The sequence below is a fragment of the Frankia sp. RB5 genome (assembly GCF_059816245.1).
Window position 1 is genome coordinate 1 of the sequence record NZ_JCBATA010000072.1, and the last position, 41,490, is coordinate 41,490.

General features: G+C 71.2%; 39 protein-coding genes and 3 pseudogenes. 16 read left to right on the plus strand and 26 right to left on the minus strand.

Features of this window, described 5'->3' with window-relative positions; genetic code table 11:
• Positions 1-817: 817 nt before the first annotated feature.
• Together AC6EXY_RS27820 and AC6EXY_RS27825 are read right to left on the minus strand one after the other, a co-directional pair.
• Complete coding sequence (locus tag AC6EXY_RS27820) at positions 818-1,369, minus strand: nSTAND1 domain-containing NTPase (RefSeq protein ID WP_499842433.1); 552 nt, start codon at positions 1,367-1,369, stop codon at positions 818-820.
• Positions 1,317-2,222: an alpha/beta fold hydrolase gene (locus AC6EXY_RS27825; protein ID WP_499818690.1), complete on the minus strand. Its 906-nt coding sequence runs from the start codon at positions 2,220-2,222 to the stop codon at positions 1,317-1,319. The genes AC6EXY_RS27820 and AC6EXY_RS27825 overlap by 53 nt, the downstream gene beginning before the upstream one ends.
• Before the next feature lie 27 nt (positions 2,223-2,249).
• Between AC6EXY_RS27825 and AC6EXY_RS27830 the strand changes: the two genes are divergently transcribed.
• Entirely contained in the window at positions 2,250-2,858 is a 609-nt protein-coding gene (locus tag AC6EXY_RS27830) for a TetR/AcrR family transcriptional regulator (RefSeq protein WP_499818689.1), read from the plus strand.
• 86 nt (positions 2,859-2,944) lie between these two features.
• Here AC6EXY_RS27830 and AC6EXY_RS27835 read toward each other — a convergent pair whose 3' ends face one another.
• The 3 genes from AC6EXY_RS27835 to AC6EXY_RS27845 form a co-directional block, all read right to left on the minus strand.
• Positions 2,945-3,337 carry a C40 family peptidase gene (locus AC6EXY_RS27835; protein WP_341477226.1) on the minus strand — a complete coding sequence of 131 codons (393 nt, stop codon included), beginning with the start codon at positions 3,335-3,337 and terminating at the stop codon, positions 2,945-2,947.
• 128 nt (positions 3,338-3,465) lie between these two features.
• Complete coding sequence (locus AC6EXY_RS27840; RefSeq protein ID WP_499818688.1) at positions 3,466-5,484, minus strand: glycoside hydrolase family 26 protein; 2,019 nt, start codon at positions 5,482-5,484, stop codon at positions 3,466-3,468.
• 188 nt (positions 5,485-5,672) lie between these two features.
• Positions 5,673-5,822: a hypothetical protein gene (locus AC6EXY_RS27845; protein ID WP_165818380.1), complete on the minus strand. Its 150-nt coding sequence runs from the start codon at positions 5,820-5,822 to the stop codon at positions 5,673-5,675.
• Between the two features lie 212 nt (positions 5,823-6,034).
• Between AC6EXY_RS27845 and AC6EXY_RS27850 the strand changes: the two genes are divergently transcribed.
• Entirely contained in the window at positions 6,035-6,277 is a 243-nt protein-coding gene (locus AC6EXY_RS27850; protein WP_133150667.1) for a hypothetical protein, read from the plus strand.
• Positions 6,278-6,352: 75 nt separating this feature from the next.
• Here the strand turns inward: AC6EXY_RS27850 and AC6EXY_RS27855 are convergent.
• Together AC6EXY_RS27855 and AC6EXY_RS27860 are read right to left on the minus strand one after the other, a co-directional pair.
• Positions 6,353-6,595, minus strand: a pseudogene (locus AC6EXY_RS27855) (recombinase family protein); the annotation flags it as partial.
• Between the two features lie 88 nt (positions 6,596-6,683).
• A complete protein-coding gene (locus AC6EXY_RS27860; protein WP_101831966.1) occupies positions 6,684-7,262 on the minus strand; it encodes a TetR/AcrR family transcriptional regulator in 579 nt (192 codons plus the stop codon).
• 167 nt (positions 7,263-7,429) lie between these two features.
• On the opposite strand from AC6EXY_RS27860, the gene AC6EXY_RS27865 reads away from it, so the two are divergent.
• Both AC6EXY_RS27865 and AC6EXY_RS27870 read left to right on the plus strand, forming a co-directional pair.
• Positions 7,430-7,810, plus strand: coding sequence for an SDR family oxidoreductase (locus AC6EXY_RS27865; RefSeq protein ID WP_101831967.1), 381 nt, complete (start codon positions 7,430-7,432; stop codon positions 7,808-7,810).
• Between the two features lie 208 nt (positions 7,811-8,018).
• Positions 8,019-9,470: an MFS transporter gene (locus tag AC6EXY_RS27870; protein WP_499818687.1), complete on the plus strand. Its 1,452-nt coding sequence runs from the start codon at positions 8,019-8,021 to the stop codon at positions 9,468-9,470.
• A 488-nt stretch (positions 9,471-9,958) separates the two neighbouring features.
• Here AC6EXY_RS27870 and AC6EXY_RS27875 read toward each other — a convergent pair whose 3' ends face one another.
• Positions 9,959-10,297, minus strand: a complete 339-nt coding sequence (locus tag AC6EXY_RS27875) for a winged helix-turn-helix transcriptional regulator (protein WP_101832385.1) — start codon at positions 10,295-10,297, stop codon at positions 9,959-9,961.
• Positions 10,298-10,415: 118 nt separating this feature from the next.
• Between AC6EXY_RS27875 and AC6EXY_RS27880 the strand changes: the two genes are divergently transcribed.
• Positions 10,416-11,114, plus strand: coding sequence for an alpha/beta fold hydrolase (locus AC6EXY_RS27880; RefSeq protein WP_101832386.1), 699 nt, complete (start codon positions 10,416-10,418; stop codon positions 11,112-11,114).
• Positions 11,115-11,467: 353 nt separating this feature from the next.
• On the opposite strand, the gene AC6EXY_RS27885 is transcribed toward AC6EXY_RS27880, so the two are convergent.
• Together AC6EXY_RS27885 and AC6EXY_RS27890 are read right to left on the minus strand one after the other, a co-directional pair.
• Positions 11,468-12,181: a response regulator gene (locus AC6EXY_RS27885; RefSeq protein ID WP_101832387.1), complete on the minus strand. Its 714-nt coding sequence runs from the start codon at positions 12,179-12,181 to the stop codon at positions 11,468-11,470.
• A complete protein-coding gene (locus tag AC6EXY_RS27890; protein ID WP_499818686.1) occupies positions 12,178-14,409 on the minus strand; it encodes a sensor histidine kinase in 2,232 nt (743 codons plus the stop codon). Before AC6EXY_RS27890 ends, AC6EXY_RS27885 begins: the two co-directional genes overlap by 4 nt.
• Positions 14,410-14,626: 217 nt before the next feature.
• Here AC6EXY_RS27890 and AC6EXY_RS27895 point away from each other — a divergent pair, with 217 nt between their 5' ends.
• Positions 14,627-15,439 (plus strand): hypothetical protein, encoded by an 813-nt coding sequence (locus AC6EXY_RS27895; RefSeq protein WP_101832389.1) that lies wholly within the window; start codon positions 14,627-14,629, stop codon positions 15,437-15,439.
• A gap of 68 nt (positions 15,440-15,507) precedes the next feature.
• Here AC6EXY_RS27895 and AC6EXY_RS27900 read toward each other — a convergent pair whose 3' ends face one another.
• The 7 genes and pseudogenes from AC6EXY_RS27900 to hutH form a co-directional block, all read right to left on the minus strand.
• The gene (locus AC6EXY_RS27900) at positions 15,508-15,864 is read right to left on the minus strand and encodes a TetR family transcriptional regulator (RefSeq protein WP_499842434.1); all 357 of its coding nucleotides are present in this window, start codon (positions 15,862-15,864) and stop codon (positions 15,508-15,510) included.
• A gap of 435 nt (positions 15,865-16,299) precedes the next feature.
• Positions 16,300-17,376: pseudogene (locus AC6EXY_RS27905) on the minus strand (IS701 family transposase); the annotation flags it as partial.
• 58 nt (positions 17,377-17,434) lie between these two features.
• A complete protein-coding gene (gene hutI / locus AC6EXY_RS27910) occupies positions 17,435-18,637 on the minus strand; it encodes an imidazolonepropionase (protein ID WP_101829936.1) in 1,203 nt (400 codons plus the stop codon).
• The gene (locus AC6EXY_RS27915; RefSeq protein WP_499818685.1) at positions 18,634-19,953 is read right to left on the minus strand and encodes a formimidoylglutamate deiminase; all 1,320 of its coding nucleotides are present in this window, start codon (positions 19,951-19,953) and stop codon (positions 18,634-18,636) included. Before AC6EXY_RS27915 ends, hutI begins: the two co-directional genes overlap by 4 nt.
• A complete protein-coding gene (locus AC6EXY_RS27920) occupies positions 19,950-21,152 on the minus strand; it encodes an allantoate amidohydrolase (RefSeq protein WP_101829938.1) in 1,203 nt (400 codons plus the stop codon). The genes AC6EXY_RS27915 and AC6EXY_RS27920 overlap by 4 nt, the downstream gene beginning before the upstream one ends.
• A 3-nt stretch (positions 21,153-21,155) precedes the next feature.
• Entirely contained in the window at positions 21,156-22,820 is a 1,665-nt protein-coding gene (gene hutU / locus AC6EXY_RS27925; RefSeq protein WP_499818684.1) for a urocanate hydratase, read from the minus strand.
• Between the two features lie 56 nt (positions 22,821-22,876).
• Positions 22,877-24,412, minus strand: coding sequence for a histidine ammonia-lyase (gene hutH, locus AC6EXY_RS27930; RefSeq protein ID WP_499818683.1), 1,536 nt, complete (start codon positions 24,410-24,412; stop codon positions 22,877-22,879).
• Between the two features lie 310 nt (positions 24,413-24,722).
• Between hutH and AC6EXY_RS27935 the strand changes: the two genes are divergently transcribed.
• The 6 genes from AC6EXY_RS27935 (at position 24,723) to AC6EXY_RS27960 (ending at position 29,406) form a co-directional block, all read left to right on the plus strand.
• Positions 24,723-25,670 carry an ABC transporter substrate-binding protein gene (locus tag AC6EXY_RS27935; protein ID WP_499818682.1) on the plus strand — a complete coding sequence of 316 codons (948 nt, stop codon included), beginning with the start codon at positions 24,723-24,725 and terminating at the stop codon, positions 25,668-25,670.
• A 19-nt stretch (positions 25,671-25,689) separates the two neighbouring features.
• The gene (locus AC6EXY_RS27940) at positions 25,690-26,643 is read left to right on the plus strand and encodes an amino acid ABC transporter permease (protein WP_207770122.1); all 954 of its coding nucleotides are present in this window, start codon (positions 25,690-25,692) and stop codon (positions 26,641-26,643) included.
• A gap of 86 nt (positions 26,644-26,729) precedes the next feature.
• Positions 26,730-27,482, plus strand: coding sequence for an amino acid ABC transporter ATP-binding protein (locus tag AC6EXY_RS27945; protein WP_499818962.1), 753 nt, complete (start codon positions 26,730-26,732; stop codon positions 27,480-27,482).
• Positions 27,483-27,526: 44 nt separating this feature from the next.
• Positions 27,527-28,015, plus strand: a complete 489-nt coding sequence (locus tag AC6EXY_RS27950) for a cucumopine synthase-related protein (protein ID WP_207770123.1) — start codon at positions 27,527-27,529, stop codon at positions 28,013-28,015.
• 34 nt (positions 28,016-28,049) lie between these two features.
• Complete coding sequence (locus AC6EXY_RS27955) at positions 28,050-28,472, plus strand: DUF3830 family protein (protein ID WP_101829943.1); 423 nt, start codon at positions 28,050-28,052, stop codon at positions 28,470-28,472.
• Positions 28,465-29,406: a MurR/RpiR family transcriptional regulator gene (locus tag AC6EXY_RS27960; RefSeq protein WP_165818199.1), complete on the plus strand. Its 942-nt coding sequence runs from the start codon at positions 28,465-28,467 to the stop codon at positions 29,404-29,406. The genes AC6EXY_RS27955 and AC6EXY_RS27960 overlap by 8 nt, the downstream gene beginning before the upstream one ends.
• Before the next feature lie 4 nt (positions 29,407-29,410).
• Here the strand turns inward: AC6EXY_RS27960 and AC6EXY_RS27965 are convergent, their stop codons facing one another.
• The 3 genes from AC6EXY_RS27965 to AC6EXY_RS27975 form a co-directional block, all read right to left on the minus strand.
• Positions 29,411-30,169 (minus strand): IclR family transcriptional regulator, encoded by a 759-nt coding sequence (locus AC6EXY_RS27965; RefSeq protein ID WP_101829945.1) that lies wholly within the window; start codon positions 30,167-30,169, stop codon positions 29,411-29,413.
• Between the two features lie 142 nt (positions 30,170-30,311).
• Complete coding sequence (locus AC6EXY_RS27970; protein ID WP_279354582.1) at positions 30,312-30,440, minus strand: hypothetical protein; 129 nt, start codon at positions 30,438-30,440, stop codon at positions 30,312-30,314.
• Between the two features lie 513 nt (positions 30,441-30,953).
• A complete protein-coding gene (locus tag AC6EXY_RS27975; protein WP_341477173.1) occupies positions 30,954-31,181 on the minus strand; it encodes a response regulator transcription factor in 228 nt (75 codons plus the stop codon).
• A 489-nt stretch (positions 31,182-31,670) separates the two neighbouring features.
• Between AC6EXY_RS27975 and AC6EXY_RS27980 the strand changes: the two genes are divergently transcribed.
• Positions 31,671-32,369, plus strand: coding sequence for an LLM class flavin-dependent oxidoreductase (locus tag AC6EXY_RS27980; protein WP_243407100.1), 699 nt, complete (start codon positions 31,671-31,673; stop codon positions 32,367-32,369).
• A 142-nt stretch (positions 32,370-32,511) separates the two neighbouring features.
• Here the strand turns inward: AC6EXY_RS27980 and AC6EXY_RS27985 are convergent, their stop codons facing one another.
• Both AC6EXY_RS27985 and AC6EXY_RS27990 read right to left on the minus strand, forming a co-directional pair.
• Positions 32,512-33,402, minus strand: a complete 891-nt coding sequence (locus AC6EXY_RS27985) for a fumarylacetoacetate hydrolase family protein (protein WP_101829947.1) — start codon at positions 33,400-33,402, stop codon at positions 32,512-32,514.
• Entirely contained in the window at positions 33,399-35,105 is a 1,707-nt protein-coding gene (locus AC6EXY_RS27990; RefSeq protein ID WP_207770124.1) for an FAD-dependent monooxygenase, read from the minus strand. The genes AC6EXY_RS27985 and AC6EXY_RS27990 overlap by 4 nt, the downstream gene beginning before the upstream one ends.
• Before the next feature lie 95 nt (positions 35,106-35,200).
• Between AC6EXY_RS27990 and AC6EXY_RS27995 the strand changes: the two genes are divergently transcribed.
• Together AC6EXY_RS27995 and AC6EXY_RS28000 are read left to right on the plus strand one after the other, a co-directional pair.
• Entirely contained in the window at positions 35,201-36,163 is a 963-nt protein-coding gene (locus AC6EXY_RS27995; RefSeq protein WP_101829948.1) for a cupin domain-containing protein, read from the plus strand.
• A gap of 29 nt (positions 36,164-36,192) precedes the next feature.
• The gene (locus AC6EXY_RS28000; protein WP_165818200.1) at positions 36,193-36,975 is read left to right on the plus strand and encodes a FadR/GntR family transcriptional regulator; all 783 of its coding nucleotides are present in this window, start codon (positions 36,193-36,195) and stop codon (positions 36,973-36,975) included.
• On the opposite strand, the gene AC6EXY_RS28005 is transcribed toward AC6EXY_RS28000, so the two are convergent.
• The 4 genes and pseudogenes from AC6EXY_RS28005 to AC6EXY_RS28020 form a co-directional block, all read right to left on the minus strand.
• Entirely contained in the window at positions 36,930-37,694 is a 765-nt protein-coding gene (locus AC6EXY_RS28005) for a FadR/GntR family transcriptional regulator (protein WP_133150549.1), read from the minus strand. The genes AC6EXY_RS28000 and AC6EXY_RS28005 overlap by 46 nt on opposite strands.
• 34 nt (positions 37,695-37,728) lie before the next feature.
• Positions 37,729-38,718 (minus strand): PaaI family thioesterase, encoded by a 990-nt coding sequence (locus AC6EXY_RS28010; protein ID WP_115537913.1) that lies wholly within the window; start codon positions 38,716-38,718, stop codon positions 37,729-37,731.
• A pseudogene (locus AC6EXY_RS28015) lies at positions 38,715-39,991 on the minus strand (CaiB/BaiF CoA transferase family protein). Before AC6EXY_RS28015 ends, AC6EXY_RS28010 begins: the two are co-directional and overlap by 4 nt.
• Complete coding sequence (locus AC6EXY_RS28020; RefSeq protein ID WP_499818945.1) at positions 39,984-41,141, minus strand: CaiB/BaiF CoA transferase family protein; 1,158 nt, start codon at positions 41,139-41,141, stop codon at positions 39,984-39,986. Before AC6EXY_RS28020 ends, AC6EXY_RS28015 begins: the two are co-directional and overlap by 8 nt.
• Positions 41,142-41,261: 120 nt before the next feature.
• On the opposite strand from AC6EXY_RS28020, the gene tnpA reads away from it, so the two are divergent.
• The coding region (tnpA, locus tag AC6EXY_RS28025; protein ID WP_499818946.1) for an IS200/IS605 family transposase at positions 41,262-41,490 on the plus strand (229 nt) is incomplete at its 3' end.

The window sequence follows — 41,490 nt, forward strand, 5'->3', positions numbered from 1 at the left end:
TGGGGACGCCCCACTTCTTCTCCAGAACGACGTTGCGACCCTTGGGGCCGAGCGTGACCTTGACCGCATCGGCCAGCTGGTTCATGCCGCGCTCCAGGCCGCGCCGAGCCTCCTCGTCGAAGGCGATCATCTTTGGCATGGGGATAAACCCTCCTGAGGCTCATGCCTGCGGGGAGGAGTGCCGGCCGCCAGCGGGGCCAAGCAACGAAAACGATGGGCCACGTCCTGGCCCAGGCACCCGTCGCGCCAGAGGTTGGCACTCGACCTTACCGAGTGCTAATCCCTGTATAGCCCTCAGCGCCTCGGAAAGCAACGTCGTTAAGACCCGACACGGCGGCCGGTGCGATGAGGCGGCAGGTGCGACAGTGCGGCGTTGATCGCTTGTGGTTACGGTAAGGGCATGGAATCCGGTCTGGGCCATGACCATGGCGGACACCGCAACGACCACGGCTGACACCGCCACGATCACGAGCGCCGGAGTGGACACGAGCGCCGGGACGGACACGAGCACCGGGACGGACACGAGCGTGGCGCGAGCGGGCGGTGGGCACGGCTTCGCGACGGCATCTCGGACTGGTCGGTGGACACAGCCATGACAGCGCCGACCAGATCGACGATGCGCTGGAGGCGGACGCCGCCGGCCGGCGCACCCTGCTGATCAGCCTGGCTGGTCTCGGTGTGACCGCGGGCCTGCAGGCCGTGGTGGTGGCGCTGCCCGGGTCGGTCGCGCCCGGGCCGAAACCCGGACGAGCACGGCAGGAAGTCCGCCTCGAACACCGGCTCGAGAACCATCTTCACCGCCGTCTGCACGACCCGGTCACGGACTGTGGGAATCGACAACGGCCTCTGCCCGGAAGAAGACCCGGGCTTCGGGATCAACACCCGGCGCATGGGCGCCGGCCGCCACCGACCCTCCTTCAGACCACGAGGCGATGGACCCGCGAAGGAATTCGTCCGCTGACCCCCCGAGATCCGCCATCATGCCGAGGCTTTCCAGTGCTTCGTCAAGAAATTTGCCGCGATACAGCCGGGAATCGTCACGATTCGCCGCTTCCCAGGCGCCGGCGTCCGCAAGGAGCTGATCGCGCGCGCGTAGTCGAGCCTGGTTATCCGCGATCCAGGTCTGAAGCCTCGGCCACTCGCGGAGAAGCGCTTCGTGAATGATCTCAATACTGTCCTGGTCGACGCTGACCAGTCGACTCTCGACCAGCACCTGGAGGGCGATCCGGTACTCGTTTCCTTGAGGTAGATCGGCGGTGCGTAATCCGCGCCGAACGGCTTCGCCGTTTGCTCCGACCCGTACCGTGCATCCAGGCTTAGCGCTGTGGGGAGCGGTCCTGGGTGGAATCGAGGAAGGCGAGGAGTCGATTGTTGACGTCGCTGCCGTGCTCGAAGCCCGGTCCGTGGCCGACTCCGGGCAGGATCTCGGCGTGGCCGTGCGTCATGAGCGCCACGCGGGCCTGGACGCGGGCGGGGTGGAGCAGGGGGCTGCGTTGCCCGATCAAGACGAGGGCCGGGGTCTGGATGGCGCGCAGGTCCTCGTCGGACAGCGGTGCGGGCGCGGGCCGGCGGGTGCGGAAGGTCCGCGCGCCGGTCAGCAGGACCTTCCTGAGTTCCGGGACGAGCAGGACCGGGTTGTCCAGCCAGACCGCGAGCCGGCGGCGTAGCGGCGCCGGGGTGAGGCCGGCCATCCCGTTCAGGTACATCAGCCAGATGAACCGGGCGCTGACCTTCTCCAGCCCGCCTGGGTCGAGCGCGGTCACGCTCACGAGCCGATCCGGGGCGTGGCGGGCCTGGTTGAGAGCCAGCCATCCGCCGTAGGAGTGCCCGATCAGATGCGCCCGGTCGACATCGAGGCCAGCGAGGGTCTGATCGAGCCAGGCCGCGCTGTCCGGCGGGTCGTGGATGGGCCGGCGGGCGACGCTGCGGCCGGGATCACCGAGGGTGTCCAGCGCGATGATCGGGCAGCGGGCGCCGAGGGCGGCCAGGAACGGGTACCACTGGACCGCGTTGGAGTTGGCGCCGTGCAGCAGCACGACCGGCACGCCGGTGCCGGAGCCGTAACGGTGCACGTGGGTCGTCCCGAAGTCGGTCTCGACGTCGGCTTCCGTCCACGGCGTCGGCCACAGTGCGGCGAACGCCGCGTCGTAGGCGGCCAGGAACCTGGCACGCTGCTTGTCGCTGCGGAACCGGCCGACCGCCGGGTCCTCCTGAGCTGTCATGATACGGTTGTACCACGAAAGGATGCGATGCCGAAACGGGTTGACCACGAGCAGCGCCGCCGCCACATCGCCGACGCGCTGCTGCGGGTCGCGGCCACACGTGGGCTGCACACGGCCGGGTTCCGGGAGGTGGCGGCCGAGGCCGGGGTGTCGGTGCGGCTGGTCCAGTACTACTTCCAGACCAAGGAGCAGCTGCTGCTGTTCGGGCTGCGCCGGGTGGGTGAGCAGTTCGCCGAGCGGGTGCTGCCGCGCCTCGCCGCCGCCGGGCTGCCTGCCGCGGGCCGGGAGCGGATCGAGTTCGTCCTGCTCGCGACGCTGCCCCTGGACGCCGAAAGCCGGTCGCTGCACGTCCTCTACAACCAGTATTTCGCGCTCGCGCTGACCGACCCCTCGCTGGCGGCCCAGCCCTACGGCAGCGACCCCGACGCCCTTGAGGCATGGCTGATCAAGCAACTGCGCGCCTGCCAGGCCGACGGGCGCCTCCCCCCGGAACAGGACCTCGCCGACGAGGCGCTGGCCATCCTCGCCTTGGGGGTCGGGCTCGGCGACGCCATCCTCGGCGGCCGACGATCAGCAGACGACGCCCGACGCGTCCTCGCGCGCCACCTCGACCACCGACTCGGCCCACCTCGCTGAACGGCGTGCACGCAGCTCGGGCGGTGCAGGCCGGCAACCGGCGCTCCAGGCTCCCCCTCGTCCGCCGTCCGCCGTCCGCGCCCGTGTCAGCCGGCGGCCGGCGTACTCGCTCCGAGGTAGAACTCTGATCCCCATCGGGCACCCACCGTCGCGGGAAACGGTTCGACGCGGACATAAGCCCCCACGTGAGGCGCGTCCACCATCATCTCCTGGCCATTCTGGATACCAAGGAAGATGCCGACGTGGGTGACCTCGGCTGGTCCGCCACCGAAGAACACCAGGTCCCCCGGCAGCAGGGGCCAACCAGCTGAAACAAGCGGGCCGGCGATGTACTGACCCTGCGCTGTACGAGGGATCTGGACACCCGCGGCGGCATAGGCGGCAGCCGTCAGACCACTGCAGTCGAACCCGGGCTCGCCATTACCGCCCCAGACGTAGGGCTTACCGATCTGCCCGCAAGCGAACTGAACGGCAGTCAGCGCGACGCCAGAGCCTACTTGTCTACTGTAGGTGACCCCACAGGAAGGGGCAGTGCCCGGTGGATGGGCTTTCGAGAAATCCGTGGTGGACCGCTTTGGCGATCAGCCGCGGTGTACGGGGGGCCGGGTCACAGGGCGGCGGGGTTTCGCCAGAGGGTGGTGTAGCGGGCCGCGGAGTTCGGGTTGCGGTAGATGCAGCCGGTGCTGTAGGGGCGGTTGAGGTTGGAGCCGAGGTTGCCGGCGTCGCAGTTGTTGAAGTACGTCTCGTAGAGGAATCCCTGCCCGGCGCGGGCTGTCATCCAGTCGCGCATGAACTGGATGTAGTCGGCGTTGTCGCCGCCGCCGTTGTTGCCGGAGCCGGAGGCGACTCCCCATTCGCCGATGCCGAAGGTCTTGCCGTGGGCGCGGGCGAAGTTGTAGAGCCAGGTGATCCCGCCGATCGCGTTGGCCTGCGTGTTGAAGGCGCCGAGGGTCGGGGACGGCGGGTACTGGTCGTACGCGTCGATGCCGATGTTGTCGACGTAGGCGTCGCCGGGGTAGATGTCCAGCGGGTTGTGGCTCGGCGGGAGCTGGGAGTAGTGGGCGTTGATGGTCCAGTCCATGATCGGATCCGGGTTGGCGGTGGATCTGATCGCGGTCGCGATATGCCGATAGCAGTTGACGTAGTCGGTCGCGTTGATCGCGGACCATTGGAACCAGTTGCCGTTCGCCTGCCAGGCCAGCCTGATGATCGAGTTCTGGCGGCCGGTGGTGTTGAGGGTGGTGCCGAATGTCCGCCAGTAGGAGTCGTACGCCCCGGTCGCGCAGGTCGCCAGTGAGGATTCCGTGTTTTCCGGGAACGGTGGTACCGAGATGACCAGCCGGCCGGGCCAGCCGGCGAAGTTCGTTTCCGCGAAGGACGGCTGCACGATCGACGCCCAGCTGTCGCGGGCGACGTAAACGTGGGCGAGGTCGCACAGGCTTCCGCGGTAGGCGCAGAACGCGTCCACGTCGGCGGGCGTGATGCGGGGGTCTCCGTTGACGCCGGACAGCCACGGCTGGCCGGAGCGGTTGGGGCTACCGGGGGGCAGTGGGTTGACGGGCGGCGTGGTGGTGGCCACGACTGCCCGGTCGAACCCGACGGCGGTCGAGTCGGACGCGGCGTTGCGCTGCCCCAGGTTGAGAATCTGGACGATGTGTGTGCCGTGGATGAGCGCCGGCGAGACGAACAGTGGGGCGACGCTGGACGTGGCCGCATAGGTATCGACGATCGTGGCGTTACCGAAGTCGATGGAGATCGAGGCGCGACCGCCGTGCGGTTCCCTGATTCCGTAGACCGTGACCTGAGTTCCGGTGAAGCGCACCGTGGCGACAGCGCCGGCGGCCGAAGAGTAGCGGAAGCTGTTGTTCGGGGTGGGTGGTACGCATCCCCCGCACGCCAGCCAGGTACCGGTGTAGGAGACCTGGTCCACCCCGGTTCCGATCGTCGTGTCCTCGATCGTCTTCGAGAGCTGGTCGATCGGTGGGAGAGTCGTGTCGGTGAGCGCCTCGGCGCGGTCGAACGAGACGACGGTGGCGCTCGCCGGCGGGGTGTTCTGTCCAAGGTTGGTCAGTGTCGCGGTGTGGGTGCCGTTGGTGAGTACCGGCGACGTATAGATGAGCCCGGCCGCGGCCGGTAGCAGGTAGGTGTTGATCGTGATGGAGGGAGCGCCGTCGACGCTGACGGCAGCCAGACCACCGGCGGGCTCCCTGACCCCATAGATCTTCAGCTGGGTGCCGGAGAAGTGGATCGTGGCACTCGCGCCGGCGTTGGTCGAGTAGCTGAAGCTGTTGTTGGGTGTGGCCGGGCTGCACCCGCCGCACACGGTCCAGTTGCCGGCATAGCTGACCTGGTTCGGCCCGGTGCCGACGCTGGTGTCCTCGATTGTCGCGGTCACGACCGGCGCCGCGTGGGCCACGCCGGGCGCGATGACCAGCGCAGGTAGCAGGAACGTAGCCATCAGAGCGACCCGCGGGAGGACATGCCTGCGCCCGCGGGACCCCGGGCGGGCCAGCGGTGGATGGGTCCGCCGGGCGAGCGCGGCACGCAGGCGACGGCGCGCGCGATGCCAGCCGAAGCTGCCATGCGCGCTCCGTCCTGTCCCTTCCTGGTCGGCAAGCGTTCGCATCAGATGGCACTCCTGTCCGCTGCGCTCGAGCACCCGCCTGGTCGAACACCCTGGGTAACTACCGTCGGACTGTATGTGCTAGCGCTGTCAGCCCACTGGTGGCGACACCGGGCCGGAGAGTCGGACCGATTTGGACCAGAACGCCACGTCCGCGACCAACAGTCGCGCCAGCTCCAGCTGGTGGCCATCTACTGGCCAACCATCACGGTGAGAAGGGCGTCCTCGAGCTGCTCGTCGCGCGACTGCCACACGGCGCCGGCAGACCGGTCGAAGTCGCGCTCGCCGCCGGCTTCGAGGAACATCCTGGTGGCCAGGCCGCGGTGCTCGCCTCCTGCCAAGCCGCCGCCCGGATCGCGGACGTGGAACTGCGCCCTGGTCTCCGGTGGCGGGAGATGCCTACCTGGCTCGCCGGCGCCGCGGTCACCGTCGTGCCGTCGCTGCGCGAGACGTTCGGCAACGTCGCCGCCGAGTCGCTGTCCGCCGGCAGGTAGCCAAGGTGAGGTGATGGCAGTGGCCCGTTACCCCTGGAATTCTCACAGGAGGAGTTCCCATGTACGTCCGTGAATCCTTTTCCTCGTTGCGGATGAAGGTCGCCGGGTTTCGTGCGGAGCGTGCCCGGCGGCGCGAGCTCGCGGCATTGCTCGCCCCCGCCCTGTCGCCGTTCGTCCGCCAGGAGCTGTACGCGATGCTGGTGCACGCGCTGAGCACGCCGGCCGGCGTCGCCGCTCTTCCGACGCAGCGCGCCGCCTCGATGAGTGGCGGTGTCCGGACCGAGGTCACGGCCTCCCGCTGATCTCGCGCCGCCCCGGATTCCCGGTCGCGCCGGCAGCCGACGCGGCGGCGGCGAGTACGGTTCGAGCTCGCGCTGGTATTCGGCGAGCACGGAGAGCATGCCGAACATGGCGCGGCCTTCGGCGGTGGAGGTGTCGATGCCCTGTTTGACGACATGCAGCCCCACCTGGCGCTCGCGGAGTTCGGCGCCGAGGGTGACGAGGTGTAGCAGGGAGCGGCCGAGCCGGTCGAGGCGGGTGACCTTGAGGGTGTCGCCGACGCGCAGCAGCTGCATGACGAGGCCGAACTTCGGCCGGGAGGCCTTCGCCCCGCTGGCGATGTCTTGTCGACGCCCTCCGAGGGGTGCTGGGCGGCTTGCTGGCCGGGTGTCGACAGACGACCGTTTGCCGACACTTCCGGGGCCGACGTCAGTCGGTGGTGCCGTACCTGAGTCCGTCCAGGGCGAGGTCGAGGAGGCGTTCGGCCTGCTCGCGCTGTTCGGGCTTTCCTGAGGTGAGGGCGACGCCGGTGAGAGCGGCGAACAGGACGGCTGGGTTGATGTCCGAGCGGATGGTTCCGGCGGCGGTCGCGGCGTCCAGGAGCGAGGTGAGGGCGGTCATTATCAGCTCGTGGCTGTGGGTGTAAGGGTTGACGCCGGAGTCGATGACGGCGCGAAGGGCCTCGGCCATCCCCAGTTTCGCGGTGGCGTAGTCGATGAAGCGTCCCATCCAGGCGCGAAGCGCCTCGCGTGGCGGCATGGCCGCCAGGAGGTCGGGGGCGGCGTCGCACAGCCGGCTCAGTTCGTTGCGGTAGGCGGCCTCGATCAGCGCCTCCCGGGTCGGGAAGTTGCGATAGAGGGTGCCGGAGCCCACGCCTGCTTCCTTGGCGACGCGCTCGAGGTGCGCCTCCAGCCCGTCTTCGGCGAAGACGCGCACGGCCGCGGAGAGGATCTTCTCCCGATTGCGCCGCGCGTCGGCCCGTAGCGGTCGCTCGGTGTCCGTGGTCACGGGCGAGCCCCTTCCTCATCTGGATGAAGTGGAGGCGCCTCCACAGTTGCTAACTGGAGGCGTCTCCAGTTATGGTGGGGAGGAAGCGGCGGCGCCTCCACTTTCGAGTGTAGGGCACCTCCGCCATCGTCTGCATGGTGCGGGCACACCCTCCCAGAGGAGAAGCAATGAGCCTGCCACTCGAAGGCAAGGTCGCCGTGGTCACCGGCGGTGCGTCCGGTGTCGGCCTGGGGATCGCCCTGGAGCTCGTGGACCAGGGCGCCCGCGTGGTCATCAGTGCGCAGAGGCCGCTGGACGAGGCGGTCGCCGTGATCGGCCCGAACTCGTCGGGCATCGTGGCCGACGTCACCAGGCTCGCGGACGTGGAGGCGGCGTACCAGGAGGTCATCGCACGGCACGGACACCTCGACGCGGTCGTGGCCAACGCCGGCGGGCGGATCGCCGACCCACGCGAGATGGGCAAGGCCGCGGCCTTCCTGTGCAGTGACGCCTCCAGCTTTATTACCGGCATCGAGCTGTTCGCCGACGGCGGCATGGCGCAGGTCTGAGCGACCGGGCCGTGGCACGCGCGCCCGGGTCGCCGGGCGCGCGTCACCCCGCAGACATCCCTTCCCGGGCCTGGGCGTCGTCGACGCCGTCGTGCCGGCCCGCGAACGCCCGCGATCATCGCCCTTCTTTTCTCGGGCCCAGGCGCGACCGCCGCCCCGCGCCCTGCTCACACTCTGTCGGCCCCGGAAGGCCAGAACAGGACCCGCCATGTCCACAACGCAGCTCAGCTCTGCCGCCACCCCGTCGACGTCGTCCGCCCAATCGCCTGCCAGATCACAGCGCGACAGCCGTCGCGCGGCGGTCGGCATCCTGATCGTGCTGGTCGGGCAGCTGATGCTCACCCTCGACGGCACCATCGTCACCGTGGCCCTGCCCAGCATCGGCACCGGCCTCGGCCTCGGCCCGTCCGCCCTGTCCTGGATAGTCAACGCCTACACCCTCGCCTTCGGCGGCCTGATGCTGACGGGCGGCCGGCTCGGAGACACCTACGGCCGGCTACGCATCTTCCTCATCGGCCTGAGTGTCTTCACCGCGTCATCGCTGCTCGGCGGCTTCGCCCAGAGCCCCGCCCTGCTGATCGCCGCCCGCGCGGCTCAGGGCATCGGTGCAGCCCTCGCCGCACCCGGTGTGCTCGCCCTGGTCACCACCAGCGCCCGCGACGACGCGGCACGCAACCGGGTCCTGGCCCTGTTCGCCGCCGTCGGCATCGGCGGCAGCACCCTCGGTCTCCTCCTCGGCGGCGTGGTCACCGAAGTCGGATCCTGGCGCTGGACTCTGTTCATCAACGTCCCCATCGGCATCGCCGTGCTCGCCCTCGCCCCGCGGTTCGTCACCGAAACCCCGCGCAACCCGGGCCGCTTCGACCTCATCGGCGCGCTCTGCGCCACCGGCGCGGCCGTGGCCGTCGTCTGGGCACTGATCGGCGCACCCGAGCACGGCTGGGCCTCCGCGCGGACCATCGGCTCTCTCACGGCCAGCGTCGCCCTCCTGACCGCACTGACCGTCACCGAACGCCGCGTCGCCCACCCGATGCTGGTGCCCTCCATGCTGCGCGACCGACGCCGCCTCGGCGGTCTCGCCGTGACGACCCTGGTCTTCGGCTCCCAGATCGCGACGTTCTTCCTGGTCGTGCAGTACGTCCAGCGGGTGCTGCACTTCGGCCCCATCGCCGCCGGAGCCGCGTTCCTGCCGATGACCATCGGCATCTTCGCCATGGCACGCATCGCCCCCAAGCTGGTGGCCCGCTTCGGCCAGGCCCCACTGCTCATCACCGGCACCCTCGGCCTCACCGCCAGCTACGTCTGGCTCAGCAACATCGACACGACCAGCGGCTACGTCACCGCGGTCCTCGGCCCCCTGCTGATCAACGGCGTCTCGGCCGGACTGACCTTCATGCCCGCGGCCTCCCTGGTGATGGGCGGAGTCGAGCCGCGGCACGCCGGATCGGCCTCCGGCCTGCTCCAGACGGTCCAGCAACTGGGCGGCGCCATCGGACTCGCCGTCATCGTCTCCGTCTACACCGCCGGAGCTGTCCCCGGCCAGTTCGTCCCCGGCGCCCGCGCCGCGTTCCTGACCACCGCGGCATTCACCCTGGTCGCCTCCACCCTGGCAGCCCTCATCCTGCGCCCCCGCCGACGGACCCATGCCGACACCAACTGAAACACCACCGGACGAACCGGCTCCCCACCATCGTGGGAAGCCGGCTCGTCCGCCGTTCACCCACCCACGGGACGGGCGACCAGATCAGCGCATGTGACAGCCGGGAGCTCGTCAGGTCATTGAAGTCGATCCACAAATCAAACGATCCGCCGGCTGACCTTCGCCACCCGGTCATCCAGCGTCAGCGGAGCCCGGAGCCGCGAGCAGGTCATACGCTTAGGCGCCCACTGATGCGCCACCTCGAATTCGAAGAACGCACCCAGCGGATGATCCTCTTGAGGCTCGGCGTCGTGTCGCTGCGCCCGCAGCGCCGCCGCCGATCGTGAGTAGAACGTCGAGAGCTGGGCGCGGGATGAGTTGGCCTTCCTGACGGTGGGCTCATCGCCCGGCGGGTTTCAGCGTTGGCCTGCCGGGTCTCGTCTAAGGCGACCAACGCGCCGGCAACAGCGACCAGTGCGGCGGCAGCGGTCAGCAGTGAGGTGGTCCCATTAGCGGTTGCCGTACGCCGCGCGGGCAGCGTCGATGTGCGCCAGGTGCGTGATGCTCCACTCCAGCAGCGGTGCGGTGGCCTCGCGCAGGGTCCGGCCCATCGGGGTCAGTTCGTAGCTGACGTGCGGCGGCATGACGTTGTGGACCGTGCGCGTCAGGATCCCGTCGCGCTCGAGGTCGCGCAGCGTCGCTGTGAGCATGCGCTGGCTGATGCCGTCGATGGCCCGCTTGAGCTCGGTGAAGCGTCGCGGCCCGTCCTTGAGCATGCGCACGATCAGCAGCGCCCACTTGTCCCCGACGATCCCGAGGACTTCGCGGGCTTGACACGGGTCCTGCATGGTTACCTCCTGAGAACCGGGGCACCGAAAAGTGCCGTATTGCCCGGTGCGCGTCGTGTGGATCACGATGTTCTCGGTTACCAAAGGGTACCGAGGCACGAGGAGGAACCGCACGACTATGTCCACATTTCTGTTGGTACACGGCGCCTGGCACAGTGGGCGGAGCTGGGACCGGGTGATCCCGCTGCTGGAGTCGGCCGGGCACCGGGTGCTCGCGCCGTCGCTGACCGGTTATGGCGACAAGGCACACCTGCTGGGCCCCGAGGTCGGGCTCGGCACCCACGTTGGCGACGTCGCCGACCTGATCGAAGGCGAGCGTCTCGACGACGTCGTGCTCGTTGGGCACAGCTACGCCGGGATGATTATATCGGGGGTTGCCCACCGGGTCCCGGAGCGGATCGCGCATCTGGTGTTCCTCGACGCGATGGTTCCCGAAGACGGCGAAACCGCGGTCGATGTCCTTCCAGTCACCCAGCAGCTCATCGACGTCGCGGTAGACGGCTGGCGGGTTCCGCCGATGCCGGAGCAGCCGCCGCCGCTCGGCTTGTTCGGGGTCACCGATCCCGAGGACGTCGCCTGGTTGCGCTCGATGCTGTCGGACCAGCCGGTGCGGTGCCTTCAGGAGCCGGTCCGGTTGGACGACCCGGCCGCGCGCACGATCCCGCGTACGCACATCCACTGCGTCGGGGGTCGGCCGGCGGGCATCACCCGGCGTCCCGTCCCGGCAGGCGAGCGGGTGCGGGAGCTGCCGACCGGCCATGACTGCATGATCACCATGCCCGTCGAGCTCGTCGGGCTGCTGCTCGAGGCAGCCTAGCGACGGCCTGGCCGCCTGACCGTCCTCGGATCCGAGGTCCTCGGGTACTACCGTGAGTACGGGCGTGCCTTCCCGACCGACGCGCCAACGTCGGCCTGGCTGAGACCTCAACCTCGATCACCGGGAAGGTACGCCCTCCCCAGCCGATCCACAGGTCTCAACCATTGCTCCGCCGAATGTGCTGGCGGGCCTGTCGAACTGTCGCGGCCGGCGTCGGCCGCCGCTCCACGGCGTATCCGAGGGCATGATGGCGGGTCTACGCCGAGGAGACGGTCGGCACGCTGCTGGATGTCGCCGAGGCCACGGGCCGGGTGCGGCCGAGTCTGGGCCATCCGTGTTGGTGAGACCTGAGCTCAGGGGTCGCCGAGGCCGGCGCGGCGGGCGGTCAGGATCGCGGCGGCGCGGTCGGCGGCGTGCAGCTTCGCGAGGATGTTGGAGACGTTGTTCGCGACGGTCTTCGGGGTGAGGCCGAGATGGCGGGCGATTCGGCCGTTCGGCCAGCCGTTCGCCAGCAGCGCGAGCACCTCCCGTTCCCGGTCGGTCAGCTCGGGGAACGGCTTCGTCGCGGGTCGTGGGTCGATGAACGTCCGCAGCACCCGCTGTGCGATGTCCGGCCCGAACACGGCGTCGCCGCGCGCGGCGGCGCGGACAGTGCGCACGACGTCCTCCTGCTGGGCGCCCTTGAGCAGGTAGCCGCGGGCGCCTGCGCGCAGCGCGGCGAAGACGAACTCGTCCTCGCCGTACATCGTCAGCATCACCACCGCGACCGACGGGTGCGCGGCGGTGATCCGCCTGGTCGCCTCGACGCCGCCGATCCCGGGCATCTCGATGTCCATGAGTACGACATCCGGGCACAGCCGCCCGACCAGGCCGACCGCGTGCTCGCCGGAGGTGGCCTCACCCACGACGGTGACCCCGTCCATCGAGTCGAGCAGCACGACCAATCCGTCGAGGACGATGCGGTGGTCGTCGACGATGACCACCCGGATGTCCGCCGCCACGCCGTCGACGCCGTCGGCGACCGCCTCCGGATCGAGACGGCCAGCGCCACCGTTGGTCTGCGTCATCCCGCGCTCCCGGCCAGCTGGGTGTTCGCTGCGTCCTCGACGTTCGCATCGTAGACATTCGCTTTGTTGGCGTTCGCTTTGTTGGCGTTCGCATCGTTCTGTGCAGCCGGGCGGTCGGGCGCGTCCACCAGCCGCGAGACGCCACCGGCGGCCAACGTGCGCGGCAGCTCGACCACGACCCGGCCACCGGCGGCGGTAGGCCCGCCGCTCCAGGTTCCCCCCAGCGCTGTCGCCCGTTCCCGCATCGAGGTCAGCCCGACCCCGGGCGTCCAGGAGGCAACGCTGGCCGTACCGCCCGCGGAACGGCGGGCCTGGCCGTCGTCGCGGATCTCGATGGTCAGCGCCTCGGCGCAGCCGATCGTCACCTCGCAGCGGGTCGCGTCGGCGTGCCTGGCGACGTTCGTGACGGCCTCGGTCACGATCCGGTAGGCCGCGACCTCGACCGCCGCGGGCAGCGGCGGCAGCGCATCCGGGGCCGTCAGCGTCACCGGCAGCGCGGCGCCGCGCAGCGTCTCGCGCAGCGCCGCCAGCAGGCCGAGCTCGTCGAGGGCGGGCGGGCGCAGCGCGTAGACAAGCCGGCGCAGGTCGCCGAGCGCGGACGTGAGGTCGCGGCGCACATCGACGAGCAGGTTCGTCGCCCGGGGAAGATCCCGGCCAGCGATGTTACGGGCGGCATCCAGCTTCGTCGCGGCGGCGGTCAGCACAGGCCCGAGACCGTCGTGCAGGTCATGGCGCAGCCGGCGACGTTCCTCTTCCGCGGCGCTGACGATCCGCTCCCGGGAGCGCATCAGCGCCTCGGTGAGCCGCACGTTGCTGGCCGCGACAGCCACCTGCCGGGCGATGTCAGTCAGCAGCCGGCTCTCCCGCGCACCGAGCGCGCCCTGCCCCGAACGCAGGCCCAGCACCAGCGCCCCGATGTCCTCGCCCTGATGTACGAGTGGGAAACGAGCGGTGGCCCCACCTGGGAAACGGTCAGCCTCGTCTCCTGCGCTGCCGGTGTCCGCGTACGTGATGGCCCGGACCGACCCGTCGTCGCCGCGCAGTTCCACGGTTGCGCGCGGCAGGCGCAGGGTACCGGCGAGCGCCTCCACCAGACTCGGCAACAGCGCCTCGACACTGCCGGCGGTTTCCAGCCGGGCCGCGACCCGGGTCGCCACCGTGTACGGCTCATCCCGCTCGCCATAGAGGAAACGGTTGACGATCCGCTGCACCCGCGAGTGGGCCGGAGCAAGACTGAACGCGGCGCCGAGGGCGGCCGCCACGGTCCAGGGGCCGCCGACCGCCTGCCCGAACGCGGCGAGCACGGCCACGCCGGCCACGTACACCGCGGCCACGAACGCGGTCAGCAGGACGTAGACGAGCGTGCGGTTGAGCACGACCTCGATGCCGTACACCCGGTTCGCGAGCACCACGGCGACGACGACGACCAGCTCGACGCCGGTGCCAACGTTGGCGATCATCGTGCCGGCCGGCAGCGCCACGACGAGCGGCGTCACCACGATGGCGATGGCATTGACGACGGCCAGCCAGCGCAGCACCCGGCGTAGCTCGCCCTCGGCCCGCAGCCAGCGCACCACCATGACGACCGACCCAAGCAGCAGTCCCGAGGCGAACAGAAGCACCGGCAGCCAGCCGGGGAAGGGAACGCCGATCGGGTTGGTGACGTCGGTGTATTTCGGCGGCGGGTCGACGAGCCTGAAATCCCACAGCGGTCCGGACAGCCAGCCCACGGCGCACAGCCCGATGCTGACAGCGGCAAGCCAGCCAGTCCGTCCGCGTGGGAACCGGCCGTAGGGAAAGGTCGCCCAGGTAGTCGCCAGCACGACCGGCTCGGTCGCCTCGAACGCGCCGCTGAGGATCCCCACAGGTACCACGCCTGGCAGGTCGTGCCCGCCGTACACCGCGGCCATCGCCCAGCCACTGCCAGCCGCGGCACCGGCGTGGGCGAACGCGGCGGCGAGCGCCAGCCAGCCGAACGGCACCTCCGGCCGCCGCGACGCCAGCAGCCAGCCGGCGACCAGGAACGGGACCGCGAGCGTGAGCTGGCTCCAGCCGTAATTGCTCGCCGAGTCCCCGCCCGGCGTGGTGACCCCACTCGGGGTGGCGAGGACGAGCACCACGCCGACCGCGACCAGCGCCAGCAAGGCCAGGGCGAGGGCATGCGCGAGCCATCGCCACCGTGACCGTGGCTGCAACGGCCGCGGCGGGTCCCCACCAGTCACATCCACGCCAGCTCCCCCGCGCCTGTTCCCTCGGTGCAACCCGTGGATCGCACCCGGTCGGACCAGTGTGGGGCACGGCGGTTCCCGTTCGTGCCGGGAAATCCTCCCGACCGCCGTGGGAACGCGCACCGGTGCCGGCGGGAACGAGCCGCCCGAATGATCGCCCTGCCACCACGACCGGTCAGCCGGACCGGTCCGGCCAGGATCCGATCAGGAGACAACGATGAAAACCCACAGCATCGCCGGCCCGGCCCGCCGTCGATGGACCGTCGCCGCCAGTGCCCTCGGCCTCGGCGCCCTCGTCCTGCTCCCCGCCTGCTCCGACTCGGCCGCCTCGCCCGCCGCCGCAGGTACGCCATCGTCCACGTCCACGTCCACGGCCAACGCCACCCAGACGGCCTGCGCCGCCGCGCTGGCCAGCGACTGGGTCAACATCCCCGGGATCGATCCGGATGGCCCGCCGGCGTCAGCAGCCGAGTTGGCCGCCTGGGCGACACCGCTGCAACCCCACATCACCGCCTTGCGCGCCGGCGTTCCGGCAGACCTGACGAGCAAGGTCGATACGCTGGCCACAGCCGTGCAGGGCGCGACGGAAGGCAAGCCGGTCCCGACCGAGGACGCCTCGCTGCAGGCCGCGCTCACGGCCGTCAACGCCTGGGCGCACGACTCCTGCGGCTACACCACGCTCGACGTGACCAACAGTGATGGCACCGGCCTCGCCGGCGTGCCGGCGACGCTGCCCGCCGGCCCGGTGGCGATGAAGTTCGCCAACACCGGCACCGACCCGGCCAAGGCCGGCTTCATCCTGCTGCTCGGCAAGGTCCGGGACGGCCAGACCGCGACCGCCGCCGACGTGCAGTCCCGCAAGGTCAACCTCGAGGACATCGCCGACATCGTCGCCGTGGCCCAGCCGACCGGAACCGACCCCGCGTACGGCCTGACCACGCTGCGCCCCGGCCGCTACATCGTCTCCACGCCTGTCGGGCCGCCCCCGGAGTTCGCCACCATCCTCGCCACCGGCTTCGAAGTCAGCTGAGCCAGCGCCCGCCGTCGGTCCGACCCGGGCCCATCCGGCCGACCCGGGTCCAGTGGGCTCAGCGGGCCTCAGGGCCGACTCCGCCTGCTCGGGCGAAGGCGGGCCGGCCACATCAGCTCCGTTCGCGCGGCTTCCGCGCCAGGTCCCCGTCCGGCCGTGCCTCGCAGGGGGAAGCACGGCCGGACCGGGCCCGCCGGTCCGCGCATCGAGCCGACACCCAGGCATCGACTCGATGCGCTGGCCGATGACAGCGGCGATCGTCGCGTCGACATCGACGACAACGAGTGCCGGCACGCGGAGGGGAACCAGCGGAAGAACGTTCGCCGTGAGGTGCTTGTAGTCGCGACTATCTCGTCGATTATCGTCGCCTCGAAGCCTTTGGCGGCGAACAGCGAGTGGGCTGCGTCCGTCAGTTCGGCGCGGATAGCTCACTGCATCCGAACAAACGGGCAGGGGTTTCGCCCGCCACGAAATCGGATGGCGTGGTCGTCTCCGGTACGGACGACGACCACGCCGCGGCTTTGTCACCCGAGCTTTTGTCACCCGGGCTTGGCGGCGGTTCCTGTGAGGTAGGAGCGGGTGATGAAGCGGTCGCCGAACCCGCTGCTTCCTGTCACGAACAAGTATTTTCCAGCGACCGCCTGGCTGGCACAGGCAGCGGCCTTGTTCGGGTCACACTGATCGTCGTGGCTGGTGCGGGCTTGTGCCTGGTGGCGGCGTCGCCAGTAGGACCAGCGCAGGACGTGGTCGAGGGTCGCGGCAGGCAGGTTGATGATCGCGATGAACAGTCGTCGGGTTTCGTTGACGGTGATCGGAAGCATGGTCGGGTCGTTGGACTGGTCGTGTCTGCTGCCGGCGGCGGTGATCGTCAGGAAGGCGTGAGCGAGCATCGCGAGGATGGTCCAGCGGTGCCAGGACGTCCAGGTTCGGACCTGGTGCTGGTCGAGCGCGGTGAGTTCTTTGCTGGTCTGGATGGTTTCCTCGACGGTCCAGCGGCGACCGGCGACGCGCACGAGGGCCGCCAGCGGCACGGGCCGTGGATGGTGGGCGCGGTAGAAGGCGTACTCGCCGGTGGTCTGGTTGCGGCGGACCAGCAGCCAGTGGCGGCCGGGAAGATCGGAATCGATGGTGTCGATCAGCGCCCAGTCGTAGAACCGGTGTCCTTTGGAGCCCGCACCCGCGGAGACGACCTGCCAGGAGTTCTCGGGGAGGCGGACAGCGAGCTCGACGGCGGTGCGGGTTCCGATTCCGGTGACGACCGGATGGTTCTTCGCCACGGCCAGGACGTAGCCGACCCCACGGTGCGCGAGGCCGGCGCGTAGCTTCGGGTCGTTGCCGTAGACCTCGTCACCGGCGACCCAGCCGGCCTGCACACCGGCGTCGAACGCGGCGGTGAGCATGCGGCGGGCCAACGCCGGTTTCGTCGCGAACCCGGTTCCCTCGGGCACGCCGGCCACGGCGCAGCGCGCCGGGTCACCGGTCCAGCTGGCCGGCAGGTAGAGCGCACGGTCGATGAACGCGTGCCCGCGGTCGCTGGCATAGGCCGGGTAGACCGCGACCTGGGAGTTTTCGATCCTGCCCGCCGTGCCGGTGTACTGGCGCTGCACCCCGACGGTCCGGGTACCCTTCTTCAGGTCGCCGGTCTCGTCCACGACCAGCACCGCCCCGGCTGTCCCGAGGCGGTCGACCACATAGCCCCGTAGGTTGTCGCGGACCGCGTCGGCGTCCCACACCGCCCGGGAAAGAAGCCGCTGCATCCCGTGCGGGTTCGTGTCCCCGGCATGCTCCGCCAACGTCCAGCAGTTCGCCCGGGAAAGCCCGGCCATCAGCCCGAGCAGGAACGACCGAACCCGCCGCCGGGTCGCCGCCCGCGCGAACCGCGGGCCCACCAGCCCCAGCAACCCCTCGAACTCACCCTGGAAACGATCACTGTCTATGCTGGGGCTCGCAGCCGCCGGCAGATCCTGACGTGTCCTCACAAACCGACGAGCGGGATCAGATGGGTGACGTCCTGCCGGCTTCCGCGGGTCGGGCTGGCCAACCCAGGTCCAGGCACCGCGCGATCGGGACGCCGGCGCGGTAGGCAAGGTGCTGGTAGGTCGGGGCGTCCAGCACCGTGAGATGTCCCGCGGCCCCGACGGTGAGCCGCCCGACATCGTCACGGCGCAGCGCCGCGGCTCCACCCGCCGTTGCCGCCCACAGCGCCTCGGCCGGCGTCAGGCCCATCTCGCGCACGGCCAGGGCGAGGACGAATGGCATCGAGCTCGTGTAGCAGGTGCCGGGGTTGCAGTCCGTCGCCAACGCAAGGCGTACTCCGGCGTCGAGCAGGGCCCGCCCGTCCGGGTAGGGCGACCGGGTGGCGAACTCGACGCCGGGCAGCAGCGTCGCGACGGTGGCGCTCCCGGCGAGGGCGTTGACGTCAGCGCGGGACAGGTAGGTGCAGTGGTCGACGCTCGCCGCCGCGAATTCGACCGCGAGCCGCACCCCGGGCCCGGTCGCGAGCTGGTTGCCGTGGACACGGAGGCCGAGTCCCGCGGCCACGCCGGCTTCGAGTACCTCCCGGGCCTGGTCTCCGTCGAAGGCGTGTGAGCTGGCCGGCTCGCAGAAGACGTCGATCCACCTTGCGTGTGGGGCGCAGGCGGCGAGCATCGGCCCGGTGACCAGTGCGACGTAGGCGTCGACGTCCACGCCCGGAGGCACGATGTGCGCCCCGAGGAAGGTTGTCTCGTCGGTCACCTCCCCGGCCAGGCGCAGCAGCCGAGCCTCATCCTCGACGGTCAGTCCGTAACCGCTCTTGATCTCGACCGTCCCCGTGCCCTGAGCGTGCATCTCGTCGACCCGGGTAGCGAGCAGCGCACGCAGTTCTTTGTCTGTTGCGACGCGGGTGGCCTGGACCGTCCGCTGGATGCCGCCACCGTCGTAGGGCGTGCCTGCCATTCGCGCTGTGAATTCGTCAGCGCGGTCGCCGGCGAACACGAGATGGGAGTGCGAGTCGACGAACGACGGGATGACAGCCCGGCCCCGGACGTCCATTCGGCGGTCGGCGGCCGGAGCCGAGGCGGACGGTCCCACCCACGCTATGCGATCATCGTCGATGACGACAGCGGCGTCGGTCAGCACTCCGAGCGCGGTCTCGTCGCCGCGGGACGGGTCGTTGGTGACGAGCTCCGCGATGCCGTCGACCTGCACGCTTGTCACAGATCCTCCCACAACGAACCGATGGCGGCGGTGAGCGACGCCCCGACGTCGCCCAGCCGGTGCCGTCCGCCGGTCACCAGGGGCGACCCGTCGGCGTAGACAGTGTCGATGTCGGCCGCGGTGGCGACCAACAGGATCTCGTCGGGTGCGGCGCCGGCGGTGCGGACGGTGTCGGAACGTACACAGACGAGGTCGGCGCGCAGGCCCGGCGCGATCGCCCCCGCGTCGGGCCAGCCGAGCGAGGCGTGCGCGGTGGCGGCGGCGAGCAGCTCGCGCGGGTGGAAGCGTCCGCGCCGTCGGGACGCCAGCCGCTCGCCGGATTCGAGTGCGCGCGCCTCGGCGATGAGGTCGACGACCACGTTCTGGTCGCTGCCGAGTGAGAGCACGGCTCCAGCGTCGGCGAGGGCGCGGGCCGGCCCGATGCCGTCAGCGAGGTCCTGCTCGGTGGTGGGGCACAGGCAGGCGGTGACCCGCGCGGCGCCCAGGGTCGCGACGTCGGCGGGGTCGAGATGCGTGGCGTGGACGACGGTGGTGCGCGGGGTGAGCGCGCCGGCGCCGTCGAGCAGCGCGGTGGGCGTGCGCCCGTAGTAGGAGAGGGCCGCCTCGTTCTCGGCGGGTTGCTCGGACAGGTGCACGTGCAGCGGACGCTCCCCGGCGGCCGCGACGACCAGTGGTAGATCGTCCCGCGGGACGGCGCGCACGGAGTGCACGGCGGCGCCCACGATGAACCCGGGCGAGTTCGCCATGTCCTCGACGCGCGCAGCCCACGCGTCGACGCTGGAGTCGGCGAAGCGTCGCTGGACGCCGTCGAGCGGCTGGTGACCGCGGCCGTGGAGCCCGCCAGCGAGGTAGCAGGTGTCGAGCAGGGTCAGGCGGATGCCGGTATCCGCCGCCGCCCGCTGGAGTGCGCGCCCCATCGCGTTCGGGTCGGCGTACCGCCGGCCCCCCGCCGCGTGGTGCAGGTAGTGGAACTCGCCGACCGTGGTGATCCCCGCGAGCGCCATCTCGGCGTAGACCGCGCGGGCGAGCGCGAGGTAGGTGTCCGGGTCGAGGCGCGACGCGAGTGCGTACATCGCCCGCCGCCACGTCCAGAACGTGCCGCCGCCGGCGTGGGTGCGTCCCCGCAGCGCGCGATGAAACGCGTGGCTGTGCGCGTTCGCGAACCCGGGCAGCACGACGCCCGGCAGGATCTCCGCGCCCGCGGGTAGGTCACTGTCCGGGGTCACGGCGGTGAAGCGGCCGTCGGCCATCTCGATCACCACGTCGCGCGCGGTGCCGCCGGGTAGCAGGGCGTGCCGCGCGAACAGAACGGTCATGCCGCCAGGCCCGAGACGGCGGTCAGGTCCGAGACGACGGCGGTGAGCGCGTCGACACCGGCCAGGCAGTCGTCGTGCTCGGCGAACTCGGCAGGGGAGTGCGAGACGCCGGTGGGGTTACGGACGAACAGCATCGCCGTCGGTACGCCCGCCTCGGCGAGGATCCCAGCGTCGTGGCCGGCGCCGCTGGCGAGGCGGGGCGCGTCGTCCAGCACCGCCGCGAGTCGGTCACCGAGTGCGGTGTCGAACGCTGTCGCCGCCGTCCAGGACTCCGCGCGCACGGCGACACCGTCGGACAGCTCGGCCACCAGCGCGTGGACGGCGTCGGCGTCCGCACCACGGGCGTCCAACCAGCCGAGAACGCGCGACGCGATCGCGTTCACGCCGTTCGGCTCGACGACGACTTTGCCGCAGGTGGCGACGACGCCGTGCCGCTCGGCGAGGGCGCGGGCGCGCAGCACCGCGCGGGCGTAGTCGAGCATCGGGTCGCGCCGGTCGGCGAGGCGCGTGGTTCCGGCGTGGTTGGCCTGCCCGGCGAACTCCATCCGCCAGCGGCCGTGCGGCCAGATCCCGGTGCCCACCGCGACGGGGCGGCCGTCCTCGACCAGCCGGCGGCCCTGCTCGACGTGTAGTTCGACGAAGCAGCCGACGCGGCCCAGCGTCTCCTGGTCGCGGCCGACGTGCGCGGTGTCCTGGCCGGCACGCGCCATCGCCTCGGCCATGCTCGTCCCGTCACCGTCGCGCAGCAGCAGTGCGCGCGCCGCGGGCAGCGCGCCGGTGAGCATTCGTGACCCGGCGCATGCCACGCCGAACCGGGTGCCCTCCTCGTCGCCGAAGTTCACGACGCCGATCGGCACGGATGGAGTGACGCCCTTCGCCCGCAGCGCGTCGACGGCGAGCAGCGCGCTCACCACCCCGAGCGGGCCGTCGAACGCGCCGCCGTCGGGCACCGAGTCCAGATGCGAGCCGATCGCGACGCCCGGCCGGCCGGCGGCGATGGCGGCGTCGGGGTCGCCCCACCACGCCCACTGGTTGCCCGCGCGGTCGACGGTGAGGTCCAGGCCGCGCGCCGCGGCCTCGCCGGCGAACCACTCGCGCAGCGTGAAGTCCGTCGCGGTCCACGCGTAGCGGCGGTAGCCGCCTGTTTCGGGGGCGCGGCCCACCTGTTCGAGGTCGCCCCACAGCCGGTCGAAAGTCATCGGTCAGGCCTGCGCCATCGGGATACCGACGCCGGCCTCGGGGTAGGCGCGCAGCGGTGCGTCATCGAGCGCGTCACCGGAGTCGATGTGGCGGATGACGCCCATCCCAGGGTCGTTCGTCAACACCCGCTCGATCTTGCGGGCGGCGAGGTCGGTGCCGTCGGCGACGGTTACCTGGCCCGCGTGGAGCGAACGGCCGATGCCCACACCCCCGCCGTGGTGCAGCGACACCCACGTGGCGCCCGACGCGGTGTTGACGAGCGCGTTGAGCAGCGGCCAGTCAGCGATCGCGTCCGATCCGTCGGCCATGCCCTCGGTCTCGCGGTACGGCGACGCGACCGAGCCGCAGTCGAGGTGGTCCCGGCCGATGACCACCGGGGCGCGCAGCTCGCCGGAGGCAACCATCTCGTTGAACCGCAGACCGGCCTGGTCGCGCTCGCCGTAGCCGAGCCAGCAGATGCGCGCGGGCAGTCCCTGGAACGCCACCCTGGCCCGGGCCGCGTCGATCCACGTGTGCAGCCGCTCGTTGTCCGGGAAGAGTTCGAGGACCGCACGGTCGGTGGCGTGGATGTCCTGCGGATCACCGGACAGCGCCGCCCACCGGAACGGTCCTCTGCCTGCGGCGAACAGCGGCCGGAGGTAGGCCCGGACGAACCCTGGGAACGCGAAGGCTCGCTCGAAGCCGCCGCGCCGCGCCTCGTCGCGGATCGAGTTGCCGTAGTCGAACACCTCGGCGCCCCCGTCGAGGAAGCCGACCATCGCCTCCACATGCCTCGCCATCGACGCGCGCGCCCGGTCGGTGAACTCGTCGGGCTTCCTGCTCGCGTAGTCGTTCCAGTCGTCGAGGTCGACTCCCTCGGGCAGGTAGGAGAGAGGGTCGTGAGCGGACGTCTGGTCGGTGACGACATCGACCTCGACACCCCGTCGCAGGAGTTCCGGCAGCACGGTCGCGCAGTTGCCGACGAGGCCGACGGACAGCGCGACCCGGTCGGCTCTGGCCCGCTCGCAGCGCCTGATCGCGTCATCGAGATCCCGCGCGATCTCGTCCAGGTAGCGGTGCTCGACGCGCCGCTGGAGCCGGGTCGGGTCGACGTCCACGACGAGGCAGGTACCGTCGTTGAGGGTGACGGCCAGCGGCTGAGCGCCTCCCATGCCGCCGCAGCCGCCCGTGACGGTGAGGGTGCCGGCGAGCGAGCCGCCGAACCGCTTCGCCGCGACCGCCGCGAAGGTCTCGTACGTGCCCTGCAGAATGCCCTGCGTCCCGATGTAGATCCACGAGCCGGCGGTCATCTGGCCATACATCATCAGCCCGAGCCGCTCGAGTCGGCGGAACTCCGGCCAGGTGGCCCAGTCGCCGACGAGGTTGGAGTTGGCGATCAGCACCCGCGGCGCCCACTCGTGCGTCCGCATGACGCCGACGGGCTTGCCCGACTGCACCAGCAGCGTCTCGTCGGCTCGCAGGTCGGTGAGGGTGCGCACGATCGCGTCGAAGCTCGCCCAGTTGCGGGCGGCGCGGCCGGTGCCGCCGTAGACGACGAGGTCGTCTGGGCTTTCGGCCACCTCGGGGTCGAGGTTGTTCATGAGCATCCGCATCGGGGCCTCTGTCTGCCACGAACGGGCGGTGAGCGTGGTGCCGCGGGGTGCGCGCACGGGGCGGGCACCTTCCATGTCGTCCTCCTCGGGCCAAGGCCGGTGCCACCGGCTGCGACGGCGGGAACAGTGGGTCAGTGCAGTGGGCCGCCGGCGGCCTCGGCGGCCGCGACGAAGCGGCCGGACCGGACGAGATCGACCGTCGCGGCGATGTCTGGTGCGAGGAAACGGTCGGGCCCGGGCCCGGGGACGGCCTCGCGGAGGACGGCGCGCACGGCGGCGGTGGCGGGCGCGGGCTCGAGCGGGGCGCGCAGGTCCAACGCGCGGGTCGCGACGAGGATCTCGACGGCGAGCACCTGGGCCAGCCCGTCGACCGCCCGGCGCAGCTTGCGGGCTGCGGACCAGCCCATCGACACGTGGTCCTCCTGCATCGCGCTGGAGGGGATGGAGTCGACCGATGCCGGCACCGCCAGCCGCTTGAGCTCCGAGACGATCGCCGCCTGCGCGTACTGGGCGATCATGTAGCCGGAGTCGACGCCGGGGTCGTCGGCCAGGAAGCTCGGCAGACCGTGGTTCCGCGCCGGGTCGAGGGACCGGTCGGTACGCCGCTCGGCGATCGATGCCACGTCGGCCACGGCGATGGCGAGGAAGTCGAGCACGTAGGCGACCGGCGCGCCGTGGAAGTTGCCGTTGCTCTCGACCCGGCCGTCCACGGTGACGACCGGGTTGTCGATGGCGCTCGCGAGCTCACGATCACGGACGGTCCGGGCGTGGGTGAGGGTGTCCCGCGCGGCACCATGCACCTGGGGTGAGCAGCGCAGCGAGTACGCGTCCTGCACCCGCGTGCACTCGGGACCGCGGTGGCTGGCCATGATCGCGGAGTCGGCGAGCAATGCTCGCAGATTCGCCGCGCTGTCGGCCTGCCCCGGGTGCGGGCGCAACGCCTGCAGGTCCGCCGCGAAGACGGCGTCGGTGGCGAGCTGTGCCTCCACGCTCAGGGCGGCGCTGATGTCCGCGGTGCGCAGAAGCAGGGCGAGGTCGTACGTCTCAAGCGTCAGCATGCCAAGCATGCCGTCGGTGCCGTTGGTGAGTGCGAGGCCCTCCTTCTCCCGGAGTTCCACCGGCGTGATGCCCGCAGCGGCCAGGGCTTGGGCGGCGGGCAGGACATCGTCGCCGACGCGGACGGTGCCCTCGCCCATGACCGTGAGCGCGCAGTGGGCGAGCGGCGCGAGGTCACCCGAGCAGCCGAGCGAACCGTAGTCGTGGACGACGGGCGTGACGCCCGCGTTGAGCATCGCCGCATAGGCCGCGGCCGTCTCCAGGCGCACTCCGGTTCGCCCGGTGGCCAGGGTGGACAGGCGCAGCAGCATCAGCGCCCGGACCACCTCGCGCTCGACTTCGGGGCCGCAGCCCGCAGCGTGCGAGCGGATGAGGCTGCGCTGCAGCTTCGCCCGGTCGGCCGGCGCGATCTGCCGCGTGGCCAGTGCCCCGAACCCGGTGGAGATGCCGTAGTGCGGCCGCGGGTCGTCCGCGAGCGCCTCGATGACCTCCCGGCTGTCGGTGATGGCCTTACAGGCCCCGGCCGACAGGCGCACGCGGGCGTCGTGCCGCGCGACGGCGACGACCTGCTCCTCGGTCAGCGCCTCGACGCCGACGGCGATTTCGTCCATGGCCCCATGATTCTGGGTACTACGGCCGCTGCGGTAGTCGCGACACTCGCAGAACTGTCTGGGATACGAGATGTTTGGCCGTCCCGGATGGACGCCCAGACCAGCATCTGTCTGAGGTCTCAGACATTCCGTTTGGTGACGCGGACGACCCGTCCCCGCAACGTGAATGAAAAATTTCTGTGTGAGTGTCTGTTGCATTCAGAGATTCAAGATCTATGAATTGATGGATTCATGCAGCGGAAGCGCCGCGGCCCGGATCGGACCCCGCCGGTCCCGGCCGTCGCCCGCTCCCACGACCGACGGAGATCAGATGATCCGACCCACTGTCAAGGCGGCGGTCGCCACCGTCGCCGCGGTGGCCGCCATGGCGCTGGCCACCTCCGCGTGTTCGAGCTCGGGCGGCGGCACGCCGTCAGCCGGCGGCACGCCGGCCTCGACGGGCGCGAGCAGCGCGTCGAGTGCGCTACACGACATGCTTCCGGAGAACATCAAGAAGTCCGGCGTCGTGCACCTCGCCACGGACGCGGAGTATCCGCCGTGCGAGACGCTCGAGAACGGGAAGATGGTCGGCTACGAGCCCGACCTCTGGAACGCGATGGCGACCAAACTCGGCGTCCGCGTCGACGCCACCTCGATCGCGTTCGACAGCCTGATCCCGGGCGTCCAGAGCGGTCGTTACGACATGGCGATGGAGTGCATCTCCGACAACACCGAGCGCGAGAAGCAGGTGACCTTCGTCGACAACGCCTACGCGACCGGCGCGGTCTACACGCTCGCGACGAACACATCGATCACCACCGATCCGCTGACGCTGTGCGGGCTCAAGACCGCGACGCAGCAGGGCCTCGACCTCGCCGAGCAGATCACCTCGACGATCAACCCGCACTGCGCGAGCAGCGGCAAGCCGCCGGTGGAGATCCAGCAGTTCCCGTCGGCGAATGCCGCGCTGCTCGCGCTGTACTCCGGCCGCGTGGACTTCGTGCTCAACGACTACGCCGCCGCCGAAGCGTTGCAGAAGGCCGCGCCGAAGCCGCTGCGCTACGTCACCGACCCATTGCTGCAGAAGTACTACAACGGAATGGTCTTCAACAAGAAGGCCACCGAGCTGCAGCAGGCGTTCCTCGGGGCCCTCAAGACGATCATCGCCGACGGCTCCTACGACAAGATCATGAGCAGGTGGGACCTGCCGGCACTGGAGCTGACGAAACCGGGCATCAACCTGGCCGCCAGTGACCCGATACCCGCGCCGAAGCCCTGACCGGCCGACCACCATGTCCATGAGCCGCGAGCACGAGCGGCCCGGATCCGGGCCCGCGCCGGACACCCGGCATGGGTCCGACCTGGAGGCCGCGAAGATCGCCGCGCTGCCGGTCCGTCACCCCCGGCGCGTCCGGGGGCCGGTCGGCGCCGCGATTGTCCTGCTGGGGGTCGCCGTCGTCGTCGACGTGCTGGTGGAGAACAAGAATGTCGGCTGGGGCGAGATCGGGCACTATCTGTTCGACGGCGCCATCCTCGATGGACTCGTCCTTACGAGCTGGCTGACCGCGGTCGCCATGGCGGTCGGCATCGTGCTGGGCATCGTCCTCGCCCTGATGCGGCTGTCGTCGAACCCGTTCCTCTCGTGGGCGGCCCGCGGCTACATCTGGTTCTTCCGGGGCACACCAGTCCTCGTCCAACTTGTCTTCTGGTACAACCTCGCAGCGCTGTTCCCGAGGCTGTCAGTTGGTGTGCCGTTCGGCGGCCCGGCGTTCGTCTCGGGATCGGCCACCGCCATCATCACGCCGTACGCCGCCGCGCTGCTCGGCCTCGGCCTCAACGAGGCGGCGTACATGGCGGAGATCGTGCGCGGCGGGCTGAAGTCCGTCGATGAGGGTCAGGTCGAGGCGGCGCGCGCGCTCGCCATGACGTTCCCGCAGGTCACCCGCAAGATCGTGCTTCCGCAGGCGATGCGGGTCATCGTGCCGCCGACCGGCAACCAGGTCATCGGCATGCTCAAGCTGACGTCGTTGGTGAGTGTGATCGCGCTGTCCGATCTGCTGTACTCCGCGCAGACGATCTACGGGCACAATTTCGAGACGATCCCGCTGCTCATCGTCGTGAGCATCTGGTATCTCGCGCTCACCACGGTGCTCTCGTTCGGCCAGATGTTCATTGAACGCCGCTTCTCCCGGGGCGCGCCGACCCGGGCGAAGCGCCGCGCGCCGATCCCGGACGAAGCGGTGATCGCGTGAGCGGGAGGAGCGAGCAAACGGAGGCCACCGCCGATGGGGGAGGGCAGGGGCCCCGGGAACGAGGCGGAACACCGGGCAGCCGCCTGATGGTGGACGCCCGTGGTGTGCGGAAGTACTTCGGCTCCCATGAGGTGCTGCGCGGCGTCGACTTCGCGGTCGCCGACGGCGGTGTCGCCTGCCTCATCGGCCCGTCGGGGTCGGGTAAGTCGACGCTGCTGCGCTGCATCAACCATCTCGAGCCGATCGACGCCGGCGCCATCGTCGTCAACGGCGCGCTGATCGGGCATGCGGTGCGGGGCAGCCACATCGTCGAGCTGCCCGAGCGGCAGATCGCCCGCAACCGCATTGGTCTCGGGATGGTGTTCCAGCGATTCAATCTGTTCGCGCACCTGACCGCCGCCGACAACGTGATGTGCGCGCCGATGACGGTGCGCAGGATGTCCCGTGCCGATGCGCGGCGGCAGGCGCTCGAGCTGCTCGACCGGGTCGGGCTGGCCGCACGCGCCGACCACTACCCGGCGCAGCTGTCCGGCGGCCAGCAGCAGCGCGTCGCCATCGCCCGGGCGCTCGCGATGGACCCAAACCTGATCCTTTTCGACGAGCCGACCAGCGCGCTCGACCCCGAGCTCGTCGGGGAGGTGCTCGCCGTCATGCGCGACCTCGCCCGCTCCGGGATGACGATGGTGATCGTCACGCACGAGATCGCGTTTGCCCGCGAGATCGCGACCTCGGTGTCGTTCATGGACGACGGCCTCATCGTCGAGCAGGGCTCGGCCGCCGACGTCCTCGACAACCCGTGCAACCCCCGCACCCGCGCCTTCCTGAAGGCCGTGCTCTGAGCCGAGCGCGGTTCACACGGCCTGGCCACGTGAAAGGAAAACCCGTGTCCAACACAGTCGATGACATGATCGCCGTGCTCGAAGCCGAGCGGGAGGCCATCTGGCTCACCATCCCGGACGAGGTGGCGGCGCTCGGCCGCGGCGAGGTGCCCCGCGGCACCGGCGCGCGCGGCCAGTACCTGTCCACCCTGATGTTCGCCGAGGGCGAGGCGCGTACTCTCTCCGACGAGATGCTCTGGGGCGTCATCCAGGTCTGCGAGATCGAGACATCCGACCTCGCCACACTGCAGTCGATCATCAAGCAGATCATCGGCTACAAGGCCGACTTCTTCGACTTCGTCGGACTCCCGCACGCGGCATCCCTCATCCACGCCTACGTCGCGGCCGCCTGCGCCGCGGAGTCCCTCCAGGACCTGCACCGCCTCACCTCCGCCGCGATCTCCTACGCCAACCGGCTGCACATGACTGTCGACGCCGTCTATCCGTGGGCGCTCGGAAACGCCTTCCCCCGCAAGGACCGCGCGGTCGTCTGAGCCGTTCACCGCGAATCCGAAAGGTCGTCACCGCATGGAACTGAGGTTCACCGTCAACGGAGTGGACGCCTGCCGCATCGAGGTCTGGGAGGACAAGGTCCCGAATCTCGCTGCCACGCTGCGTGAGAAGCTACCGATGAAGAGCACCCTGCAGCACGGTAAGTTGATCGGCGACATGGTCTTCTTCACGCTCCCGGTTGTCGCTGCCTGGGAAAACATGTACCGCACCGAGGAGGTGGGGCGGATGCGCCGCGAGGAGACGGGCGAGGCCACCGGGGCCGTCTGCTTCTACAGCCCGCGCCAGCAGTTCTGCATCGTCTACGGCGACGACACCGCCGACGAGCCGCTGCGGATCTCCTACATAGGTGAGGTCGTCAAGGGGAGTCTCGAGATGCGCCTCGTGGGCCTGGAGACATGGCTCCGGCAGGGCGCGATCGTCGAGCTGGCCGTTGCCTAGGTCGGCATCGCCCGACGGAGCCGCGCGGGCGGCGAAGGGCCGGGATACGACCCGGCCCTTCGCCGCACCGGTGCCGCGGGCCGGCGGCACCGTCGACGACCTGTTCGTCGAGGGCATCAGGTCGGGCGTGCTCACGCCCGCCCAGCGGCGCATCGCCCGCTACATCAGCGACCACGGTTCCGAGGTGGCGTTCCTGTCCAGCGTCGAACTCGCCGCGCGCGTCGGCGTGAGCCAGCCGTCGGTCACCCGGTTCGCCACAGCCGTCGGATACTCCGGCTACGCGGCGATGATCGAGGCGATCCGCGAGGTGGTGCTCGCCCCACGTCCCCGGGCGGCCGACAAGGGCAAGGACCTGAACCGCATGCAGGTCGCCGTCGAGCACAGCATCGAAAGCCTGACGTTCCTGCGCGACCAGCTCGTCGACCTGTCCGTCCTGCACCAGGCGGCGGCCGCACTCGCCGCGTCCCGGCCGATGCCGGTGTGCGGGTTTCGCGGGTCGGTGCCGATCGCCTCCTGGTTCTCCTTCTTCGCCTCGAAGATCCACCCGTCTGTCATGGCGTTGTGGGGCAGCGACAGCCATCTGGTCGAAAAGATCGCGCAGGCACGGTTGGCCGGCGGGACGGCGATGCTCGCCATCGTCATGCCGCGTTACCCGGCGCAGGCGCTGCTGGCGGTGCGGGCCGCGAAGAAGGAGGGGCTGATGGTCGTGCTGCTCGTCGACTCGGCGCTGAGCCCGCTCGCACCCTACGGCGACATCGTCCTTCCCGCCCCGGTCAACCCGGACTTCGTCTTCGACTCGCAGGTCGCACCGTTGCAGATGGCCGCCGCGCTGCTCGAACTGATCGCTGACCACGACAGGGAGGGGACCCAGATGCGCCTCGACCGCCTCGAGGAGCTGGCCGCCGAGTACGAGTTCTTCCTCCCCCCGGAGTAGGCCCTCAGGCGCCGCCCAGCCGCCGGCTCAGCTCCGCGGTCGTGCGGGCCACCTGTTCGGCAAGCCGGGCCCGGCCGCGGTCGTCGATCTCCTCGCTCGGGAACGTCAGGGCCACCGCCGCGACAGGGTGACCGGTGCGGTCACACGCGGCCGTCGCCACCGACGCGAACTCCGTCGTCACCTCGCCGTCCTCCAGGGCGTAGCCGCGCTGGCGGGTGATGACGAGTAGCTGGCGTAGCGCCGAGAGCGACCGCGGGCCGAGCTCGTTGCGCAGGACGAACGCCGACGCGTTCGGGTACAGCGCGCGGACCTGCGCGTTCGGTAGGCGCGCCAGAATCGCCCGGCCACTCGCGGTGATGTGCGCGGGCAGCCGGACACCGACGTCGGTGATCAGCGGTGGGCGGCCGGCCGCTCGCTCCTCGATGACGTACACGACGTCGCTACCATGCATGATCGCCAGATGCGCGTTCTGGCCGGTGCGGTCGACGAGCGCGGCGAGAGGTGCGCGGGCTACTCGCTGCAACGACGCCTGCCGGCTGTACCCCGACGCCAGCTCGTACACCGCCACTCCGAGCGCGTACCGCCGCTCCTCCGGCACGTGGACCACAAAGCCGGCGCGCATCAGCGTGTCGAGCAGATGGTACGTGGTTGAGCGCGGCAGCCGCAGGTCACGGCTGATCGCGGCGGCCGGCATCGGGCTGGCCTGGCCGCCGAGGTAACGGAGGACGGATAGGGCTTGCTCGGCGGCCGGGACGACACCCACGTGCCCACTCTACGGCTGGCTCCCCCGGACACTGGATGGCCAAGAAACACCAGATCACCACGACTGATGACTTCCACAGCGTCAGGCCCCTTGCGGTTGACCGTTCCTGTTCACGCCTGGGAATTGCACTCAGGAGCGTGTCTTACGTGGGGTGGGGGAGTTTCTTCCAGCAGGTCATCGCGGCGGCGAGGCTGAGGAATCCGAGGAAGTCACGGCCGTTGTGTTCGTAACGGATGGTCAGCCGGCGATGGTCGTTGAGCCACGGTGACATGGGGACGCACCTCGGGCAGGTCGAACACCTGCCGGCGTTCCACCCTGGCCACCGGCCGGCCCACCAGCGACGCCCCGCATCCCTCACACGGCCCCGGCGACCCTCGCCGTCGTCGCCGTCTCGGGACCCGGCCGTCGTGGTCGACGACGCCATGGCCCGGACGCAACAAGGATTCGGCGCACTCCGACCACGACCGGCAGCAGCGGAGCCACCAGCGGCAAGAGGAGACGGCCGTACGACGACCCGAGCCGGGCGCGCGATGATGCGCGGGAAGGCCAACCACCCTTCCCCCCTTTGGCCCTGCCTGCTGTCCGATGACCGGCGGATGGGGACCGCGGAGGGTGGCTGGCGTTCCGGTGCGGTCACGTGCATCGTCCGCATTCACGTGGTGCAGCCTCCAGGCTAACGCGGTGACGTCTGCGACGCTCCACATTCACCCACTGCGCCAGGAGGTCAACAGCGCACGGAACGTAGAGCTTCATGGCATCCCGGGTGCCAGATCGACGTGGTAGATCACAACCGCGGCCACGACGCCCGGGTCAGGCCGGTCTGGTACGCGAGGACGACGAGTTGAGCGCGGTCACGGGCGCCGAGTTTGGTCATGGCGTGGTTGACGTGGGTCTTGACGGTGAGTGGGCTGAGCGTCAGCTGATCGGCGATCTCCATGTTGGACATGCCGTCGGCGACGACGGTGGTCACCTCGCGTTCCCGGTCGGTGAGAGTGGTGGGCGGCGACGACACCGGGACCGGCTGGCTGTCCTACAGCATGAGGAATCTGGCGATGAGTCTGCGGGTGGCCGAAGGCGACAGCAGCGCATCGCCGCGGGCGACCGTGCGGATCGCGTCGATCGGAGCGTCCGGGCGCGCGCCCTTGCCCAGGAAGCCACTGGCCCCTGACCGCAACGCCTCGAAGATGTACTCGTCGACCTCAGTTCCCGGGCGATCCGCAACCGTTCCTCCGCTACGCGGCGGTTCGCCTCATTCTCCCTGGCCTGATCGGCACGTCTGGCTCGCTCCTCGGCCTCGACGACGTAGGCATGGTGGCTGCGCGTGGCGGTGCTGGTGCTCACCGCCAGGGTGGCATAGGACCCGGGCGCCACCGCACGCGTGCATCACGGGCCGCACGACGACATCGACATCCCTTGCCCCGGCCCGGGGTCCGTGATCTGGCGGGATCCGCTGGTCAGGGTTGTGCCATCCCCGCCCGAGCGGGGCTCGGGAAGGAGTTCGGTGAGCAATGACCGCCGGTTCGATGACGACTACATCGCGGCGCCGTTGACGTATGCGGCGGCGATCGCGGCGCGGACGTCGCGGGTGCGGATCGGGACCGCGATCGTGATCGCGCCGTTGCATCATCCGGCGGAGATCGCCGAGCAGGCGGCGATGGTCGACCTCGTCTCGAACGGGCGGCTCGACCTCGGGATCGGCGCGGGCTACCGGGTGCCGGAGTACGAGCTGTTCGGCGCCTCGCTGCAGCGTCGCTACGCACAGACCGACGAGCGGGCTCGGGAGATCCGCCGTTTGTGGGCGCCGGGCGGTGTCACGCCGCGGCCGGTGCAGGATCCGCCGCCGATCTGGATGGGCTATCAGGGCCCGCAGGGCGCGCGCCGCGCCGGGCTTCTCGGCGAGTCGCTGCTCAGCGCGGACGCGGCGTTGTGGGAGCCCTACCGGGCCGGGCTGGCCGAGGCGGGCCACGACGTGGCGGCCGCGCGGATGGCCGGGGGGATCCAGGCGTGGGTCAGTGAGGACCCCGAGGCTGTCGCCGCGCGGATCTTCGACTTTGTCGGGGACGCCCCCGTGGAAACGGTGTTCCTGTGGGCCTCGGTCGGTGGCCAGCCGGAAGAGACCGTCGCCCGCCACATCCAGACCGTGTGCACCCGACTCGCCCCGATCCTCGCCGCGGGCCGCCCGGCGAAGGAAGGGCGGTAAGGAAGGGCGGTGACGATGCTCCTGGAGGTTCCCACCCTGCGGCAGGCCGCCGACATCGTCGCGATCCAGCAGCGCTCGGCAGGCCGACGCACTCGATGCTGATGGGTTGGACGGGGGCGGATGTGCGGTGGTCCCGGGTCGCTCAGCGACCGCCGCCCGCGGCGGTCCGGGCGGCGTACTCGAAGGCGATGTTGCTGCCGCCGCGGCCCTGGACCACTGCCACCGTCATCTCGCCGACGCCCGCGACGTGGATGCGCACCTCGTCGCCCGGGCGGATCGGACCGACGCCCGACGGGGTGCCGGTGGCGATGACGTCCCCCGGCTCCAGGGTCGTCACCGAGGTGGCGAGCTCGATCATGCCGCGGACGTCGACGAGCAGGTCGCGGGTGTTGGCCCGCTGGCGGACCTCGCCGTTGACGAGGAGCCACAGATCGAGGTCGTCGGGGTCGGGGATCTCGTCGCGGGTGACGATCCACGGGCCCAGCGGGGTGAACGTGTCGTAGGACTTGCGCATCACCCGCTCCTCGGTGCCGCGCACGGTGACGTCGATGAGGCAGCTGTAGCCGAGGATGTGGTCGAGGGCGTCCTCGCGGGACACGTGCCGGCCGCGCCGGCCGATGACGATCGCCAGCTCGCACTCGTGGTGTACCTCGCGGTCGGCGAGCTCGGGCAGCACGATCGGGTCGCGCGGGCCGGACAGCGAGGAGGTCGCCTTGAGGAAGAAGCCGTTCTTGTCCGCGCGGTTCGGCGAGTTCATCTCCTCGCGGTGGGCCTGGTAGTTCGCCGGGTAGGCGAGCAGCTGGTGTGGCCAGCCGACCGGCGACTCCAGCCGCACCGACGCGAGCGCCACCCGCGCGCCGGTGGCCAGCCGCCGCTCCAGCTCGGGCCGCAGCTGGTCGAACCGCGCGTACAGCGCGATCTCGGTGACGGGCGGCCAGCTACCGAGCGGGACCGGCGAGAGGTCGGTGACCTCGACGATCTCCTCGCCGTCGACCAGGCCGATCCGGCCGCCGTCGTACCGTGCGATCCTCACGCTCCCACTCCTTCCGTCGCCGCTGCCGTCGCCGACGCTGCTGCCGTCGCCGACGCGGGCGACGCGAGCGGCCGCGGCGCCGCGCCGCGCACGATGTCGATGATCCGGGCCGCCTCGGCCGGGTCCGGCGCGCTCGCCGACCGGTAGGCGGTGTGGCCGTCCGGGCGGACCAGGGTCAGCCCGCTGCCGTAGGCCGCGACGACGGCCGGCTCGTCGATCGCGGTGACGGTCACCGGCACGCCGAGGGTCTGCGCCGCGTTCGCGAGCGTGTCGGCGCTGGGGGCGTCCGCGCCGACGCGCAGCAGCGCGAGACCGCGGCCGAACAGGTCGAGGGTGGAGCTGCCGTCCGCGCGCCACACGTGCGGCGCGCGGGCGCCGGGGCGGTTGATCGGGGTGTAGGTCATCCGCTCGTCCGGCGGCGTGGGGGTGCCGTCGGATACGACAACGGCGGAGTCGTCGTACCAGTAGCCCAGGTGCATGCCCATCGTGTGCCACTCGTGTTTCATGATCTCACTGAACGTCGCGCCCAGCGTGGTGCGGGCCGCCGCGCCGGCGGGCGTGTCGTCGAGGAACTCGGGCGGCGGGCGCAGCGTGGTACGGGTGGACAGCATCCGGCCGAGGTTCGTGCTCGCCTCGCTGGCGTTGCGCTGGGCGACCGGGCGCCGCTCGGGCCCGTACGCGTCGAGCAGCCCCGGGCCGCCCCAGCCGCGCAGGTTCGCCTCCAGCGTCCAGGACAGCCCCACCGCGTCGCCGATGCCGGTGTTCATGCCGAACCCGCCGGTCGGCGACATCACGTGCGCGGCGTCGCCGGCGAGGAACACCCGGCCGCGGCCGTAGGAGGCGGCGACGAGCTCGCCGCGCGTCCACGGCACGACGCTCTCGATCTCGAAGTCGAAGTCGACGCCGACCGCGCGGCGGATCGCCTCGTCGATCTCCTCGGGGGAGAACAGTCGCGGGTTGGTGTCCCCGATGATGGACATCCGCCAGCGGTCGTTGCCGTTGATGGCGACGATCGTGGCCCAGGTGCCCTCCTGGCCGATGATGATGTACCGGTACAGCCGGCCCTTGTCGTGCAGCGACACGAAGTCCGGGCAGCGAAAGATGATGTTCGTGGTGTAGGTGAGGGAGCGCTCGCCCTCCATGGGGATGCCCACGAACTCGCGCACGGCACTCGTCGCCCCGTCGGCGCCGACAAGGTAGCGCGCCCGCACCGTCTCGGTCTGCCCGGACTCGATGTCGCGCAGCGTGACCTCGACGCGATCGACGTCCTCGGTGACCGCGACGAACTCCGTCCGGTAGCGCACGGTGGCCTCGTCACGGGTGGCGACGAAGCGCTGCAGGATCGGGTCGAACATGTCCTGCGGGCAGCGCTCCCGCTTCTGCGGGCTCTGCGGCGGCGGGGACGACGTCCCCATCGCCGCGACCCTCTCCCGGCCCAGCTCGTAGCCGGTGACGGCGGTGACGTAGACGTTGTCCTGCGGGTAGTCGCGCGGGTAGGGGCTCTGCTCGACCCGCTCGACGATGCCCCAGCGCCGGCAGAACTCCATCGTGCGCACGCCGACGAGGTCCATCTTCGGCTGGTGAATGGTGCCGTCGCCGCGGTCGACGAGCAGGCTTGTCACCCCCCGCCAGCCCAGGTCCCCGGCGAGGGCCAGGCCGACCGGACCGGCCCCGATGATCACGACGTCACAGGCGGGTTGCACGGATCTCCCCCCATTGTCAGAATGGTTCAACCATACTGACACGGTTGGTCCGCGGAGAGCCAGATCCGCGGGGATCCAGGTCGGAGGGCAGACCGATGACGACGCACGCGCCAGCCGGCTACTTCGAGGCGCTCGGCACGCGGAGCTTCGGTCCGGGCTGGGCCAAGCCCACCCCGTCGCTGTACCCCGAACCCAGGCGTGACTTCGTGCCCGCCCAGTGGCGCTTCCGCGAGGCCCGGGCCTTCCTGCACGACGCCGGTGGGTTCGTCTCGGTGGAGTTCGCCGAGCGCCGCAACCTCATCTGCGTCAACCCGCACGAAGGCAACGACTACGCCTCCACCACGAACCTGGTGGCCGCGTTCCAGATGGTGCTGCCGCACGAGTCGCCGCGCGCGCACCGCCACACGCCGAACGCGCTGCGCGTCGCTCTCGAGGTGCCCGAGGGCACCTACACGGTCGTCGACGGGGTCCGCGTCGACATGGAGGCCGGCGACGTCCTGCTGACCCCGAACTGGATGTGGCACGGGCACGGTAACGACAGCGAGGCCGAGGCCTACTGGATCGACATCCTCGACGTGCCGCTCGTGCAGCACCTCGGCCCGATGTTCTTCGAGACGCACCCGGACCTCGTGCAGCGCGTCGACGGCGCCGAGCCGGACTCGCCGATGCGGCTGCGCACGGCGCGCCTGGCGGCGCGGGCGCGCGAGGGCGGGGGGCGTCTCACCGCGCTGCCGCACGGCGGGGCGCTGCGCTCGATCGGGCTGGAGGTACTGACCCTGCCGGCGGGCAGCCGGACCGAACCGCTGCGCACGACCGCGAACAACCTGTACGTCACCCTGGGCGGGCAGGCCCGGATCGCGGCCGGGCAGGTGAGCGAGACCACCCGCGAGTACGACTACGCCTGCGAGTACGACTACGCCTGCGAGTACGGCGACGTCGTCGCGCTGCCGGGCTGGTGGGAGCACACCATTGCCGCGGAGACGGACGTGACGGTGCTGCGCGCCACCGACGCCCCCCTGCTCGACCGGCTCGGGCTGCTGCGCACCGCCGGCGGGTAACCTGATCCCACCAGTCCCCGGGAGTGCGCGTGGTGTCCCCTGCCGCCGGCAAGCCGGCGATCGCCTTCGCCCCGGCGCGGGCGACCCGGTCGTTCGACGAGGTCGTCGGCCAGATCCGGGGCAAGATCCTGGGCGGCGAGCTGCGCCCGGGTGACCGGCTGCCCGCCGAGCGGGCGATGGCCGAGCAGTTCGGCGTCAGCCGGAACATGGTCCGCGAGGCGCTGCGGATGCTGGAGATCACCGGCATGATCGAGCTGCGCCGCGGCCAGCTCGGCGGCGCGTTCGTCTCGGTCGGCCGCTCCGAGCCCGTCACCCGCAGCCTCACCGACATGATCAGCATAGGCGGGTTCACCCTCGCCGACCTCACCGAGGCGCGGGTCTGGCTGAGCAGCACCGTCGTGCGGGTCGCCGCCGAGCGTGCCGGCCCGGACGACCTCGACGGCCTGCGCGCCAACGTCCGTGAGGCGGGGCAGCGGGCCGCCGCCTGCGACTGGGCGGCGGTGGCCAGGATCAACATCGAGTTCCACAACGTCCTGGCTCAGGCCACGGGGAACAAGGTTCTGGAGATGCTGCAGCGTTCCCTGATGGCGGTCATGGCCGACGTGTCAACCGTCGCCGGGCCCATCCGCAGCGACATGACGATCACCTCGCGCGAGCGGTTCCTCGCGCTGTTCACCGCCGGGCGCATCGACGACGCGGTGGCGGAGATGGAGGCGAACCTGCGCCGGGTGCACGCCTACTTCCTCGCCCACAGCGCCGGCACCCGCTACGCCCCCGCGCCCCCCGCCGCGCCCTCGTCGGGCACGACGTAGGTGTAGCCCTCGGCGATGTGCTCGCCCATCGCGAGGTAGGCGCCGGGCCCGTCACCGGCGCGGATGCGGTCGAGCACCCGCTCGTGCGCGGCGATGCCGGCCAGCCGGTTCTCCATCGTGTACTTGGACGGCAGGTTGTGCGCCCAGTCCTCCTCCTGCCCCGACCACAGCAGCTCCAGCGTGCCGACGAGGGCCTGCAGGGTCCGGTTCCCGCAGCGTTCGGCGAGCGTCTCGTGGAAGCGGCGGTTGAGCGCGATGGCGGTGTGCTCGTCCGCGGTGGCGGCGCGGGTCTGCTCGATCAGCTCGGTGAGCTCGCCCACCGTCGCCTCGTCGGACTGCTCGGCGCACAGCTGCGCGCAGACCGGTTCGATCGCCCGCAGCGCCCCGGCGAGGTCCGTGAGGTCCACCTGCTGGCTGCGCAGCACCATGCCGAGCCGGGAGGCGGCCCCGGACAGGCTCGGCGCGTGCACGACGGACCCGCCGGTGTTGCCGCGCAGCACCGTGACGAGCCCCTCGGACTCGAGGATGCGCAGCGCCTCCCGGGTGGCCGGCAGCCCGACGCCGAACCGCCGGCGCAGGTGCTCCAGGGTCGGCAGGGCGCTGCCGTCGGGCAGCTCCCCGCGCACGATCGAGTGCCGCAGGTGGTTCGCGACGAGCTCGGCGTTCGAGCGGTGCCGGATCAGCGGCGCCCGCGCATCGGTGGTGACGTCGCCCTCCACGTCCCGTTCTCCCACTGTCCGTCGCGTCGACCGGTCATCGCCGGCGCAGCCGCACTGTATAGGACGCGATCGCGCACGCGGCGTCGCCGTCGCCGGCCACCGTGACCGCCACGATGGCCCGCCCGCCGCCGCGCTCGACGATCCTCGAGGTCACGCCCACCGCGCCCCGCAGCCGCACCGGCGCCAGGTAGTCGAGGGTGACCGAGAGCACCCGCGAACCGGCGAGGTCCGGCGCCGGCCGCCCGCGCAGCCACTCCAGCCCGATGTCGGTGTACACCGCGACGGCGCCGCCGTGCATGAACCCGTAGGAGTTGCCGACGTCGCCGTGCGCCGGCACGCGCAGCCGGACCACGTCCGCGTCGGCGTGCTCCAGCGTCGTGGCGTCGCCCAGCAGGTCCTCGACCGCCGGCGTGTGCCCCGTCGGCACCCGGGACGGGGCGTCGACGCGCCCGCCGGCCTGGCGCGGGTCGAGCACGAGGATCCGCGCGGACAGATGCCCCGCCACCGTTCCCGCCTGGGCGTCCCCACCGTCTCCCGGGCCCGCGCTACCCGCCTCGGCGCCACCCGCGCCGCCGGAGACAGGGGGCGCGCCGTTCGCGCCGGTGCGCTCCGCGCCGTTCCCGTCCGCAGTGGCGTCCGGCAGGGATGCGACGACGCCGACGGTGAGCGCGCGAGGGCCGTGCGCCACCGAGGCGTGCGCGGTGGCGCGCAGCCGCGGTCCGGCCTCGCCGAGCGGGTCGAGGCGCAGCGACTCGGTCATGACCCGGTACCCGCCGGCGCGGTCGAGCAGGGCCGCGGCGCCGGCGGCGACGTCGGCGACGATCACCTGGGGTGCGGGTAGCCCACGCTCGGACAGGCCGGCAAGCCACGGTGAGGGCCGCAGCAGGAAGGTGGCCACCGGCGCGCCGGTCGACGGGTCGGGGCCCGCCGACGGCTCGGGATTGGCGTCCACCAGGGTGGTGAAGGGGATCGGGGTACCACTCAGCCCGATCCGGGGTGCGAACGTCCCCGCGCGCACGCTCATCGCGCGACCCCCCCGGTGGCGGACTCGCGGGCCGGGCTGTCCGCCCCGGCCGCCGTGCCCTGATCGGCCGTCGCGGCCTGATCGCCCGCCGTGGCGGTGGCGTCCGCCGTGGCGGCGCGCAGCGCCTCGGCGCGTTCGACGATCGCGCCCGAGCGCCACAGCTCCGCCGCGCGCGCGTCGGTGATCCCCCACTCGGCGAGGACGGCGCCGGTGTGGTCGCCGGCCCGCGCCGGCGGGCGGGTGGGCGGCGGGACGTCGACGGAGAAGCGGGCAAGGGGGCGGGGCGTCGGCACGCCGCCGTGGTCGGTGAACAGGTCCACGGCTCGATTGTGCTCGTCGGCGACGGCCTCGCCGGGGGAGAGCACCGGGGACACACAGGCGTCGACCCGCGCGCCGGCCGCCGTCCACGCGTCGCGGGGGGCGGTGCGGAACCGCTCGGCGAACACCGCGCGCAGCCGCGGCCACGAGGCCCGGTCCCACTGGGTGTCGGCGAGCGCCGGGTCGAGCCCGAGGATGCCCAGCAGGGCGGCGTAGAACTTGCGCTCCACCGCGCCGACGGCGACGTGGCGGCCGTCGGCGGTCTCGTAGGTGTTGTAGAACGGCGCCCCGCCGTCGACGAGGTTCGCGCCCCGCTCGTCGACGACGTTGCCCTGCGCCCGCTCGTGGTACAGGCGGGTCAAGGTCAGGCTCACCGCCTCCAGCATGCTGACGTCGACGACCTGCCCGGTGCCGGTGTGCTCGGCGCGCCGGGCGGCGGCGGGGGCGGAGCGTCCGGCGGGCCGAGCGTCCCCAGCAGGCCGGACACGGCCAGGTAGTTGATGTCGTGCCCGGCGAGGCCCGCGTAGGGGCCGCTGCGGCCCCAGCCGGTCGCCCGGCCGTAGACCAGCCGCGGGTTGCGGGCCAGGCACTGCGACGGGCCGAGCCCCATCGCCTCGGCGATGCCTGGACGGTAGCCCTCCAGGAACACATCCGCCGCCGCCACCAGGTCGAGCACCGCCCCGGGGCCGTCGGGGTGGCGCAGGTCGACGGCGACCGAGCGCTTGCCACGCTGCTCCTGGAACGGCCGGACCTGGCCCGGGCGGTCGTCGCCCGCGCCGGTGACGTCGCCGGATCGGTCGACCCGCACGACGTCGGCGCCGAGCCCGGCGAGGACCATCGAGGCGAAGGGCACCGGCCCGAGTGAGGCGAGCTCGACGACCCGCAGGTCGCCCAGCGGCCCGCCGCGGTCCGGCCTGTCGCGGTCGGCCGCGCCGCGCCGCGCCGCGCTACTCATCGGCGCCCAGCCAGTCGGCGCGCACGCCGTCGCGGTCCGCGCCGTAGACGGGCGCCGGCCCGCGGGCGTGGACCGACCCGTCGGCGAACGTGTACGGCGGGTTGAAGATGTAGTAGTCGCCACCGGCGTCGGTCTGCGGGCTGAGCACCCCGCGCTCGGCCAGGTACGGGTCGGCCATGACCTCCTTCGGCGTCCGGAACGGCGCAGCCGCGACCCCGTGGGCCAGCAGCGTCTGGAGGCACTCGGCGGACGTCCGCGTCGCCGCCCAGGCCCGCAGGATGTCCATCAGCTCGTTCCAGTGCCTCTCGCGCAGCGGCGCGGTGCGGAAGCGCTCGTCGTCGCCGAGTTCGGGGCGGCCCAGCGCCCGGGTCAGGCCCAGGAACATGTCCTGGCTGACCGGCGCCACCGAGACGAACCCGTCGGTGGCCGTCAGCGGGACGTAGACGGAACGCGGCGGCGCCTCGGGGATCTGCGCGACCTGCATCTCGAAGGTCATCATGCCGAGCATCACGTCGAACAGCGCCAGGTCGATGAACTGGCCCTCGCCGGTGCGGTGGCGGGCCAGCAGCGCGGCCTGGATCGCCGTGCAAGCATAGATCGCGGCGAGCGCGTCCGCCAGGAAGATCGCCGTGTTCGCCGGCCTGGTCTGGTCGTCCTGGTAGCCGAGGTTCGCCAGGTCGTAGCCGCAGGAGGCGTGGATGTTCGGGGCGTAGGCGGCCCGGCCCGCGGCGGAGGTGTCCTGGCCGTAGCCGGAGATCGAGCAGTACACCACACCGGGGTTGGCCTGGCGGATCGTCTCGTAGCCGAAGCCGAGCCTGGCCATGACGCCCGGCCGGTTGTTCTCGATGACGACGTCGGCGCGCCGGGCCAGCGCGTGCCCGAGCTCGGCGTCGGCCGGGTCGGACAGGTTCAGCGCGACCGAGCGCTTGCCGGCGTTGAGCTGGGTGAAGAAGCGGCTCGAGTCGCCGTACACCGGCGTGCGACCGCGGTTGTGGTCGCCGCGCGGCGGTCGTTCGATCTTCACCACGTCGGCGCCGAGGTCGGCGAACAGCCGGGTGGCCATCGGCCCGGACATCATGGTCGTGAAGTCCAGGATCCGTAACGTGCCCAGCGGCCCGGGTGTCGTCGCCGGGTCGGGTGTCGCCGTCATGTCGGGACTCCGCTCCATCAAATACCTCCGCAGGGGACTGTCGCCTTTAGACGACAGGGGAATCCGGTACGAGAACGCACCGGCGGTGGTTATACAGGCCGCGCTGGTATAGTCGGTGGCATGGGCAGGCAGGTGACAGCGGACGCAGGCGGGGTCCACGACCTCGGCTACCACGTCGTCTGGTGCCCGAAATACCGCCGTCCTGTGCTCGCCGGCCCGGTCCGTGACAGGCTCGACGTGCTGCTTCGCGAGAAGTGCGCCGAGCACGACTGGCCAATCGTTGCGTTGGAGATCGAGCCCGACCACGTGCATCTGTTCGTGAAGGCTCATCCGAAGCACTCTCCGTCGT

Coding starts and splice junctions, on each gene's coding strand:
- AC6EXY_RS27840 (WP_499818688.1), bottom strand. CDS start 5,484: ATGCGAACGCTTGCCGACCAGGAAGGGACAGGACGGAGCGCGCATGGC.
- hutH (WP_499818683.1), bottom strand. CDS start 24,412: ATGGACGAAATCGCCGTCGGCGTCGAGGCGCTGACCGAGGAGCAGGTC.
- AC6EXY_RS27970 (WP_279354582.1), bottom strand. CDS start 30,440: ATGTCACCGTGGCTCAACGACCATCGCCGGCTGACCATCCGTTACGAA.
- AC6EXY_RS27920 (WP_101829938.1), bottom strand. CDS start 21,152: ATGACTTTCGACCGGCTGTGGGGCGACCTCGAACAGGTGGGCCGCGCC.
- AC6EXY_RS27945 (WP_499818962.1), top strand. CDS start 26,730: ATGGTGGACGCCCGTGGTGTGCGGAAGTACTTCGGCTCCCATGAGGTG.
- AC6EXY_RS27895 (WP_101832389.1), top strand. CDS start 14,627: ATGAAAACCCACAGCATCGCCGGCCCGGCCCGCCGTCGATGGACCGTC.
- AC6EXY_RS28010 (WP_115537913.1), bottom strand. CDS start 38,718: ATGAGCGTGCGCGCGGGGACGTTCGCACCCCGGATCGGGCTGAGTGGT.
- AC6EXY_RS27885 (WP_101832387.1), bottom strand. CDS start 12,181: ATGACGCAGACCAACGGTGGCGCTGGCCGTCTCGATCCGGAGGCGGTC.
- AC6EXY_RS27875 (WP_101832385.1), bottom strand. CDS start 10,297: ATGCAGGACCCGTGTCAAGCCCGCGAAGTCCTCGGGATCGTCGGGGAC.
- AC6EXY_RS27825 (WP_499818690.1), bottom strand. CDS start 2,222: ATGACAGCTCAGGAGGACCCGGCGGTCGGCCGGTTCCGCAGCGACAAG.
- AC6EXY_RS27935 (WP_499818682.1), top strand. CDS start 24,723: ATGATCCGACCCACTGTCAAGGCGGCGGTCGCCACCGTCGCCGCGGTG.
- AC6EXY_RS28020 (WP_499818945.1), bottom strand. CDS start 41,141: ATGACGGCGACACCCGACCCGGCGACGACACCCGGGCCGCTGGGCACG.
- AC6EXY_RS27955 (WP_101829943.1), top strand. CDS start 28,050: ATGGAACTGAGGTTCACCGTCAACGGAGTGGACGCCTGCCGCATCGAG.
- AC6EXY_RS27940 (WP_207770122.1), top strand. CDS start 25,690: ATGAGCCGCGAGCACGAGCGGCCCGGATCCGGGCCCGCGCCGGACACC.
- AC6EXY_RS27865 (WP_101831967.1), top strand. CDS start 7,430: ATGAGCCTGCCACTCGAAGGCAAGGTCGCCGTGGTCACCGGCGGTGCG.
- AC6EXY_RS27880 (WP_101832386.1), top strand. CDS start 10,416: ATGTCCACATTTCTGTTGGTACACGGCGCCTGGCACAGTGGGCGGAGC.
- AC6EXY_RS27850 (WP_133150667.1), top strand. CDS start 6,035: ATGTACGTCCGTGAATCCTTTTCCTCGTTGCGGATGAAGGTCGCCGGG.
- AC6EXY_RS27830 (WP_499818689.1), top strand. CDS start 2,250: ATGCCGAAACGGGTTGACCACGAGCAGCGCCGCCGCCACATCGCCGAC.
- AC6EXY_RS27995 (WP_101829948.1), top strand. CDS start 35,201: ATGACGACGCACGCGCCAGCCGGCTACTTCGAGGCGCTCGGCACGCGG.
- AC6EXY_RS27915 (WP_499818685.1), bottom strand. CDS start 19,953: ATGACCGTTCTGTTCGCGCGGCACGCCCTGCTACCCGGCGGCACCGCG.
- hutU (WP_499818684.1), bottom strand. CDS start 22,820: ATGGAAGGTGCCCGCCCCGTGCGCGCACCCCGCGGCACCACGCTCACC.
- AC6EXY_RS27870 (WP_499818687.1), top strand. CDS start 8,019: ATGTCCACAACGCAGCTCAGCTCTGCCGCCACCCCGTCGACGTCGTCC.